This is a genomic window from Pleionea mediterranea, from assembly GCF_003148745.1.
Classification (GTDB): domain Bacteria; phylum Pseudomonadota; class Gammaproteobacteria; order Enterobacterales; family Kangiellaceae; genus Pleionea; species Pleionea mediterranea.
Window position 1 is genome coordinate 288,358 of the sequence record NZ_QGGU01000002.1, and the last position, 57,671, is coordinate 346,028.

The 57,671-nt window shown below is 41.3% G+C and carries 48 protein-coding genes and 1 tRNA gene (2 of these 49 only partly in view); 13 read left to right on the forward strand and 36 right to left on the reverse strand.

Going from position 1 to position 57,671, the window contains the following annotated elements; genetic code table 11:
- From C8D97_RS03350 to C8D97_RS03380, 7 genes are all read right to left on the reverse strand, one after another.
- Positions 1–1,268, reverse strand: partial view of an NAD(P)-binding domain-containing protein gene (locus C8D97_RS03350; RefSeq protein WP_109761929.1) — the 5' portion only. 70 nt of this gene lie to the left of the window's left edge; 1,268 of the gene's 1,338 nt are visible here — the first part of the coding sequence; it begins with the start codon at positions 1,266–1,268; its stop codon lies off the left edge, out of view.
- Positions 1,265–1,768 carry a Fe-S cluster assembly sulfur transfer protein SufU gene (sufU, locus tag C8D97_RS03355; protein WP_109761931.1) on the reverse strand — a complete coding sequence of 168 codons (504 nt, stop codon included), beginning with the start codon at positions 1,766–1,768 and terminating at the stop codon, positions 1,265–1,267. The genes C8D97_RS03350 and sufU overlap by 4 nt, the downstream gene beginning before the upstream one ends.
- 31 nt (positions 1,769–1,799) lie before the next feature.
- On the reverse strand, positions 1,800–3,068 hold the full coding sequence (locus C8D97_RS03360; protein ID WP_109761933.1) for an aminotransferase class V-fold PLP-dependent enzyme: 1,269 nt from the start codon (positions 3,066–3,068) through the stop codon (positions 1,800–1,802).
- A gap of 116 nt (positions 3,069–3,184) precedes the next feature.
- Positions 3,185–4,513, reverse strand: coding sequence for a methyltransferase domain-containing protein (locus C8D97_RS03365; RefSeq protein WP_109761934.1), 1,329 nt, complete (start codon positions 4,511–4,513; stop codon positions 3,185–3,187).
- Between the two features lie 84 nt (positions 4,514–4,597).
- On the reverse strand, positions 4,598–4,885 hold the full coding sequence (locus tag C8D97_RS03370; protein WP_109761936.1) for a hypothetical protein: 288 nt from the start codon (positions 4,883–4,885) through the stop codon (positions 4,598–4,600).
- A 38-nt stretch (positions 4,886–4,923) separates the two neighbouring features.
- Positions 4,924–5,331 (reverse strand): VOC family protein, encoded by a 408-nt coding sequence (locus C8D97_RS03375; RefSeq protein WP_146196069.1) that lies wholly within the window; start codon positions 5,329–5,331, stop codon positions 4,924–4,926.
- Between the two features lie 29 nt (positions 5,332–5,360).
- Complete coding sequence (locus C8D97_RS03380; RefSeq protein ID WP_109761940.1) at positions 5,361–5,864, reverse strand: VOC family protein; 504 nt, start codon at positions 5,862–5,864, stop codon at positions 5,361–5,363.
- A gap of 193 nt (positions 5,865–6,057) precedes the next feature.
- On the opposite strand from C8D97_RS03380, the gene C8D97_RS03385 reads away from it, so the two are divergent.
- Both C8D97_RS03385 and C8D97_RS03390 read left to right on the forward strand, forming a co-directional pair.
- Positions 6,058–6,588: an arsenate reductase ArsC gene (locus C8D97_RS03385; RefSeq protein ID WP_109761942.1), complete on the forward strand. Its 531-nt coding sequence runs from the start codon at positions 6,058–6,060 to the stop codon at positions 6,586–6,588.
- Positions 6,589–6,600: 12 nt separating this feature from the next.
- Positions 6,601–7,299: a class I SAM-dependent methyltransferase gene (locus tag C8D97_RS03390; protein WP_109761943.1), complete on the forward strand. Its 699-nt coding sequence runs from the start codon at positions 6,601–6,603 to the stop codon at positions 7,297–7,299.
- A gap of 169 nt (positions 7,300–7,468) precedes the next feature.
- Here C8D97_RS03390 and C8D97_RS03395 read toward each other — a convergent pair whose 3' ends face one another.
- The 18 genes from C8D97_RS03395 to C8D97_RS03480 form a co-directional block, all read right to left on the reverse strand.
- Positions 7,469–8,083 carry a DUF924 family protein gene (locus C8D97_RS03395; protein WP_170115123.1) on the reverse strand — a complete coding sequence of 205 codons (615 nt, stop codon included), beginning with the start codon at positions 8,081–8,083 and terminating at the stop codon, positions 7,469–7,471.
- A gap of 53 nt (positions 8,084–8,136) precedes the next feature.
- Positions 8,137–9,384, reverse strand: a complete 1,248-nt coding sequence (locus C8D97_RS03400) for a DUF1302 family protein (protein WP_109761947.1) — start codon at positions 9,382–9,384, stop codon at positions 8,137–8,139.
- 40 nt (positions 9,385–9,424) lie between these two features.
- A complete protein-coding gene (locus C8D97_RS03405; protein WP_109761949.1) occupies positions 9,425–10,252 on the reverse strand; it encodes an outer membrane lipoprotein-sorting protein in 828 nt (275 codons plus the stop codon).
- On the reverse strand, positions 10,239–12,647 hold the full coding sequence (locus C8D97_RS03410) for an efflux RND transporter permease subunit (protein ID WP_109761951.1): 2,409 nt from the start codon (positions 12,645–12,647) through the stop codon (positions 10,239–10,241). The genes C8D97_RS03405 and C8D97_RS03410 overlap by 14 nt, the downstream gene beginning before the upstream one ends.
- A 53-nt stretch (positions 12,648–12,700) precedes the next feature.
- Positions 12,701–13,621: a phosphate ABC transporter ATP-binding protein gene (locus C8D97_RS03415; protein ID WP_210204837.1), complete on the reverse strand. Its 921-nt coding sequence runs from the start codon at positions 13,619–13,621 to the stop codon at positions 12,701–12,703.
- Positions 13,614–14,486 carry a phosphate ABC transporter permease PstA gene (gene pstA, locus C8D97_RS03420; RefSeq protein ID WP_109761952.1) on the reverse strand — a complete coding sequence of 291 codons (873 nt, stop codon included), beginning with the start codon at positions 14,484–14,486 and terminating at the stop codon, positions 13,614–13,616. The genes C8D97_RS03415 and pstA overlap by 8 nt, the downstream gene beginning before the upstream one ends.
- 2 nt (positions 14,487–14,488) lie before the next feature.
- Positions 14,489–15,382, reverse strand: coding sequence for a phosphate ABC transporter permease subunit PstC (gene pstC / locus C8D97_RS03425; protein WP_109761954.1), 894 nt, complete (start codon positions 15,380–15,382; stop codon positions 14,489–14,491).
- Between the two features lie 55 nt (positions 15,383–15,437).
- Entirely contained in the window at positions 15,438–16,301 is an 864-nt protein-coding gene (locus tag C8D97_RS03430) for a phosphate ABC transporter substrate-binding protein (protein WP_109761956.1), read from the reverse strand.
- A 22-nt stretch (positions 16,302–16,323) separates the two neighbouring features.
- On the reverse strand, positions 16,324–16,830 hold the full coding sequence (locus tag C8D97_RS03435) for an ArsI/CadI family heavy metal resistance metalloenzyme (protein WP_109761958.1): 507 nt from the start codon (positions 16,828–16,830) through the stop codon (positions 16,324–16,326).
- Between the two features lie 40 nt (positions 16,831–16,870).
- On the reverse strand, positions 16,871–17,473 hold the full coding sequence (locus C8D97_RS03440) for an ArsI/CadI family heavy metal resistance metalloenzyme (RefSeq protein ID WP_109761960.1): 603 nt from the start codon (positions 17,471–17,473) through the stop codon (positions 16,871–16,873).
- Positions 17,474–17,877: 404 nt separating this feature from the next.
- Entirely contained in the window at positions 17,878–19,095 is a 1,218-nt protein-coding gene (locus C8D97_RS03445; protein WP_109761962.1) for a DUF4785 domain-containing protein, read from the reverse strand.
- A 12-nt stretch (positions 19,096–19,107) separates the two neighbouring features.
- Positions 19,108–19,965, reverse strand: coding sequence for a hypothetical protein (locus C8D97_RS03450; RefSeq protein ID WP_109761963.1), 858 nt, complete (start codon positions 19,963–19,965; stop codon positions 19,108–19,110).
- 408 nt (positions 19,966–20,373) lie between these two features.
- Entirely contained in the window at positions 20,374–22,119 is a 1,746-nt protein-coding gene (locus C8D97_RS03455; RefSeq protein ID WP_109761965.1) for a putative bifunctional diguanylate cyclase/phosphodiesterase, read from the reverse strand.
- Positions 22,120–22,145: 26 nt separating this feature from the next.
- The gene (locus C8D97_RS03460; RefSeq protein WP_109761966.1) at positions 22,146–22,586 is read right to left on the reverse strand and encodes a response regulator; all 441 of its coding nucleotides are present in this window, start codon (positions 22,584–22,586) and stop codon (positions 22,146–22,148) included.
- Between the two features lie 13 nt (positions 22,587–22,599).
- Complete coding sequence (locus C8D97_RS03465) at positions 22,600–23,793, reverse strand: sensor histidine kinase (protein WP_109761968.1); 1,194 nt, start codon at positions 23,791–23,793, stop codon at positions 22,600–22,602.
- 230 nt (positions 23,794–24,023) lie between these two features.
- A complete protein-coding gene (locus C8D97_RS03470) occupies positions 24,024–26,156 on the reverse strand; it encodes a pre-peptidase C-terminal domain-containing protein (RefSeq protein WP_109761970.1) in 2,133 nt (710 codons plus the stop codon).
- A gap of 466 nt (positions 26,157–26,622) precedes the next feature.
- Positions 26,623–28,800: a hypothetical protein gene (locus C8D97_RS03475; protein ID WP_109761972.1), complete on the reverse strand. Its 2,178-nt coding sequence runs from the start codon at positions 28,798–28,800 to the stop codon at positions 26,623–26,625.
- 405 nt (positions 28,801–29,205) lie between these two features.
- Positions 29,206–30,303, reverse strand: coding sequence for an MBL fold metallo-hydrolase (locus C8D97_RS03480; RefSeq protein ID WP_109761974.1), 1,098 nt, complete (start codon positions 30,301–30,303; stop codon positions 29,206–29,208).
- A 571-nt stretch (positions 30,304–30,874) separates the two neighbouring features.
- Between C8D97_RS03480 and nhaC the strand changes: the two genes are divergently transcribed.
- The 3 genes from nhaC (at position 30,875) to C8D97_RS03495 (ending at position 35,322) form a co-directional block, all read left to right on the forward strand.
- Positions 30,875–32,428, forward strand: a complete 1,554-nt coding sequence (gene nhaC, locus C8D97_RS03485) for a Na+/H+ antiporter NhaC (RefSeq protein ID WP_109761976.1) — start codon at positions 30,875–30,877, stop codon at positions 32,426–32,428.
- Between the two features lie 163 nt (positions 32,429–32,591).
- Positions 32,592–33,917 carry a hypothetical protein gene (locus C8D97_RS03490; protein ID WP_109761978.1) on the forward strand — a complete coding sequence of 442 codons (1,326 nt, stop codon included), beginning with the start codon at positions 32,592–32,594 and terminating at the stop codon, positions 33,915–33,917.
- A 229-nt stretch (positions 33,918–34,146) separates the two neighbouring features.
- Positions 34,147–35,322, forward strand: a complete 1,176-nt coding sequence (locus tag C8D97_RS03495; RefSeq protein WP_109761979.1) for a hypothetical protein — start codon at positions 34,147–34,149, stop codon at positions 35,320–35,322.
- A gap of 150 nt (positions 35,323–35,472) precedes the next feature.
- Here the strand turns inward: C8D97_RS03495 and C8D97_RS03500 are convergent, their stop codons facing one another.
- Both C8D97_RS03500 and C8D97_RS03505 read right to left on the reverse strand, forming a co-directional pair.
- Complete coding sequence (locus C8D97_RS03500; RefSeq protein WP_109761981.1) at positions 35,473–35,841, reverse strand: glutathione S-transferase N-terminal domain-containing protein; 369 nt, start codon at positions 35,839–35,841, stop codon at positions 35,473–35,475.
- Between the two features lie 194 nt (positions 35,842–36,035).
- Entirely contained in the window at positions 36,036–36,563 is a 528-nt protein-coding gene (locus tag C8D97_RS03505) for a MarR family winged helix-turn-helix transcriptional regulator (protein ID WP_245411386.1), read from the reverse strand.
- A gap of 261 nt (positions 36,564–36,824) precedes the next feature.
- On the opposite strand from C8D97_RS03505, the gene C8D97_RS18095 reads away from it, so the two are divergent.
- From C8D97_RS18095 to C8D97_RS03520, 4 genes are all read left to right on the forward strand, one after another.
- Positions 36,825–36,995: a hypothetical protein gene (locus C8D97_RS18095; RefSeq protein ID WP_170115124.1), complete on the forward strand. Its 171-nt coding sequence runs from the start codon at positions 36,825–36,827 to the stop codon at positions 36,993–36,995.
- A gap of 308 nt (positions 36,996–37,303) precedes the next feature.
- The gene (proB, locus tag C8D97_RS03510; protein ID WP_210204838.1) at positions 37,304–38,425 is read left to right on the forward strand and encodes a glutamate 5-kinase; all 1,122 of its coding nucleotides are present in this window, start codon (positions 37,304–37,306) and stop codon (positions 38,423–38,425) included.
- Positions 38,422–39,669, forward strand: a complete 1,248-nt coding sequence (locus C8D97_RS03515) for a glutamate-5-semialdehyde dehydrogenase (protein WP_109761985.1) — start codon at positions 38,422–38,424, stop codon at positions 39,667–39,669. Before proB ends, C8D97_RS03515 begins: the two co-directional genes overlap by 4 nt.
- Before the next feature lie 216 nt (positions 39,670–39,885).
- The gene (locus C8D97_RS03520) at positions 39,886–40,728 is read left to right on the forward strand and encodes a hypothetical protein (protein WP_109761987.1); all 843 of its coding nucleotides are present in this window, start codon (positions 39,886–39,888) and stop codon (positions 40,726–40,728) included.
- A 31-nt stretch (positions 40,729–40,759) separates the two neighbouring features.
- Here the strand turns inward: C8D97_RS03520 and C8D97_RS03525 are convergent, their stop codons facing one another.
- The 4 genes from C8D97_RS03525 to C8D97_RS03540 form a co-directional block, all read right to left on the reverse strand.
- A complete protein-coding gene (locus tag C8D97_RS03525; protein WP_109761989.1) occupies positions 40,760–41,494 on the reverse strand; it encodes a hypothetical protein in 735 nt (244 codons plus the stop codon).
- 324 nt (positions 41,495–41,818) lie between these two features.
- Positions 41,819–42,967, reverse strand: a complete 1,149-nt coding sequence (locus C8D97_RS03530; RefSeq protein WP_109761991.1) for an RNA polymerase sigma factor — start codon at positions 42,965–42,967, stop codon at positions 41,819–41,821.
- A complete protein-coding gene (locus C8D97_RS03535; RefSeq protein ID WP_109761992.1) occupies positions 42,964–43,866 on the reverse strand; it encodes an alpha/beta fold hydrolase in 903 nt (300 codons plus the stop codon). The genes C8D97_RS03530 and C8D97_RS03535 overlap by 4 nt, the downstream gene beginning before the upstream one ends.
- A 116-nt stretch (positions 43,867–43,982) precedes the next feature.
- Positions 43,983–44,957 (reverse strand): D-hexose-6-phosphate mutarotase, encoded by a 975-nt coding sequence (locus tag C8D97_RS03540; RefSeq protein WP_109761994.1) that lies wholly within the window; start codon positions 44,955–44,957, stop codon positions 43,983–43,985.
- A gap of 197 nt (positions 44,958–45,154) precedes the next feature.
- On the opposite strand from C8D97_RS03540, the gene C8D97_RS03545 reads away from it, so the two are divergent.
- A complete protein-coding gene (locus tag C8D97_RS03545; protein ID WP_109761996.1) occupies positions 45,155–45,880 on the forward strand; it encodes a rhomboid family intramembrane serine protease in 726 nt (241 codons plus the stop codon).
- A gap of 24 nt (positions 45,881–45,904) precedes the next feature.
- Here the strand turns inward: C8D97_RS03545 and C8D97_RS03550 are convergent, their stop codons facing one another.
- A complete protein-coding gene (locus C8D97_RS03550) occupies positions 45,905–49,018 on the reverse strand; it encodes a ligand-binding sensor domain-containing diguanylate cyclase (RefSeq protein WP_109761998.1) in 3,114 nt (1,037 codons plus the stop codon).
- 272 nt (positions 49,019–49,290) lie between these two features.
- Between C8D97_RS03550 and C8D97_RS03555 the strand changes: the two genes are divergently transcribed.
- On the forward strand, positions 49,291–51,246 hold the full coding sequence (locus tag C8D97_RS03555) for a TonB-dependent receptor plug domain-containing protein (RefSeq protein WP_170115125.1): 1,956 nt from the start codon (positions 49,291–49,293) through the stop codon (positions 51,244–51,246).
- 254 nt (positions 51,247–51,500) lie between these two features.
- Here the strand turns inward: C8D97_RS03555 and C8D97_RS03560 are convergent, their stop codons facing one another.
- The 4 genes from C8D97_RS03560 to C8D97_RS03575 form a co-directional block, all read right to left on the reverse strand.
- Positions 51,501–51,695, reverse strand: coding sequence for a hypothetical protein (locus C8D97_RS03560; RefSeq protein ID WP_109762002.1), 195 nt, complete (start codon positions 51,693–51,695; stop codon positions 51,501–51,503).
- A gap of 1 nt (position 51,696) precedes the next feature.
- The gene (locus C8D97_RS03565) at positions 51,697–52,611 is read right to left on the reverse strand and encodes a nucleotidyl transferase AbiEii/AbiGii toxin family protein (protein ID WP_109762004.1); all 915 of its coding nucleotides are present in this window, start codon (positions 52,609–52,611) and stop codon (positions 51,697–51,699) included.
- 15 nt (positions 52,612–52,626) lie between these two features.
- Positions 52,627–53,454: a type IV toxin-antitoxin system AbiEi family antitoxin gene (locus C8D97_RS03570; protein WP_210204839.1), complete on the reverse strand. Its 828-nt coding sequence runs from the start codon at positions 53,452–53,454 to the stop codon at positions 52,627–52,629.
- A gap of 587 nt (positions 53,455–54,041) precedes the next feature.
- Positions 54,042–54,118 (reverse strand) — tRNA-Ile (locus C8D97_RS03575).
- A 264-nt stretch (positions 54,119–54,382) separates the two neighbouring features.
- On the opposite strand from C8D97_RS03575, the gene C8D97_RS03580 reads away from it, so the two are divergent.
- Both C8D97_RS03580 and C8D97_RS03585 read left to right on the forward strand, forming a co-directional pair.
- A complete protein-coding gene (locus tag C8D97_RS03580) occupies positions 54,383–55,750 on the forward strand; it encodes an efflux RND transporter periplasmic adaptor subunit (RefSeq protein WP_109762008.1) in 1,368 nt (455 codons plus the stop codon).
- 27 nt (positions 55,751–55,777) lie between these two features.
- Positions 55,778–57,671 carry the 5' portion of an efflux RND transporter permease subunit gene (locus C8D97_RS03585; protein WP_109762010.1) on the forward strand. Its footprint extends 1,241 nt past the window's final position, so only the first 1,894 of its 3,135 coding nucleotides appear in the window; it begins with the start codon at positions 55,778–55,780; its stop codon lies off the right edge, out of view.

Sequence of the window (57,671 nt, forward strand, 5' to 3'; positions counted from 1 at the left end):
CAGCAACCACCATCACCACATCCACTGCCGCATATTCCATCGTCAGGGTATGAGAATTTAATTTCTTGAGCGGCTTTTATATCGCCTGAAAAATAAGATGCAATTGATCGAACTTGTTCAAACCCAGACATCAGAAAAAAGTTTGGGGCTCGACCATGACTTTTTGAACCAATTATAAAAAAATCAGGTTCGGGATGTTGAAGTGCTGTATAACCATGAGGTTGTGGTATTGCTTCGCCAGTTTTTTTAGCTTCGTTGATTAGGTTGGCTACACCCTTCGGTGATTCATATTGATGATCCATTGATATTTGAAGTTCTTTAATAAAATTAAGATCAGGCTGTGAGCCCGTGCAGGCAATAATTTGGTCGCATTCAATTTTTGATACGGCGTTATATCGCAAACCTTTTATAAATGTTTTACCAAAGTCAGTATTTATTATTTCTGAGATATAAAAGCTGTCTAAAACACGTAGTTTATTAAGCTTTACCGCTTGATTAATCGAATTATTTAAATTGTTTCTTTCAGGTAATAGGCTAGGTCGGCACCCCTGTTCGCTTTGAATTGTCTGGTTGGCTCTGTACAGCCAGGTGATGCGCATCGCAGGATTCGATTCATGAATTTTTAACAAGTTTAAAATTACATTAATGGCCGAATGACCACTTCCCACTACCACGGTATCATTATTGATGTAACGTTTTTTATCTTTTGATAATACGTCGGGAATACCATAAACAATATTATTGTTTTTTCCCTCACCTATTGCTGTATAACCATTGCCACCAATCGGGTTGGGTGTTTGCCAGGTTCCCGATGCATCAACGACACCTCTTGCGTATATTATCTGTGCTTGGCCATCGGGTAATGTCACTGTTACTTCAAATGGTGTTTCTGATTGTCGATTTTGATATTTGCTTTGGTTAAACCGGGATACCTGAACAACTTTATGAGAGTATCGAATTTTGTTTTGAATACTAGGTATTTCTGATAAAGGTTTAAGATACGCATCAATCATATCCTGCCCCGTTGGAAAGTCACTCATATTGGGTTCTTGCCAATTATTCTTCTTCAAAAGCTCTGTTGCAATTGTATCTATATTTAATGCCCAGGAGGAAAACATTTTAATATGAGACCACTGCTGAAGCGATGTCCCTACCGTTTCACCGGCTTCAAACACTAAAAAATCTTGTTGGTGATGAGTAAGGTGTGCAGCCATGGCAAGACCAATAGGTCCAGCACCAATAATAATGATTGGGAATTGACTGCTCATAGTGCTGTTACCTTAAGTGAGTGTTTATAGCGTTCTTCAATAGCAATGTTGCTTTTTGAGTCGTCATGGATAACCTTGATCGCATAAAGCAGAGTTGTCCAGGATAAGATCGCACACTCAATGCGGGAGGGCACTTCGACAATGCGACCGAATACGGTCAGTTTATTCAGACGTTTTCTGTCGGCTGGAGTCAGGACTTGATCATCAACCATGTTTAAAAATAATCTAGCCAATGTATCTGCGTCTGTAATGGATTTATGTTTGATGGCTTCTGTCATCATTGAAGACGAAGCTTTGCAAACAGCGCAGCAGGCATCACTGTCAAAGGCGATATCCTCAATCCTGTTATTATCAACTTTTAGATAAAGCGTCATATGATCACCGCATATAGGACTGTCCCCTTGTAATTCATGAGTTGCGTTTTCCATCTTTCTAAAATTGGAAGGGTTTCTTCCATGCAAAAGAATGTCGCTTTGATACAAAATTAAACTATTACTCATAACAAGATGCTTATTAATTAATCATGCCTGGTTATTGATTAAAAACACGTTTTACTTCTTTTATGCCATCGGCTAAAGCGTCAATTTCATCGAATGTGTTGTAAAGTGAAAAGGAAGCTCGAGCGGTTGCCGGAACATCAAAAAACTTCATTACGGGTTGTGCACAATGATGCCCCGCACGAATGGCGATACCGAAACTGTTAAGAATGCTTCCAATATCATGAGGGTGAATATCCCCCATCACAAAAGACATAACCGATGCTTTTTCTTTTGCCGTACCTATTAGTTGAACACCATTGATTGCCGATACTTTTTCATGAGCGTAATCGAGCAGTTGTTTTTCATGACTTTCTATATTATGAATGCCCACATTACTGATAAAGTCGATGGCTTCACCGAGACCAATAGCCGCAGAGATGGGAGGAGTTCCTGCCTCAAATTTATAGGGCGGCTCATTATAAATAGTTTCTTCAAAGGTAACGTGTAAGATCATATCGCCGCCGCCCAGATAAGGTACCATGCGATCGTGCATTCTTGAGTTAGCGTAAAGAATGCCAATACCGGTGGGCCCGTACATTTTATGGCCGGAAAAAGCATAAAAATCACAATCCAATGACTGAACATCAACAGGCTTATGCGGAATACCTTGAGCGCCATCAATCAGTGTGACGGCTCCGTATTTCTTTGCCTCAATAATCATTTCTTCGATGGGGTTAACACTTCCAATCGCATTCGACACTTGCGATAAAGCAACAATTTTAGTTTTCTTATTCAGCTTTCTTAAAAATTCATCAAGCTTTAATTCGCCGCTGGAATTAATAGGAATGACTTTGAGCAGGCAGCCTTTCTCCTGACACAGCATTTGCCAGGGCACAATGTTTGAATGGTGTTCAAGCGCGGTAATTAAAATTTCGTCGCCTTCCATCAAATTTGCTCGACCATAACTCTGCATCACCAAATTTATCGAGTCGGTGGTTCCTCTGGTATAAATAATTTCTGACTCAGAATTGGCATTGATATAACGAGCCACTTTTTTTCGAGCGGATTCATAAGCGTTGGTGGCTTCTTCTCCTAGCGTATGAACACTGCGATGAACATTTGAATGTTCAAATTGATGATATTGATGCAGCCGATCAATCACTGCTTTGGGCAACTGGCTGGAAGCGGCATTATCAAGGTACGCCAATTTATGATTGTTGATATCGGGACGACTTAAAATGGGAAAATGTTGACGAATCGTATTCACATCAAAAGTGGTACTGAAAGGTGCGCTCATTTTTTCTAATACATTAGTTGACATAACGGATTCCTATTTTTATTCGGCTTGATATTGAGCGTGTATAGGGGACATTTTTTAAGTAACCGGAAAGCAACAACCGTGCATTGAACTTTTTATTCAGTGCACGGCATTACCACTTATTGGCAGCCGCATTCACCGCATCCGGTATCGCAACATTCACCACCAGTGCTTTTGGCTTCTGTATCACAAGGACAGCATTCATCTGTTGCAGACTCGGTGGTTGCCGCTGCTACGGTTGCAGTGCCACAGGATGAACCTGTGCCGCAAGATGAGCTGCTGTCGCAACAACCAGAGCTAGCTTCTGGCTGCTTCTTTTCCGGTACCGCTAATTGTTCCGCTGTACAGCCACAGTCACCCGACTGTTCAATAGCCATAGGATCACAGCATGGGCTGCCATCGGCTTTTGGTTCATTATTGTCGCAGCAGGGGGCTGCTTTATCTTGAGGATTGCAGCAGGGCGCTTCACGTTGACCTGATTCAGCTGTCGATTCTGCACTGGTACCACAGCCACCGCTGCCACAGGAATTGTCAGCTCTGGCGAGTTCTGGAATGTCCATCACCTGGAATGATTCGTCATAGGGTGATAAGCGCAGTTTAATGGCTGTTTCATCGCATACTTCGGTTGCGTCAAATCGTTTAAATTGATTGCCGTCTTCATCAGCAACACTGGCGTAAGGCCCCATGTATACAGCAATGTGCCCACCATAATTACGTTCTTTTGTTACGGGTAATTTGTAAGCGCAAATGGTTAAAGAGCCAAAGGTGTAGCCATTTAATTCTTTCCAGGCAGACTCATCAATCTGAGTTAATGCAAGAAAACCAGCCTCTTGATAGGTATTCACTAATTCACCGACAGGTATCGCTCCAGTGTAGCATTCAGCCCATAATTGTTCGTTCTCTTTGTCTTCAGGCTCAACTTCTCTATCGACAACAATATCTGAAATTATCATTCGTCCACCAGGTTTCAGTACGCGATGAATTTCTTTTAAAACTTTTTCTTTGCTGTCAGAAAGATTTAAAACGCAATTAGAGATCACAAGATCGACACTGTTGTCTTCGATTGGTAAATCTTCGATATAACCTTTACGAAATTCGACTACGTCAAAACCAATGTTATCCGATACACGTTGTTTAAACTGGTTGGCTTGTTCGAGCATATCATCCGTCATATCCACACCAATGACTTTGCCTTTTGGGCCAACCATTTTTGCGGCAACAAAACTGTCAATACCGACACCAGAACCAAGATCAACAATGACTTCATTTTCTTTTACGCCTGCCTTTAAAAGAGGGCTGCCACAACCATAGTTTCTCTCAAGGGCCTCTTCTGGAATGTGGGCGGTTAAATCCTTTTTATAAGACTGAGGACAACAAAGTCCTGCGGCCCGGTTAGCAGCGTCACCGTAGAGCGACTTGACTGCCTGTTCTTTGTCTGCAGTTTTCATCAGTTTAAACTCCAAAAATATATACGAATTAATAAAGGAGGGAGGCCCGTTGTTTATAATAAAAACGGGCAATTAATGTTTAAATTATGGTTCGTAGCAATTGCAGCGAGATAAGTTATTTGCAACTTCCGCCTGCTTTAAAGCGCCCATAAGATGCATGGTGACCTTGCCATCAACCCCTTTTACATTGACGCCTTTTAATCGTGCTGCAAAATCTTCGTCACAACAGTCGTCATTACAGCCTGGGCCATCAGGGCCACACAAGTCAGCCATTTTTTGCATTTTATCGACTTTAAGTTCTTCGCCTTCTAAATGAACGTCTACGCCGTCCTTTTTTTGCTCCATTCCGGTCACTTTATTTGCTAGTTGCATAGTGTTTACCTTTTAGTTGATGAATAATAAGAGTGAATTTATCCGTTGGCCGATGTTATTGACCATTGATTGCCCTCAGGATCCTTTACTTTTATACCTGATCCATTATTGAGCTTATGAATTTTTATGCCTTCTTTTTTCAGTCGAGATTCAATTTTTTCGATATTAAGACTGTCTTTTGCCTGAATGCCAAAGTTACCGTTTCCTTTTGCGTTATGCTGCACTCGATTTAACGAAATATTGAGCGGTGGCTCTTCCAGATCATATTTTATATAGCCATCACGTTCGGTATGTGGTTCTTTACCAAACAGGTTGTTATAAAAGTATTTTAATTCGGTGACGTCTTTGACGTTTAACGCGATATGAAAACGAGTTTTGGTTGGAAACTCTACGGCACTGTCATTTTTAACCGTGCTGGGTTTCACTTTTGTCCAAATACTATTCATGCTGTAGCCTCGGTGATTATAATTAATGGTTAGCCGCAACCTTCTGCTTCACAAGCGCAAGAGTCTCCGCAACGTACTTCGCTGGTATTTTCTTCGGTGACCACAAAAATCTCCCATTGATTTCCATCTGGATCATTTAACCAAGCTTTATTCGCGACTGAGAAACAGCAGGCTGTTTCTGCTTCTTCAAGCTCAACATCAAAACCTGCAGTTTCTAATCTTGATTTATAGCGCTGAATATCCTCGCTTGTTTTTAACTGAATGCCAAAGTGGCCATCACGTTGTTGTGCGTTTGACCGTTTTATCAGTTGAAAGTCCATTGGAGGATTGTATGGATTGAACCTAGCATTACTGTCTGAAACTTCAGTTGCTGGCCGATTAAAAACGGCCTGGTAAAACTTTATTGATGAGTCCAGGTTTTTAACATCAATTTGCACGGTAGGTCTTAGCTGTGTAGGAAACGCCAGCGACTCTGCTTTATTTGAGCTAAATGTTTCTTGTTGACGATAAGTCTCTTGTTGATGAGATGTCATTTCAATTTTCCTTTGTCAGTTTTGACAACATATCCCTATTTAATAACAGGTCAATTTAACCAACAAGCTGATCGGGAGTACAGGCGTAAAACCTGATCAGCTATAGAATAATCAAATGCCTTAAAGTATCAGGAGAGCCTTGATTTTCGGTAAGGCTGCTATTGTCCACTCATTAATGTTATAGGGAATAATTATGTACAAACTTCTATACATTTGTACTCACAATCGATGTCGCAGTATTCTTTCCGAAGCTATTACAAATCATTACTCTAATGGTCTTGTGCATGCAGAAAGTGCAGGTTGTTCACCCTGTGGAGCCGTACACCCATTATCACTAAAGTATTTAGTTGAAAGAGATATTTCGATAGAGGGATTGCGCAGTCAAGCCATTGATGAGTTCGAATATTATGATCCGGATATTGTGATAACCGTTTGTGATTCGGCTGCCAGAGAGTCATGCCCTATATGGTTTGGAGATGCACTTAGACTACACTGGGGATTACCCGATCCTTCGAAAATTGAAAATATTGTTGAAGCCCAGTCAGCTTTTTATCAAGTTATTAGTGAAATAAGAAATAGAACCCTCGCCATAAATGCGCTAGCAAAAGCGCAATACGATATTCAAATATTCAAAGATAAATTTAAAAAAATGGTTAGAAAAAGTCCGTTTGTGACGTTAACGCATGCGGTCAATAACGCGGGTCAACAATCATTTGTTAATTAAGGAGCTGGTATTATGGCAATAAAACAAAATGAATCTGCGCTGATGCAATCTAAGAAAACCTATTGGTTGCCTAATATTCCACACTTTCTGGCAAAGCAGGCTTGTCATCCAAAGGGGCTTTTTGGTCGATTGTTCGGAAAAGCAATGAATAAGATGAACAAGGAGTCTAATCAATGGGTTTTGACCATGTTAAATTTAAATACCAATGATAAGGTTTTGGAGGTCGGTTATGGCCCTGGGGATGGTATTAACCGATTGTCTCAGATTGTGACTGACGGATTTATTGCTGGAATTGATTATTCAGAGACCATGTATCATTCTGCAAAATCAAAAAATAAACAGGCAATTGAAAGAGGACTGGTTGAACTCAGTGTGGGAGATGCTGAAAAACTTCCTTATGAGAGCAACTTTTTTGATAGTATGTTCTGTGTCCATGTTTTGTATTTTTGGCAAGATCCTATTTCTGTTTTAAAAGAATTGATTCGTACATTAAAACCCGCGGGAAAAATAGCGCTTTTTATTGGCGATAAAGAAGAAATGTCCGGTATAAAGTTGACGCAGACGGGTGTCTATAACCTTTACACTTTAGAAGAAATTGTTGAACTACTAGAAGAATCTGGATTTATTAATGTGCATTACTTTCAAAAGTGTATGTCGACAGGGCCTTTAAGTCAGGGGATTTGTATTGTTGGCGAAAAAGCACCCTGCTAAAATAGATTCTAGTAAAAATATCGTACCAAGTTCTTTACAGTCGATAAACATGTGAAAATTGAACAGTATCATGGTACGGTTCTCCATGAGCGTATTTGCACGAAACATATTAGAAACTTTGTGTTTGAAAAGATCGTGCTTTTAAATAGTGGAGAACCTGGTAATTCGTTTAGAATGAAGAGTTATCTTCTTTAAGGAACTCGATTTCTTCTATGGTAGACTCTCTTCCAAGTATATTGTTTCTGTGAGGGTATCGCCCAAACCTGTCAATAATTTCATGATGACGTACCGCGTAAAATTGATACGCCATTTTAAAAAATTCTTCGCCATTAGGGGCAATGGTTTTTGATGCTTCCATTAAAAACTTAAATTTATCCAGCATTATTAAATGATCTTCAACATTTTCAGAGTGCATTAGCGGCATATACAAAAATAATCGGTATATTAAAGGTAGCTCGTCATCCAGATTATTATTCAGTGCTTTATGACATAAGTGTAATGCCACTTCATCACCTGAGTACATTTTTGCTGTGTCTCGGTACATGTTTCGGGTGAACTGATCGAATAACAAGATATAAGCTAGATAATCTCTACCGCTTGTTAATGGTTGTTTAAATCCTTTAATCTGTTCTATAAAGTCGCTTTCGAAGCGCTGCTTAATTTCCTTATCGACGTCAGGTGACTTGCTGTGCCACTTCATACATTCTTTAACATCCATAGCCAAAATAGATGTGTTGTCGAGATCACCAAACCAGTAATGTAAAACTTCATCTGTGTTTATCATTGAAAACTCCGTTATCATGGTTTCTAGTAGTTAGCTATTCATATAATTAGTATTTAAAATGTGTACTGTATTTCAAAATAGGTGTTCTGATTTTTCTTTAAGCTGCCGTATAGTGAGCTTTTTTCACCGTGATAGCGTTGATTGCTTAAAGTTAGCTTAATATTCTCTCTATACCGGTAGGTAACTATCAACTGTTCAAACGTACTGTTGTCAACAAAATGATGATGGGCATACCATTCCGCAAAGAGAGTTTCGTGTAACCATTGATTTTCTAACTTTATCGTCATTCCGGAATTATGTGTTTTAGGCACCTGGTAGATAAATTGATTTAATTGCATGGCATGTTGTTGCAGTTCAGTTAAGTTATTGTTTAACGAATCGTCCTTTGAATATCGAGTGGTCCATTGTATGTCGAGTATTAAATATTGCTGCAGATGATGACTGAGACCAACAACCAGTGCATCAAAGGAAGGCATGCCAAAATTATTGTTATTTGCAGTTGGATGGTTCGTAGCAAATTCCATTTTTAGGCTATTACGGCCAAAAACATAATTTAAATCAAAACCGGCAATACGGACTTCGGGGTATTGAAAGTGAATTGATGGGTTATTGGGTTGATTATCGGATTGATTAGTACGAAATGCTTCAGGCAATAAATTATGGCCCCGGTAATAATAAAGCGACCAGTCCAAATCGTCATGGTAATGCCGGGTACGCAGTACCCATTGTGGCGAGGCCGTATTGACATTGGTTGAATCATCAACAATATAGTCGACTTGATCATTTCCAGGAAAATGGATTGTTGATGGCTCATGTTTCCAGATCGCCGCCACGGTTGTTGAGAAAGTCGGTGTTGCATAATAGTCGATTTTAATCGATTCGACACCACTGCGTTGATCACTTAAAAACGGACGCGAAATGGTATAATCCCGAGGCGTAACAACATCTACCGGATTAATAGCGTTTGCCTTTCCCCATGAAAATATTTGTTTGCCTGCGGATATATCAAAACTAGCGGCACGGTATTTAATAAAAGCCTGTTTAATGTGGCGCCTGTTATTTTCTTCATATTCACTCTCTTCAAGCAGCGCTTCAAATTGTGCTTGCCATTGACGTGAAAATCGAGCTTTTGCGTTAAAATCAAATTGGATGCCTGTAAATCCAGATTCATCATCAAGGTGACTAGTTGAAGTAGAGTAATTCAATCGTAACTTGCTGACTTGATTGTATTTCGGCTGAGCAAGTGATGGTTGATTGGTACTGAACAATAAGGTTAACCAGAGGCTATTTAAACTACGCATCGAGAATCATTCAAATCAACTTTTGTATTTTAATGACAAGTTAAAACCATTCAAGCGTTCGTACGGTAAATGTGTGCTGATCCAGTTTTACATCAGTTTCATAGTGTGTTGCTTCAACAATTGTTTTATGACCGGTCTGATGGTTATTCATTTCTCGTCGCATCGCTGCGTATCTGTCGTTTTCAGGCTCAACCAGTTTGATGCCAGAAACGCGTTGTGTTTTTAGTAATTGTTTATCAAGATCGTAATATTCCACCTTAACTTCGTGAAAACTTTTCTTATCTATCCAGGTTTTTTTCGATGTGTAACCGTAATTATCTTTAATAGTCTGATTGATGGGTGTTGACTCAATTAAGAAGCAATCGACACCATCAACGACTGCTTCTCCAATAAGTTTATGGTGATAATATGAAACTCTTGGAGGAAGCATATCGCCATAAGCAAAGTCAGTGCCCATAAAGCTGTCTTTTTTATTGCTGGCAATTAAGCGACGACTTCGATCAAGCGCTGGAAGAAATATCCAGAGATCATCTTCGGCTTTACTGTGCTCATGCTGTAGAAATCCTGTGCCCTGAATATCTTTTGGTTTTAAAAAGCGAACCAGCATATAAGAGTCTATGCCATTATCCTGTAGCGCAGAGGTAACAATAACTTTTCGAACCCTTTCTTCACTGCGATGGTTAATCAATTTCATGGTGATTTGTTTTTTTATCTTCGAAACTTTACCGGCATAAAAGTTTCGCTCCATAATCTGCTCGGCACTTTTTGCTGTGGATTTCTCCGTATTTTGTTTTGTACTTTGGTTTGCCGTTAAATTGCTGCAAAATATCAGTAATACTAGGGTTAGAAGAGTGTTACTGCTGTACATTGACTTCTCCTGCTGGCTTTAAGCTCATCTGGGTAATTGCCTGGTTAGTATCTTTGAACATGAATCTGGGTTTGAAGGTTGCCGTCATTGCGCGTAAAAATACGATGGCAACAAATGCGGACGCTATCATGGTTGCTATTACCATAATCGCGAGTCGCGAATAAAATGCGAATCCGGAAAGCAATAAGCAGGCATAACCGGCCGCAATGGAAAGCGCAACATAGATAACCGCTTTACCTGAAGTGGTTAATGAATTCCGAGTGGCCTGTTGTAGGTTGCCGGTTCGTTGGATCTCTTCACGGAAACGAAAGAGTAAATAAAGTTCGTAATCGGCTCCAATTCCAATCGCCATGGCCGCTGTGGTCATGGTTCCCATATCAAGAGGAACACCTAGCCAGCCCATAACACCAAAGTTTGTGGAGACAACAATAATTAACGGTAAAGTCACAAACAAGCCGCCTACTAAAGAACGTAATATCAGACTGCTGAGAATGAATACCACCAGAGCCATTTGACCAACATTTTTTATTTTTCCGTAAGTTAGGGAGTCATTGCCAGCGATGGTTTGAGGCAGACTGCCGCCCATTCTTAATGTCACGCCCTTTGGAAGTTGACTCGCAAATCTCTCCGATACCGCTTGTCCGAGAGTTTTTGCATACTGAGTGCTATCGGTTTTCAGGAATGTCCAAACAACCGCGCTTGAGTAATCATTATTGACGTAGCTGTCAAAGTCTTGGGGACTGCCGGACAAGGTATACATAAAAAGATATTGGGCGACCAGTGATTGCTCATCAGGAATACTATTGTGGTTTACTTTTTCATTATGCATGGCCTGATTAAGGCGTTTAACCATGTCTGCAATGGATTGTGTTTTTCCAACTTCTGGTTGACTTTCAAGGTAGGCTTGAAGTTTGCTGATTGTATTCAGAACACGCGGATCTTTAATGGTATCTTTTTTCTTTCCTTCAATGAGAAAATAGATGGTATTGGTTCCACCAAATCGCTGATTAATAGCCCTGTCATGCACTCGAACTTCACTGTCGTGTGTGCTGTAATTTTTTAAACTGTTGTCTGCTTCAATAAAGTAACTGCCGGATGCTATCACTAAAACAGCTAGTAAACTGATGCCAAGGATGCGGGGCGCTTTAGGGCCGGATAACTTGTTGGCCGTTGATAGCAGTTGACGATCAAGCCAGCCCTTTTGTTTTTCACTGTTGATTTCTTTTGTTTTCGGTGGTGGCAATATGGCTCTTAATGCAGGAATAAAGGTCATTTCAAGAATCAGTGTTGCCATAATTCCTGAACCTGCGAATACGCCGAAATGTTTAACAACCGAAACATCGTAGGTTGCCAGAGTATAAAACGATATTGAGGCAATAAGACCGGCAACAAACATAACCGGGCCTACATGGGCGATGGAATTGACTATTGCTAACTGGTTGATTTTTTTAGCGGGTAGCTGTGCTTGATCCTGTGACACCCGGTTGTATTCTTCATAATAGCGCTTAAGTATTTGTATTGCGTGTCCTGCCGCAACTGACATTATAAGTATCGGTGTTGTGGTATTCATTCCATCCATATGAACACCTATTAAGCCCATAAAGCCAAGCGACCAGAAGACACTTAAAATAGCAGTGACAATCGGTAGTATCATTCCCTGAAAACTACGAAATGAAAGGTATTGAATCAGCATAATAATTAAAATAGCGGAGCCAAAAAATAATGGCATTTTCATCATATGCTTTTCAAACCAGGCAAAATCTATTGGCAGGCCTGCGGTATAAATATTAACGCTGCTATCAAGCTGTCGATTAATGATAGTGTCAATTTTATCTTTAACAATTTGATAGCTTGGCTTTGAGGTATCAATTTTAAAATCGGCTATTATTGCTGCAGCTTTACCGTCGGGAGATACCAGAGAGTTGATATAGATGGGGTTATTATTGACCCTTTGTTTTAATGCAGCCATTTCAGCATCAGTTTGAGGGATTGTTTCCAGAACTCGTTTTACTACCAGTCCTTCATCACTTCCACGGATATCTTTTACCTTTTTTGCTGCAATACTGAGTATGTTGTGTTTAATTGCTTCAGGAAGTGATTCAATATCGCTTTGTATCTGCTGTATTTTTCGTAAGATTTTAGTTTGATAAATATCCCCTGACTTTGGAACAACGGAAATGATCAGCACATTTCGTCCACCAAACACACGATCGATCACTTTCGTCGACTTAACATAAGGATGATCCTGTGGAACCCAGGTATCTTGATCCATATCAATTTGCAGATTCATTAAGTTTGAACCTAAAAATATACTGCAAAGAACAACAATAAATATTGTTATCCAGCGGTATTGAATGATTTTTTCTGCAAACCCTTTAAACCATAGATGTGCCATTTTTGACTCCCGAGTATATTGAACTCTCGTATGCGATGAATATTGTTGGTTGTCTAGCCAAATTCCAGGTAGGTTTTTGTTAGCTCATGTTTTGGTTGACCAAAAAAATCATCCACCGAGCCGTACTCTATTAATCTGCCTATATTGTCTGTCTTCCAGAATAGTGCGACATGATCAGCAACACGTTTGGCCTGTGAAAGATTATGAGTGACCAGAATAACTGTCATTTTTTTAGATAACTCTTGTATCAAACCCTCAATTTTTTTAGTTGCCATTGGATCGAGTGCACTACAGGGTTCGTCCATCAATAAAACACTTGGTTCAAGAATCAGCGCACGGGCTAAACAGAGGCGCTGTTGCTGCCCCCCGGACAAGCTTAAAGCCGACTCGTCAACGCGATCTTTTACTTCGTCCCATAAGCCAACATCAGATAAAGCTTTTTCAACTTTTACTGATATTTCGTAAGGATCCGATATACCGTGCTCACGTAAAGGAAATTCAAGGTTTTTGCGTATTGAAAAAGGAAATGGATTCGGTTTTTGAAACAACATGCCAACATGTCGTCTTAGTAATGATGCTTTTTGAGTGTAAATGGAGTGATCCCATTCAAACTTGACACTGCCATTAACTTGACAGTTCGGAAAGAGATCGGTGAGTTTGTTAATGCCACATAAGAAACTAGACTTACCACAACCTGATGGGCCTATGATTGCGGTAACAGCATTTCTGTAAATTTTAAGCGATACATCTTCAATAATTTTTGCTTTGCCAAAATTAATGCAAATATTGTTTATTTCTATGCAACAATATTGTTCCGGCTTACAGCTACTGCAGTCTTCTTCAATGGTAAATTTAGTGTCACAGTCTTCAGAACAAGGTTCCGCAATTGAAGCGTATTGATTAGGAAGACTTGCTTCAAGTTCAATACCGGATATTTCGAAATCACTGACAGGGCATTGTTTATTATCAACCACGGATCATCCTCCTTTGAAGCTTGTGGGTTGTTAAGTGTAAGAGCACACTGAGAAGTAATAAGGACAAGAGCAAAACCAGAGCAGAACCGTACGCGGATTGTTGACCGCCGGGTACATTGGTCGCTAGTTCATAAATATGAACGGATATGCTTCTGCCAGAATCTGTAATTGATGAAGGCATCTTGTCGGAATAGCCACTTGTAAAAAGTAATAACGCTGTTTCTGCAATAGCGCGCGTTAATCCTAAAAGTACACTCACTGCAATGCCGGGCAAAACAACCGGCAATGTAACGTGCCACAGTGTCGATAAGCGTGATAAACAAAGTGCTGCCCCCGATATTCGATACTCATCGCCTACGGTATGAAGCGCGCTGGTTATTGATCGAGACAGTGTCGGCAGTATCATGCAGGACAGAGTGAGTCCACCGGCTAAAATGGAATAACCCAGTTCAAGGGTTTGACAAAAAAAGGCCAGTCCAAATAAGCCAAATACAACAGAGGGGACCCCGGCAAGTACATCGAGGCTGCCACGAATAATTGATGAGCGCAGTGAATGCTCTGGTAGATACTCGGTCAGCATTATTGCCGTACAAAGTGCCAGAGGTGTAGCGGTTATCATAGCAATTAAAACGATTAATGCGGTAGATGCAAGAATGGAGGAAATGCCGCCACTGCGTCCTGAATCTTCAGGAAGTTGTGTAATAAAGTCGAACGATAACTTGTCGTAACCGTTAATAATAATTTCACCAATGGGCAGTGCAAGTGCAATTAAAACCAATGCAGAAAAGATGTAAATAACGGTTGTTGCGAGCCAGTCGTTAGCGTTATGTTTTTTTGTGTTATGAGCGAATGTTGTGGTACTCATGATTAATGATTCATTGTTCGTTTTCGATTCGCGTAAACTTCACTGATGATCACCAGGATAGAAACTACGATTAAAACCATTAAGCCGGTAACAAACAGTGATGATCGGTGATCGCCCATTGCATAGGGCATTTCAAGCGCAATGTTAGCGGTTAATGTGCGAGTTGGATCAAACAACGATGAAGGAAACTGAACAACGTTTCCACACAGCATTAAAACAACCATGGTTTCACCAATGGCTCGCGTTATTCCCAGTATCATCGCCATAACAATACCGGGTTTAGCATGGGGTAAAGCAATTTTTTTAATTAACGACGAACGCCTGACGCCCAGCGCAGTTGCTCCCTGAATTTGATTAAAAGGAACCGACTTGAGTGCTGATGTTGTCAACATGGCGATAGTAGGAAAGATCATCATTGCCAGAACCAGCATTCCGGAAAATAAGTTAACACCATGAGATGTAAATTTGTTCATGATTGGCACAACGACCATTAATCCCCAGAAGCCGTAAATAACCGTTGGTATTGCTGCTGTAACATCAACAATGCGTTCAAAGAAACCTTGCCACCAACCTTTGTTATAGAAAACACAATACACTGAAAAAATGATTGCAAGCGGTGAGGCTATGGCTAGTGCACCGAAAGAAACGCCCAAACTCGCGACTAGCATAGGTGTAAGATTATAAAGTTGATCAAGTGGCCACCAGCCATCGTCAGTGACAAAGTGCAAAACTCCAACACGATCAATAAAGTCATAACTTTCAACAACCAGAAAAATAACAATAAGCACCATAATTAGGCTGGCGATCACCGCACCGACGGCAATAACGGACCAAAATATTCGATCCGTTATCGTTTTTCGATAAATGGCTTTGTCATTATTCGACCGTGTATGCATTAATCATTTATTCCTTTCGATATTTATCGAGCAATAACAGTTTTTTTACTCACCGTTAGTGCACTGTTGACTGTTCGGTATTACTGGATATTTTGGTAGGCAAAGTAGCAGGAATTAATGAATGCGAATGGTAGTACTTAATGACATCGGTTGACTTAGAGAAATCTATAAACTGCTGCTCTAAGTTGCTGGGTTTGCCCTTAAGAACCAAATTTAAATCTCTCGCAATGGGATAAGATTGATTGATCAAATTTTCGGTCGTCGCGGCAGTACCATCGAGTGGTAACCGTTTTATGGCAGCATTATTATGAGTTTCTTCATATTCTGCTGCTCCAATAGAGACATAACCAATGGCGCCAGTATTACCGTTAACGGTTTGTATGCCTTGCTGATTATCACCAATGATGACGTGCGCCTGAATGTCACGGTACGAAATACCAAAGTATTTACTGAACACTTCCAGTGTCGATCGACCTTCTGCTTTACTGACAACCGTTATTTCTTTATCCATGCCACCAAGTTGTTTCCAGTTGGTGATTTTTCCTAAGTAAATATCAATAACCTGTAGTGAGTTAATTTCTTCTATCGGATTCGACTGATTAACAATAATTGCCAGCCCATCTAACGCAATGCGATATGACTGAACATCCGATTCGGAAGGTTTAAGGCGACGGCTGACCATGCCAATATTGGATGTGCCCTGTCGAACATCATTTAAACCTTTTGATGATCCTCCCGATTGCACTTCAATTCGGCTATTGGGGTATTGCCGCTCATAGGCTTTTGCAATTTCACTTAAAACGGGAGCGATAGTACTTGAGCCCGTGATCATCAGTTCATTTTCTTGATCCGTCTGGCTATTACAACTTGTGAGTACAAGAGCGCTGAGTAATGTAAATGATGAGAGCAGGCGTTTCATGGTCGTTGCTTCCTTTCGTTGTTTATTGGTCTTGAAGAACAGTACGCTCAAATTCTTGATGACATATGCAATCTGAGCCACAACCTTCATTTGATTCAGGATTGGTTGTAACAAAAATTTCCCAGCGAATGCCATCAGGATCCGCAACCCATAATTTATCTTGCACGGCATAGCAACATTCGGCGCCTTCTTCCGTAATAATTTTGAATTGCTTATTTTTCAGGTTATCGTGCATATCTTTAACAACACGGGTCGATTTAACCTGAATACCCAGATGACCTTGTGCTCTAGAGTCCATAGGGTTTTCGTTGAGCGATAAGTTTAGCGGTGGATCACTTAGATCAAACTTGGCATAGCCTTCACGGACTTTTATCGGATCGGTTTGAAAAAAATGCCGATAAAATTCAACGGACGTTGCCAGATCGGAAATGTTTAGTGCTACATGAATACGTTCGTCTCCTGGAAAGTCCGCACGGCTTTTTAGTGTTGATTCAGGAGATGTATTGGTTGCTGTCGATTCTTGAGTCATTGCATTTATCCTTGTTAGCTATAATTTGAGTATTCTCAATTTATGACGCTCTTTTTTTCCAGTTACAGCCATCTGTTTCCGGGTCGTAACAAATACAAGTCATGCCACAGCCTTCTTCGGCATCATCGGTTGTTACTACAAAAAACTCCCAGTGATTGCCATCGGGATCAACCACCCAGCCTTTATCTTGAACTGAGTGACAGCAGGCTACCTGAGTCTCCGTGGCTTCTACTTCAACTCCCAGGTCTGATAGTCGCTTTAATGAATGGGCCACTGATTCAACACTTTTCATTTCAATACCAAAATGACCATCGTTATCAACAATTTCTTCGTTGTGTTCGTTAATGGTGAAGTTTACGGGCGGCGTTTCCGGTTCAAACTTGGCGTAATCCGACTTCATATTGGTTGGGTTCTGATTAAATAGTTTTCGATAAAAGCTTACCGAACGTTTTAAATCTTTAACATTAAGGCTGATATGCATTCGTCGATTATTTTTAAAATCAACGGCGCTTAATTGTTCGTCGCTTGACTCGCTTATAGCTGGTCCGCAACAACTGGATGTTTTTTCCGGTTGTTCTTTTTTTGGAGGGCAGCAGCCACCGTCGTTAGTTGATTCTTTTTGTGTTTTTTCTATTACAGGCATTGTCCTTCTCCATGATGAGCCAATGGCTAAAGATTGGTTGGTACTGGGATTTAAGATAAGAAAAAGTATAAAGACAGGTGCTAGGTGTAAACACTGTACGAAAGACTAGGGAAGTGGCCAGCAATAAATAATGATCTAAGTGGCATAACAATCGTTAATAACTCAACAGGATATTTATTTTGTTGCTTTTGATTTTTATTTTTTTGAATTTAATGCAACTACTTTTAATGGCTAACTCATTTTACACATCAGTCAGTGAGATAAAGTTAAATAACCATTAAATATATTATATGAGCTAAGAAGGATTGCTTTGTCATTTATCCTGGCAAATAAAAAGACGCCAGAAGGCGCCTTTTTATTTAGGTAAGTTTAGAATATTTATGAAGTTAGAAAACCTGGACGGTTTAAGGCTGAATAATATCCAATACCGCCAGTCGGGATTGATCCATTAACTGAACCTGTTTTACAACCGATGATTGACCCGATTTGGCTGTGCTTGCGTTTCCAAGAGAAAACGTATGACTGCCTTTTTCCAACCACATTGCCTGATATTCAACCCGTTGAGGTAACGACTGTTTTCCCGCAGAGAATAACCAGGCTCTTACTTCGTAGCGGCCGGGCTTTTCAACATTGACAGTAACCTTGGTGCTGCCTTTGTGTTGTTGAACTTGATTGATAGCGGCTGTTTTTTCATGAATATCCAGTGCCAGCTCAGCGGTACGGATAATATTGCTGTTGTCTTTTTGCTCGGTATGAAAAACAACTTTCCATAATTCGCCTGGCTGTCGTTGCACATCAAAGTTAATCGGCATTTGTGCCACGGTGCCTTGTTTGCTGTTACTCACACTCATGTTAAAGCGACGACCATCAGGCGCTATCAATTCGGCTTTGCTCACATTGACTGCCAGAGCTTTTTTATTGCTTAAACTCGCGGCTACGCTCAGTGTGTCTGAGGCATCGAGACTGTTCTTCTGTGATGAAAGCGACAATGCAACCGGACTGTGTTTGTCAAATACGTGAATTAAAAACTCACTGTCATCGGACACGGCTTTGTTGGTTTTTAGTTGAAAGCTACCCTTGCCCATTGCTTTGTCGATAACAAAGGCAGAGGTGTTTTTAAACAAGGATGGATGCGCCTGATTCAATTGCTGGCTGGTCGTTTTAATCGCCATCCCTGATTTATTGACATTAAATTGACCCTGACCATTGGTCAGTTCCAGATCGTCGGGCTGTAACACTGTTAACGGACTGGATTGAACGGTTTTGTTTTGCGCAGCGGTTTTAACCGGCGTAACACGGACAACAGCTTTGTCGCCATGGGTGTTTAAAGTAACGCCCTGTTTTAATGCTGCCCCGGTTATTTGCTTGTAGTAGCTTTTACTCGAAACGGTGGCTCCCGGTACGCCAAGTTCAATCGGATCGTCCGGGTAAAGCGTTTGTGTAAAGCTTACTGTTTTCTGCTCGAGTGGCAGTATGGAGTGATTGTCGTTTGTTGGTTGTGCCTCAGAAGCTTGTTTTGTCGGCGCCTGGGCATTACTGTTTTTGGCAAAGGTTAGCGGTGCGCTAAAGCTCAGCAATCCGGTAACGCAAGCCGTGGTCATTATTTTGATTGAGTGATTCATAGTAGGCTCCTGTTACAGGTCATTTCGAAGAATAACGTCGAGGTTAAAACATTGACGTCGGCTTTGATTATGGCTCAGAGGTTCGTCACCGCGTGTGCGATCGGTATCGTTAAACCACAGTGAACCTGCGCCGCGTTGAGAAGAGCAATTTAAAAAACCATCGGAACAGCTATCGAGCCAGTTCTGTGTGGTTTCCAGGCCAACATTTTCAAAGTAACCGCCGCAATAGCTGTCGGGATCCCACACAGCGGATTCAACATCGGTGCCTACCACATTCCAGAAACCTTTTGGTAAGGAAGGTCTGCCCGATGTACCCAGTAACCAGCTTGAGTTGTAATGGGCCATCCAGCTTTCTTGTTGCATGCGTACCGCATCAGACTTGTAACCCAACAACCAGCCTAACGACTGCTCAAACGCATTACCCTGCATGACGGCATCGGCCAGAGGCGTGCCCAGGCTAGATGCGGCTAACGCATTCACCCAGCGAGTGTTGTTGATGATGGTTGGGTATCGACTGTCCCAGGTTGGGTTTGACATGATCCAGCGCATCACATTGCCACCGTTAGAGTGGGTAATCACCACCAGATCGTCAATGTTTTTGCTGGTTATAAAGTTGTGCAGCTGATTGGCAAGACAACCCGCAGCTGCACTGTCCCACATGTACTTGGTGAAGTCGCAATTGACCACCAGTAAGTTAGAGGAGTTCGAAAGGCCCTGCCTGACTGACTCCACAAATCCTGATTTCCAGTAATCGTTATAAGCGTCGGATTGGCTGCCTGTGCCGTGCACCAGGGCAACCCCCGTATTGGCATGACCTATTCCCCAAAATAAGCCTGCCGTGATCAAAAGTACCAAATGTATTTGTCGCATAAATCCCCCTTCGTATTATTGGGTGACCCGCGCGAGTGGTTCTCAAAGTAGTCGAACCATGAACCTTTTGTGTTTCCTTAACAGTGCTCTGCGTCCTGCCTGTTCACGACAATCTGTTCGCGTTAAAGAAAACGCGTTCGCCGAGACGTTTTGTCATAGACACAGTTGGAATAGCACGTATTTTTTAAACAGCAAAAATGTGAATATTCACACTTTTGTGAGATTCAAACAGAGTGAGATGGCTCTGGTCAGTCCTCATACCTATGTCTTTTTGAATGGAAACAATGGGTTATAGGTGTTCTCGATGCGAGATTTAAAACAGAGGGAGGGTGTTTTTAAATATGAATAGCTGAACATTTATAGCGCATTGCAACACAGCCTTTATCGGTGTTTTAAACAGATCAGGGATTAACTTTTGCAGGCTATTGATCCCAAGGCAGAAGTATTACTGGTGAGGTAGTTTTGGTAAAGCTGTTCAAATGCTTCAGCATCAATCGGCTTTGAGAAAAAGAAACCCTGCAAGCTGTGTGCGCCATAGTTATTGCAGAACTCCAGTTGTTGTTTAGTTTCAACGCCTTCTACCACTACATAATAATTCATGGTGAGTGCCAACTGAATGAGCGCTTTTAATAAACGCGCATCGGGTTCTGAAGAGGGGACGCCCTGCAAAAAAGAGCGATCGATCTTTAACGTTTGCACCGGTAAGGCTTTCAAGTAACTTAACGATGAATAGCCGGTACCAAAATCATCAATGGCGATGGATGCGCCCATATTGGAAATACCACGAATCACTTTAATGGCTTTGTCGTAATTGGACATTAATTCGTTTTCAACTATTTCTAACTCAATATCGGAAGGATTAATCCGATACTGATGCAAAACCCGGCTGAGCTTTTGGGAAAAGTTATCCGATAATAACTGAGAGGTGGTTAAGTTTACCGCCATTTTAAACGGGGTATCGGAAAGAAAAGATTTTCGCCAGTGGTTTAAAGTTTGACAGGCGCTTTGTAATACAAAGTCGTCGATTTGAAAAATCAGATCGCACTCCTGTGCAATATCCAGAAAATCACCAGGCGCAATTATACCGCGTTCTGGATGAATCCATCGTACCAGTGCTTCGGCACCGACAATTTTTTCACCCGCATTATCAAGCTTCGGTTGAAAATACACTTCAAACTGTTGTTGTTCCAGTGCAATTCTAAGTTCCGACTCCAGTTGTATGCGTCGCTCGGCTTTGGTTTGCAATTCATCGGAAAAATAATGAAAGCTATTTTGGCCTTTTTCTTTGGCGCAATACATTGCCAGGTCGGCGCGTTTAAAAGTATCTTGTGGTGAATCACTGTCTTTATCGATTGTGGCAATACCAACACTGCAGTTGACCGAGAGTTCATTGTCAAAAATGATAAAGGGTTGTGCCAGTTGCTCGAATACTCGCTCGGCAATTAAAAAAGCTTTGTCGCTAGAGGCCTGAGTCGCTAATATGGCAAATTCATCACCACCAAGACGACAAAGTAAATCACCAAAGCGACACACAAAGCGTAATCTTAAAGCCAGTTCCTGAATAATTTTATCACCCGACTCGTGGCCGTAAAAATCATTGATGCGTTTAAAGTTATCGATATCGAGCAATAGTAATGAAATAACTTCACCAGAGCGACGAGAATCATCTATCGCCTGACTCATTTTAGTTTCGAACGAATATCGATTAAGAAGGCCAGTCAACTGATCTCGCTCTGCCAGACGCTGCAACATATCGTGGCTTTTGCGCAATTCCATTTCATTTTCATGACGTAACTTGGCAAAGTGTAATGCCCGGTTAATATTGTTTGGCGATACTTCATCTTTTAAAATAAAATCTTGTGCGCCGGCCTCAATACATTGCTCGGCAAGAGTATCGTTCTGTTGACCTGTGACGACTATAATTGCTGTTGCGCCTAAAAACTTGCCTCGTAAATTATTTAACAACTCAAGTCCAGTCATGTCGGATAACTGAAAGTCGAGTAATACAATATCAAACTGGTTGGTTCGAATGGCTCGAATGGTATCATGACCATTATCAATTTCGACTATATCGGTAGCAACCGGTGAGCGAGTTAACATACGCTTCATGGACAGTCGATCGACTTCGTCATCATCTACTAATAAAATATTCAATGGTGTCTACTCATTGTTAATCCTTCTTATTGATCCTTTGGTGCCGCTGGTATTTCAATAAGGCGCCAGTAAGTACTAAGCATGTCGAGTACTTGTTCAAACGACTCGGTCATTTCATCTTTAATAATATAGCCCGCAACATTTTTTTGATAAGCGGCACAAATATCTTCATCAGACTTTGAGGTAGTGAGCACAAACACAATACTACTGCGTAAGGTTTTGTCGCTTCGTAAAAACTCCAGCACTTCCAATCCAGACTTTTTTGGTAAATTTAAATCGAGTAAAATAATGCGTGGGTAGGGTACTTCATCGTTTTGCAACATGCTGATAGCTTTCAGGCCATCTTTCGCCCGGTATACAGGGTTAGCAATGCGTAACTTTTTTAACGCTCGCTGAATTGACTCGGCGTCGACATCGTCATCTTCGACTAATAAAATAGATACTTGTTGATAATTTTTGCTTTGCATAGTTATTTAATAATTACTGTGTTGTATTCAAAGAAAATACTTGGCGCACAAGGGTTTCTTTTGGCCATTGAAAAGAAAACGACATGCCTTTACCTAAATCGGAATTAATATTAATGTTGCCACCAAATCGAGTAATGATTTTTTTGATCATGGCCAAACCCATGCCACTGCCTTCCACTTGGTCGCGCGGTTTAAGGGTTTTAAATAACGCCAGTATTTTTTCATGATAATCAGGGGCAACTCCTGGGCCATCATCGGAAACGGTAAATAAATAGTAGTTGTCCTGCTCTTCAACTTTTACATCTATCACACCCTGATCTTTATCGTGGTGTTTAATGGCATTATCAAATAAATTGCGGAATACTGTTGTTAGCGGCGTTTTAAGTGTTAGTACGGTTGGTAGAGGATCGCTTAGACTTAATTTAAAGTTTGGCTTTGAATTAACCAGTTCAAATAAATCTTGTGTCAGATGATTACAGTCAACAATTTCAATACTTTCTTCGATATCATTTTCAATGTTATCGACTCTTGAATATTCAAGTAAGTCATCGAGTAATTTGTTCATTCGATTAATACGGGTATCCACTAGCTTCATATGTTGCTGAACGCTTTCCGGTAAGTCTATCTGGGCGTTTTCCAAGTCTTCTTTAATAAATGTGTTTAATTGCCGAATACCGCGTAATGGTGACTTTAAATCGTGCGAGGCTACGTAAGCGAATTGAGTCAGCTCCTGATTGCTGCGGATAAGCTCGGTTGAATAACGCTCTAATAATTGTTGCTGGGTTTGTAATTCTTTTTCTTTGTTGTTGCGTAGAGCTATTTGATGTTGTAAATCATGTACGGTTGGAATGGCATCCAGTGCCGGTATTAGTTTATATAAAGCTATTGCCGTTGCGACTGAGACCAGTGCGGTAATGCTTTTTACTGCTCCGCTAAACCAGTAAGCGCCGTTCCAGACATTCCATATGGCAATGGCGTGGGTAAAGCCGCAAAGCAAAACAAAGGCAACAAACAGTGCCATAATTTTCGAAAAAAACAGATCTTGTCGCCGCTTTAATATGTATAACAGGGTAATAGGGATGCTGGTGTAGGCTAAAAAAATAAGTGAATCAGAGCTGACATGTAGCCATAGCAGTCCCGGTTTCCACATATAACACATGCCATGAGGCATAAAATCACCGAGGAATACCTGCTTCAAAACGTCCATTTATTACTGCTTCACATAGATTAATACTTATACAGGTATAGCACAGAATTTTTTAGCGACAAGTGAATTTGAGTAAGGATATATTGATTTTGAGATGTAAAGGGAATGTATTTTACCCACCAGTTCAGGAAGAACTGATGGGTAAAATGAACGGTGGAACTGCTTAGAGTTATTAATATAAAGTCGTTTGAAAGACTTTTAACCTATTGAAACTAAGTGGTTATTGTAAATTACTGCCACTCGATGGTTAAGTTTGTATTGTTGTACTGACTGTAGCCGTAGAGTGCAATTACCCAGACATCAGAGGCCGGCTGTGAAAATACACAAGCTTCATTATTACCGTTTTTATAGGGACGACAATCATAGTTGGCACTGTTGGGTTGATAGCCTTTTGCTACATACAAGTCTGCATCGCCCGTACCACCGGCAAGGGTGACGTTTAGGCTGGTCATGCCCGCAGGTAAATCCAGCTGGTAGTAGCGCCATTCGCCCGCAGAGCCGCTTAATGCTTCTAATACACTTTTGCCGCCTTTGGGTGGTGTTGACTCGGTGTATTGCGCGTTTAATGTGACCGCGGAAAAATCACTGTAGCCTTTAATAGATACGAAATATCGACCTGCCTGTGGGCTTTCAAACAAACAACTTTCTGTGTTGCCATTTTTATAGGGTCGACAATCGTAACTGCTGACTGTTGGCTGAGAGGCAAGTTTTACATAGAGATCGGCATCGCCAGTACCGCCGGACATGTTAAACGACAATTGGCTGGCGTTTTCTGGCACATCCATATAAAACGATAAGGTATCACCTTGTTGTGCGGTTAAATTGCTTCGGGTATCACCATTGAGCAGCAGAGCATCGTCTTGTTGGTTTTGCTCAAGTGTTGCCACCAGATCAACGTTTTCGTAAGAACGATCAATAGGCGACAGTGTGATGTACCATCGGCCCTGTTCGGGATTTTCAATGGTGATGGATTCAATGTTGCCGCTATTGGTTGATGCGTACTCATGTTGACTGATTGAAGGTGAGGTGTTGAATGACACATAAGCGTCCATTTCACCGCCTAACAGATTATCGGTCATGCTGGTGTTAAACGTTAATAACGACTGACCCGCAGGCACGTCAATAAAATAAGTGGTAGCCGATTTGCTGCGTAAGTTTGTGCGCGGCTTGCCGTCAATCAATACATACTGTGCATTGTTGTCACAAGTAAGTTGACTGCCATCTTGCAGAGGGTTGTAGCTGAACAGACCGGTTAATTCGTTCTGAATAAATAAAATCGCATCACAAGTGTAAGGATCGAGTGGATTACCGGTAGCCGTTAAATTAGTGATTAACGGTGCAAACGACCAGGACTCATTCAATGATTCAAACTGATTGTTGGAGACATCAAGCGTAACGATTCGCGATGGCAGTTCGGGAAGAGTGGACAGATTTTCATTGGCCACATTTAAATCCGTTAGGTAACGAAAATGTTGTATGCCTTCCAGTGATGAAATAGTGCCATTGCCGGGGGTTTGAATGCGAGTCACTTGTGCTGCTTCTATCGAATCAATTTCGCCATCGTTGTTAACGTCAAACTGATCAACTAAATATTGTTTAAAGGCTGCATCCGGGATGGTCAGGTTGACTGCACCATAATAGGTGGCGACTTCGAGTTGATCACCACCGCTGATGAACTGGTTATGGCCGGCAACACTGGCTTCGGCAAGACCGGCTTGTTTAGGTTGCATGGTCGGCTCACCATTTTTACTGTAGGCCGATAATGAGTAATGCATCACCGACATAAAGTCATAGTCCGCAATATTCGAGGTTGTGTGCGTGTAAAAGTTATAACGTTGATCGTCTTTAATGTTATCGAACAAAATGGTGATATGGTCATCACGATCACTGCGTTGTTGTTCGTGCCACATGCCAAGGCTATGACCAATTTCGTGCACAATAATGTATTTTGATGACCAGTTATTCATGGCCAGGGTTTGAGCACCGCCAACCATACCGACAACGGCGTAGTTTCTGTTGTCGTTAATAATCTGAAGATAATTTGACTGATCAGTACGCTCTACAAACTGAACGTCAGCAATGCTTTTCCAAACATTAGCCGCATCAATAAAACGTAGTCGATTTTCTTCGGTTACGTCGCTTGCAAAACTGTAGTAAACAATACCATCGGTCCATTTGTTTTTGCTGGTATCAAATTTGTTGAGAGACTGCTGTTGTGGAATGAGCATGTCACCGAGCTCATAATAAACTTTACCATTGGACTGAGTGGTAGAGAGTTTACTGAAATCCAGCTCATGTTTGCCGGCATAACTGGTGGACACAAAAAGAACAATAAAAATCGAAAGCAATAGCCGATACATCATTATATTTCCTTTTAAAAGTGATTAAATAACAGACTGGCTTAACGAAAAAATCAAGAGAACTTTAAGTGAGTTTTATGACAGTTCCGTTGTACCTGTGTATCAGTTCAATGACACACGTCCATCTTATTGAGCGCGGCGATTATGGTAAGCATCAATGATGTGCGCAATCGAAATAAACTTATGACAGCAATTAGAAAAACTAATGTTAATGCTTTGATTCTTTATTACACAAAATTTATAAACACGCTCTAATCATAAAGTATGATTTATGTGCAAATAAAATTAAGGTGGGGATTAATTGATGGATTATCATTCAAAATAAACAAGGTGAGTGACTATAACAATTTGGGTTTAAAGTATTGCCTGAAATTTAATTATCGTTTTTTATTAATGCAAATCCACAGCGGCTAAACTGTGGATTTGCAAACGCATCTTTTTTGTTTATAAATCAAACAATGATTCGGCGTTAACTTTCTGTTTCTGTCTCTGCCAAGGCAAATGCGATTAGATTGCCTGAGTGAATACCAAGACGTTCGCGGCCATTGGTTGCTTTTCCATACACATTTAAATGCGCAGCAAAGGCAGCATTAACACACTCTCCAACTAAATCACTAACGGCAAAGTGTCGTTGATAATAGTTTGAAGACTGAGAGTAATTACCGGTTGGTGTTGGTGCTATTGGTGAGGCGGTTTCAACGTAGGGCGACAAAGTGCTGGCACTTGCAAGATGAATCGAGCCACGTTTTACACCAAATCGAAATACCGCATGATCGTTAGGATGCGAAGCGTGGTATCGAATGCGAACATTATCGCCTGCGTCATAACGTAAAAATCCACATTCATCACTGGCGGCAACGCCATCGATGTCCGGTTGCGGTAAACTTGAAGCGACATGATTATTGTCCACATGAACCTTCATAATAAAGTTACCGTCAATGACTTCATCTGCATTGGTATATCGCACCGTTGATGACGCTGGATCTTGCAATAAAAACCGGAAACTGTCGCTACCTTCGGGCACATGATTGCCGGATTCATCAAATACTTCAATTTTTACTTCAAACACACCACTGGTGTCATCCGGATTGGTTGATGAAATAGCTGGTGCAATGGCTTCGGTATTCCAGATTGCCGCTGCTTCACCAAGATTGCCCCGCAACCACTCGCGGGCAACAACAGAATCCGGATCGTCAGCATTTACTGGCGGAGAAACCGGTTTGAATTCATAAAGTGCTGATTGTGCACCAACGGTTTGCGGCCCTACCAGATAACTTTCGTAAGTTGGAAGACTGCCATCGTCGTATTCCATTCGATAGGCTCGTGCTAAAGGTGTCTGGATTGGTGTCCACTCACTGTCGCCCTGGCGGCGAAATGAGTAACGATAATATTTAACACCACTGTTTGGAATAAAATAAGAGTCGTCCTGACGAAACACCAGCCGTCCACCAAATGGCGCATTATTGATATCACCCAGTGTATCGTGGTAATCGAGCATACCATCGGTTCGTACCCAACCTCGTGGTGCGCTACTGCCCGTATTTCCGTAGATGGGAGCATGGCCTATTGAATGTGGCAACACAAACAACACAACGCCTTCCGGAATATCGTAATCGGGTTGTTCGCAACCTTCGGCGTCTGGTGCGTTAATGGTGAGCAGATCACCACACTGATAATTCCAATGAGTATTACAGGCCACACTGGGTTTATAAATGGTTTGCCAGCCAGATTCCTGCAATTGCTCTGCCCAAATATAAATGTCGGGTTTATCGTCGCAATCGTAAGCAATAATTGCCGAAAAATACCCTTGGTCGTCGGTTTCAACCGTTGTTAAACAATCTTTGCGAAAGAAATACCAGAGGTAATTCAGACGACATAAAAATAATTTTAGAAGATCGGAGCGATCAAGCAGTTGTTGCCGGATCATTGCTGCAGAATGGGCCTGCTGAAGTTGAATAACAGGCTGGCTGATCGAATGGTTTGTTAATGACAAATTACTGCTGAATGAATTGGTATTTACCCTGCTTAAGTTTGCAGCCCTTGCAAAAGAAGGTGTAGGGATCGGAGGCTCCGGAATGGGCGGATCTGGAATAGGATCGGGAATATCTGGATCAATAGGTGTTGGCGGATTTTTTAGCAGGTCGATTAAGTCGTCTCGTAATCGAAAGACAATGTCATCCGGCAGGGTAGGAATAATAAAGCGAAATTTGTCGACCTCACAAATGTGTACCCGTGCATTACACACTGGCAGTTCTATGTTTTGATCGTCCGGAGTGGTTTTTTGGGTAACCAGCTTTCCTCTAACCAGACAAAAGCACCATATGGGAATAATATAATCCGGGATACTAATGGTAATGGCCTTACGATTTTTTAATGCGGTTAACCGGTTAACGTAACCGTTGTTACGGGTAATCTGTTTCAGCGATAATGACTGACCCGACTGGTTTGCTTTTGGCGCTATGGCCAGTTTGAGTTGTTGGCCATTATATTGCTCCGGCAACTCAAAGTTAACTTTGTTGTTACTTACTTCCGCTGTTGCGACTGGCTTTTCCGAAGCCGAAAATAAGTGGGCGGACAATTCTGGCAATTCTTTATCGCCACAAATATCCAGTTGAATGCTTAATTTAAATGAAGATTTACTTTTCATAACAACTCCTTGTAGTGATCGTGATTGACGTGAGAAAAATTTAAGCGTTATCACGTCATGTTGCTGGCAGAATACGCCATAACATCAAAGACGTTATGTGAACACATAACGACAGCATCCTTTCTATATCGCTTATTCCTTAAGCGTTATAAGCTTGTCAAAACGCTTTGAGATAATCTATTCGGAAAATCTTACTGTATTGTAAGCAATATCTTAATTTTTCCTGTGAGCAGGCTTATGTTCGAACATTCAAACAGGGGGCAGGCAATGATTAGTAAAAAGCTAGGTTAAAAGGAATTACGATAAAGCAAAGGAAGTAAGTGAAAAATTATCATTTGTTTTTTGCTAATATTGGTTTTTTAATTTATACGCGGATCATTATCCGCGTATTTATCTTGAGGTGGATTATTGATCCTTTTTTATAGAAAGATAAGCCTGCTTATAAAAGTCTTCAATAAAATGATTGTAGGCTCGTTTGGCCAACTCATCCTTTGAAGCGAGCGATTGTTTAAACTCATCCTTATTAATGGAAGACATAAACTGTTCCAAAGTCATTTTATTGTTAACCGCATGGCTGGCTTGTTGTAATGTTTTTGTAAGAAGAGTGATGATTTTTTCGAGCTGCTGTTTGCCCTGATGAATACTGCCATGGCCGGGTATAACACGCTCAAAATCCAGTGCTTTTATTTTATTTAAAGTAGCTAACCAGCTTTCTGGATAACCATGACCGGCAAAGGGAATTTCATCGAACAGATCACCGGCGATTAAAATTTTATCATCGGGCAAGAAAACAATGGTATCGCCTTCGGTATGCGCTGTACCAAAATTAAATAATTCTATACGTCGATCCGGTGTGGATAAATCAAGATGATTGGTAAAGGTTTTATCGGGCTTGACTAAATTGATGGTTTTAAGCTTTTCAAGTTTAGCTTTCGCCCGTGCAATTTTTTCAGCCAAGGTATTATCGTCGTTGTTATCGCTGGCCAGTTTATCTTCAGCGTTTTTAATAGCGGCGGCTAAATTCTCAATGGTTTCGTCAAGTTGGGGCTGTGTTTTGTCAACAATGGTATTGGTTAGCGATTGATGGCCAACAAATATCTGCTTACCTGCAAAGGCTTGCTGGTACAGTTGATTCGCCATTGTGTGATCGGAATGCCAGTGCGTATTTATCACATGGGTGACCGGTTTATCGGTGCGTGACTTGATGGCAGCAATGATTTGTTCCGCCGCATTAAGATCACTGTTGGCATCCACAATAATGACACTCTCCTTATTAATAATAGCGGTTATGTTGGCGTCATTGAATCGCAGTGGATCCGGTTTTATAAAAGCAATAACACCATTACCGAGATCATGCGTGGTAAATACCGGGTTAGGCTGAGCCGTTTGTGTTTCGGTAAATCCTATGGTGTGAGATAGCAAGGTTAACGCTAACAACCCTGTTGTTATGAAACGACTTTTGATAACACCTTGTAATAACAGTTTAAAAGGCAGTGTTTTCATAGTGGCGTAGCTCCCTGGTTAAATAGGCATCGCGATTAACGGTTTTTTATAGAGTTCGCTTATATAGCTTTAACAGGTATATGGTCTTTATTGGTTGAATGCAGTGTAAGTCAATAAACCCGCACAAACCATATCAGGTAACAGCCGGTTACATATTATTCATTTGAGTTTGTGCAAGCTGAGCCAAAAGCGCTATAGCCCTTATCTGTTGCAGGCTATAGTTAAACTGAAAAAGTTGCCTGTATATGCTCTAACTCCCTGATATGACTTTGATTTTTCAATATGTAATAATAGCCGACCAAAAATTAGCCTGACGACAATAGTTTAATCAATCGCCCAAAGAGCTATAAAGCAGGTGTTGAGCGATGTAAGTTAATCAGTGAGGCCATGATTTTTAGAACGGTTTTGTGACTAAGAATGCCGACTCTAAAAGAATGGCTTTCAATATTACTGCCATTACAAATCAGGGAATATTTAGATTATTGTCTTCAGACTATTTGCATAGGTCCATCAGAAAAAATAAAGACAACAGATGGATCAGAGTTTTAACAGGATTAAAGAGGTGCATTGAATGACTGAGAACTCACAACCGAAACCGAGTTTGCTTGTAGCATTAATACCGGTTGTCCTCACGCTTATTATATTAGGCGTTCAAATATTTTATTTTGGCGTGTTTGAGCCCCATATTCCACTCGCCATTGGCTTGGCAATTACCAGTATAGTCGGTATTAAATTAGGCCTTAAGTGGAAAGATATTGAAGAAGGTATCTTCCATGTTATTCACGTGGCTTTGCCGTCAGTGTCGGTGTTAATCACCGTCGGTATGATCATTGGTGTCTGGATCGCCAGCGGAACTGTGCCCAGTATCATCTATTACGGTTTAAAAGTATTGTCGCCGGAATGGTTTTTGGCCGCTGGTATGATCATTTGTGCGGTAGTGTCGGTTTCTCTGGGAACATCCTGGGGGACGGTTGGTACAGTTGGTCTGGCACTGATGGGCATTGGTGAAGGATTTGATATTCCAATGTACTGGACCGCCGGTGCGGTTGTTTCCGGTGCTTTCTTTGGTGATAAAATTTCACCGTTATCCGATACCACTAATTTGGCACCCGCTGTAACGGGAACCAATGTATTTGATCATATAAAAAATATGATGCCGACAACGGTTCCGGCCATGTTGATCGCCTTGATGATTTACATTTTTGTTGGCTTTATGGTGATAGATGTTGAAAGTGTTTCGTTTGAAAAAATAAATGGCATTACCAGCGCCTTAAATGAAAACTTTTATATTTCCGGCTGGGTATTATTACCTGCGTTAGTGGTTATGGCTTTGGCCATGAAAAAGTACCCGCCTATACCTTCGTTATTCGCCGGTGTTGTTGTGGGTGGTTTAACCGCAATGATTGCGCAAGGACAAGGCTTATCGGATGTATTCAATTTCGCCAATAATGGTTACGCCATAGAAACCGGTATCAGCGAAATTGACAGTCTGTTAAATCGCGGTGGTATTCAATCCATGATGTGGACCATTTCACTGATACTGATTGCACTGGGTTTTGGTGGTGCACTGGAAAAAACCGGTTGTCTACAATCCATTATTAGTGCGATTAAAAGCAAGGTTCACAGCTTTGCCGGCACGCAAACCGCAGCCATTGGTACCGCGTTTTCAACCAACCTTGTAGCAGGCGACCCCTACTTATCCATTGCGTTACCAGGCCGTATGTACGCGCCAGTGTATCGAGGCATGGGTTACTCCACATTAAACCTATCGCGGGGTGTTGAAGAAGGTGGAACCCTGATGTCGCCACTTATCCCGTGGAACGCGGGTGGTGCCTATGTAATCTCGGCACTTGGGCTGGGTGTTGCCACAGGTAATATAGAAAACTTGCTGTACATACCACTGGCCTTTGCCTGTTGGTTAGCGCCAGTTATTGGTGTGTTTTATGCCGTAACCGGATTCTTCTCGCCCAAAGCAAGTGAAGAAGAAATCAAACAATGGCACGACAGTAATGAACCAATTGCCAAGTTTAATAAAGATGGTTCACCAATGTCCGACGATGATGAAGCCGTCGATGACATTAAAGACATGGGACCGGACGGTAAACCGGTTCAAGACAGTTTATGATGATTTGTAAACGATAGTGATAACCTAAAAGGCAAGCTCTGGCTTGCCTTTTTTGATCGAAGCACATAATGACATGAAGCATACAACGACAAGACACTTATTATCCTCGATTACAATAATACTTTTAGTTTTTACTTTTGTATTGTTGCTTAGCTTTATCGTTATGGATGAACTGAACGCTCAGTCATTACTTGTATATGGACCTCTGGTTTATAGCTCTATTAGATTGTCTGATTATCTTTACTGTGAGCTGCCCAAATTAAAATTACTGGGCTGGCTTATAGGCCTTATTCCTGTTATTAATATTTTGGCGTTTATAGTTGTTTACAGTTATAAATATCTTGTTAAGTGTTTAAAAAGCAGTGACAGAAATACTCACAATACCCTTGAGAAACAAGATTTAAACGCTAAAACACAAAGTTCACTTCAGGAACGAGAAAAAAGTCTTAGGAAACACAAGAAAGATAAAGGCGTCTCTCTATTAAAAAAGCTGGGTGTAGAGTTTAACTCAGCAGAACTGTTCGAATTTGCACTTAAGCATAATCAAACAAGAGATTATTTTTTAAACGTTAATCATTATGAATTTTCTGAGGCGGCCACTGGTCAGAGTGTTTTTGCGACACATATTATCAGCTCAAATAAGTTTATCGAAAAGCATGATAATGGCACAGAAATTTTTAGACGTGAAATCATCAATTTTATCAATAGATCTCAATATTCAGCAAAAGAAATAAAAAGTGTGCTATGGAATATTTATGAAATAGCTACGTTTAAAAATAAACACTTAGGATCATTTAATGGTATTTTGGATAACGAAGATTGCCTGGTGTTGCATGCGTTTAATTCTTATATAGGTTGTATGCCAAAAGATCAAAGTGACTCTAATCAATTAACCAGCCTTGAAAAATGTTTAATAGAATGCAAAAAAATAGGGTGTGATTTATTAGTGCCTAAGTTACAAGAAGGGATATCTCGGCTTAAGGGCACGGGTAACAATGATTTGAAAAAGAAAAGTAGAGGTAATTTATTTGAGTACGCATTGAATAATGACGAGATAAAGGATTTCTTTTTATCCGATAATAGCTATAAGACTTTAAGTCGCGATACAGGTGACAAAATTCCGGCGGTACATATAAGTTATTTGGCAAAGTTTTCTGATAAGGCTTCAGGTAATTGTCAGATTATTGAAAATGAGCTGACAAAGTTTATTGAAACAGTTGGTTATTCCGAATACGAATTTAGAAGTGTTTTACATACCATCTATAGAATGGCTGATTTACAAAAATACACCTGTTTTTCTAAAATGTTAAAGGCTAAAGGACGGGTTATCTTTGCGGTTTCTGATTATCTTAGAAATATAGAGCGTAATAAGGATAAGGCCAGTTTGATCTTAAACATGCAGTATTATATTCCAAGATACGATGATCTTGGTTTAGGTGAGCTGAGCAAAGAGATGGAGAACAGTATTCATACGCTTAAGAAGGATTGAGTTTTATTATCCGAAACCAAGAGAGCGTTTTTATGGATAATGCAAAATAATAAAATCTCGTATTAGCCATACATCTCAAAATGCTTATTGAATAATGATTGTACTTTGCTTATTTTAAATTCGAAGCAAACATAAAATGGATTTTGTGATCACAGTCCTGTTGGTTTTCGTTTGTTTTATGTAAGGACGCGTCCTTAATAATTGACCATAAATTATTAAGGAGAAAGTTATGGATATACACGATTGGTTCAAGTGTGATTGGATTAAAAAGAGTTCTCTTTTTTTAGCTTCTTTAGCGCTTATTGTTTCATCCAACCTTGCCAGCGCAACGGTCGATAATGTTCGCGCGTGGGGATGGGCACACAGTGCTAATGCCACATTAAACACTCCCTATCAGGCCTATAGTGGTTATTCGCGCTCAGCCGGTTGGGAAAATATTCCGAATCATCCCTATCGAAATTATTATTCTGGTGACGTTATGGTTACCCGAAAAGCAGTCGGGTATTATTCGATTTTATTTGAGCAAATGAATGCCACTGGCGGAGTAGTTCATGTTACGGCCTACGGTGGAAATCATCATTGTAAAGTACAAAACTGGTACCCAACCGTAGGTGGGCAACTGGTTAATGTTCGTTGTTTTAACAATACAGGCAGTGCGGCCAACGGGCGGTTTACAGTGCTCTATTATAAAAATACCACTAAAGGAGATTACTATACCGACGGTTATTTATGGGCAAATAATCCGACGGCTGCTTCCTACACTCCCAGTTCAACCTACCAAAGTAACTCGGGCGATGTGTTAAATACCGTAACGCGGTTAAGTACCGGGCGATATCGAGTGAATATGCCAACAATGAACATCAGCTCTGGTGAAAACACTGGTGGAACGGTAATGGTGACTGCCTATGGTTCTAATTCGGATCGTTGCAAAGTGAGGAGTTGGTATTTTTCGGGAACTGATTTAAACGCGAATGTGGATTGTTATAACAGTGCTGGTAGTTTAACCGACAGTCGTTACACATTAAGTTTTATGAAGCGAATCACCATTGGTAATCAGGTAGCAGAAGATTTGTTACAGGGCGCTTATGTTTGGGCCAATTGGTCACCAACCCCCTACAGTTATTATCAATATTCATACTCGGGTCAACCAATCGAAAGGCACGATAACAGTACCGGTAATTACCGTATTGAAATTCCTGGGCTAAAAGCCAACGGCGGTTCTACTACGGTTTCGGTCACCGCTTATGGTGGCAATGGTAATCATTGCAGTATTGGGTATTGGGGAAATAGCTGGGTGTATGGCGATGGTACAACCGCCAATGTTCGTTGTTATGACAGTAATGGCAATCCGGCGAATACACTATTTACATTGCAGTACATTACATCGAATATCATTTTATATTAATAATTAGTCTGACTTGATTTCAAGTAATAAGTGCAATTTAATTCACGGGCATAACCAATGTTATGCCCGTTTTTTAATGTATTCTTTTTTATAAAGAAGAGTTAATTCAGTAAGCAGGGTACGCATTTTGCGCACCTGTATAAATCAATATTACCCCTTAGAAAATTTTTCCTTCAAAAAATGATTAATATCATCCGATTCGTACATCCACTCAACTTTATCACCGTGATCAATGCGTAAGCAGGGGACTTTTATTTTTCCACCTTGCTCTTTTAATTCTTGCCGAAATTGCTGATTGTTTTTAGCGTCTCGTAACTCCATGGGTAAATTTAACTGATGCAGGGTGCGGCGAACTTTAATGCAGAAAGGGCATAGGGTAAATTGATACAGTGCGTAGCTTTTTAACGCTTGTTCTACCAGTGCTTGTTGCTCTGCTGATCGACTTAATTTACGACCACGGGTTAACCAGTTAAAAAAGGCGATTAGACTGCCCAAAATTAAACGAATGAGTTTTAGCATTTGGTGATTACCTTGTTGTGTCTGTGCTTAAGTTGGCGGTAGTGCTGTCGATAATTTGCGGGCGATTGTGCATGGAAATCCGCTTGCTGTCTAGACGCCATTGCCCACGGTGGATGGGCTCGATTTTAATGAAGTTGGTTTAATCGTTAAAAGTTTTGATGTAATCCTTCTCTAATGTTTAATCATGGCTAGTGTCAGGATTCAGCGGTTTTCTGGATCAAGCCAACTTCGAGCAATGGAGAAGCATCGATATCATCGGCGTCCATCATTGATGCAATGCGCTGCATGGTAGACAGCATTTGCGTTTGTTCCCACTGCTCCAGCGCTTCAAAGCGATTGATGAAATGTTCCTGCAGCGGCTTAGGTGCACTTTCCAGAATATCTAATCCTTGCTGCGTTACATGCAATCCGACTTTACGCTTATCGGTGGTGGAGCGCTCTCGCAGAACCAGGCCACGTTTTTCCAGCCGATCGAGAATACTGGTAACGGTAGCCGGGCTGAGGTTGATGTTCTCGGCGATTAACTTAACCATAATATTGTCGTGCTGAACCACCTCTTGCATCACCATCAACTGGGGGCCGGTTAGTCCGGTTTCTTTTTCCAGCCGCTTTGAGTGCAGATCGATGGCGCGAATTACCCGGCGCAGAGACACCAGTAATTCTGCGTATTTATTTGTGTTGGCCTGTGTAAAGGGCAGTTTAACGGATTCTGCTTTATTCAATGTCCTGATTACCTTTTTCGAGCGGTTTAAATCCCGCGGGGTCTTGCTATCGCAAGGTTAGCGCCGTTTTGCGTTGACCATTTACGGCTTAAATACTTTGTGTACAAACAATAATGTTATCAAAATTGCACTAAAAAAAGCCAGAAAAAACTAATTTTGGCCATTAAAGACGGCGTAATCAGGCTTTTGGGTTGAAATAGACTCTGTATTTAATTAGAATACAAACCATTACAACTCAAACTAAATGTGTCGGTATACATTTTGTCCTTTAATCCGGATAAACAAGACGTTCTGGATAGCTTCGCACAAGCGGGGTGTCAGCCAATCAGCTTTATGGTTCATTCCGCTATTCAGCGAGTAAATGCCACCTACACAGTGACGAATACAAAAAGTCAGTTTGAGTTTCAATCAAATCGCTTTGATTGTTATTGAACCAATAGCCGAATCTTGCCGACCAGGTAAGCTCGGCTTTATTTGTTTGGAGGCCACAAATCTTTGCGGCCTCTTTTTTATAGCCAAAGCGAATGAGCTGAATATTACTTAGAGAGTATTCTACTCAGCATAAAATTTGTTGGTTAAACGAACGGTTTTTTAATGAGCACAACTACTTTTTGACTGACCGTCACCTATAATTTAAGCAAGTATTCTCGATAAAACCGTACTGCTGATTTAGGTGTTTGAGTTATCGAGTAGTGAGATTGAATTACTTTAAAAAAAGACGTAGGCATAAAGACGAGTATATGAGTAACAATATGAATGAATTTCATTGGCGACGAGTTGTACTAAAAGTTGGCAGCGCATTAATTGCTCCGGATAAAAATGGTTGCAGCTCGCGTTACCTGTTAAGTATTGCCGAATTTATTATTAAGTGCCGTATGCACGGTGTGCAGGTGGTACTGGTTTCATCGGGCTCGGTTGCTGCTGGCTCCCATGCATTCGACACTGAAAAAGAACGCTCCATTGCTGTGAAAAAAGCAATGGCAGCAAAAGGTCAGATGGATATGATGGGCTCCTGGGATCGTTTGTTTGATTTTCCCGTTGCGCAATTACTGTTAACGCAAGGTGACTTGCAGATACGTGATCGCTACCACAGTATTCGGGAAACCGCGTTTGAGTTATTGAATAACGATATTCTTCCTATAGTGAACGAAAATGATGCGGTAACCAGTGACGAACAGAAAGTGGGTGATAATGATAATTTATCCGCCATGATTGCTGCATCCGTTGATGCGGACTGCTTAATCATCTGCTCCGATGTTGATGGTTTATACGATGATAATCCAAACACCAATAAAGACGCCAAGCTGTTGAAGCAAGTTGAAAAAATCGACGCCGATATTTATGCCATGGCCAGTGGTCCAGAAACTGGCGGTGTAGGCACCGGTGGAATGCGCACCAAACTAGAAGCGGCTGAAAAAGCCACTTCAAATGGTATTCTTACCTTTATTGTGAATGGTTTGAAAACCTCTAGCTTTAACCAGTTATTTGAAGGTAAAAATCCCGGTACGGTATTTTTACCTTTCGAAAAACCGTTAGAAGATCATATTCACTGGATCACACACACCTCAAAAGCACGCGGCGAAGTGATTGTTCGAAATGAAATTGCCGACCGCATGGGTGGCGATGAAACGCTTAACTTTGATCACAAAGACATAATTAATGTGGTGGGTGAATTTGCCATTGGCGATACAATTTTAGTTAGAACTGAAAAGGGTAAAAAGCTTGCCAAGGCGACCAGCCAGCACAGCAGTTGCGTATTAAGTTTAATGGCCGATGAAAATATCGATGAGTCGGTGCTGGAGTCGGAAGACGATAATCCTATTATTTCTGAAAATACATTAGCAATCCTGGAGAACAAATGACTGATATTAGCTTGTTAGCAAAACAAGCCGCTCAAGCGGCTAAGAAACTGTCGTTACTTAGCACTGAAGAGAAAAATAAAGCGTTGGCAAAAATGGCGGATGCCCTTGCCGAGCACAAAGATGATATTGCCAAAGTCAACGAGAAAGAAGTGGCTCGTGCCAAAGAAAACGGACTCGATGCCGCCATGCTGGATCGCCTGACGCTGAATCAATATGGCGTGATGGATATGGTAAAAGGTATTCGTGAAATTATCGAGCTTGATGATCCGGTGGGCATGAGTCGAAGCCTTGGTACACCACCAAGTGGCATTGATGTGAAAAAAGTGCGCGTTCCTCTGGGTGTCATTTGTATGATCTATGAAGCGCGTCCTAATGTAACGGCTGATGCATCTGCTTTATGTTTTAAATCCGGTAACGCGGTTATTTTACGCGGTGGTAAAGAAGCGTTAGATACCAGTTTGGCGATTGCGAAAGTATTGCAAGACGCACTGGAATCAGAAGGTTTACCAAAAGCGGCAGTAACGGTTATTCCCGATCCGGATCGCGGGCTCATGACCGATTTAATCCAGCAGGATCAATTAATTGATCTGGTTATCCCTCGTGGCGGTGAAGGCTTGATCAAGTTTGTTACCGAAAACAGTAAGATCCCGGTTATTCAGCACTTTAAAGGTGTATGTCATTTATACGTGGATAAAGACGCCGATTTGTCCATGGCTTACGACCTGATTGAAAACGGTAAAACTCAACGAACGGGTGTCTGTAATGCCCTTGAGTGTTTGCTGGTACACAAAGACGTTGCTGAAAAATATTTACCTAAAGTGGCACAAATGGCCGCTGACAAAGGTGTAAAAATAAACGCCTGTAAAAATTCGGTGAAGTATTTTGATAACGCAACCGAGCTGAAAGACGATGAGTTTGGTGAAGAGTATTTAAGCCTTGAGTTGGCGGTACGAATTGTTGATGATTTCGAACACGCACTGGATCATCTGGATACTTTTGGTAGTAAGCACACCGAAGTGATTTGTACGGACAATCAGGACACTGCCGATTTATTCCAGCGCAGTGTCGATGCCTCGGTAGTGATGCATAATGCATCATCACGTTTCTCCGACGGTGGTCAGCTTGGATTAGGTGCCGAAATTGGTATTGCAACCACAAAACTTCATGCTTACGGTCCTATGGGACTTGAGTCCTTAACCACAGAAAAATTTGTGGTAAAAGGCAAAGGTGAAGTGAGAGCTTAACCGCTTAAAAACTGTTACCGTTAATTGTAAAACGTAACCTCCAAAAAAGCCCGACAGGCTAATTGACTGTCGGGCTTTTTTATTAAATAACTCGATAATATTAAAGCTAGTACTTGGTATTTATGAGTTATTTGAGTTCAGAGTTAATCGCTAACTATTAGAAAACTTAAAATTATATTATTATTACAGGTGATATTCTGTTAGCTGGTGTTATAAATGGTTTATAAAAAAATAATCTTTATTGGTTTTATAGTAGCTGTTTTCGGTTGTGCAGGCGGCGCTAAAAAGAAAGTAGTGACCCAACTAAATAACGTGAAATTTAAACCCAAAGTCATTGTTATTGACTTTGATAGTTTACAAACTATTAATGTTTCTCTTGTTGGATTGGGCTATGATGGTAACCAAGTTGCTGCAACAATGAAATCGGCTGCTCAAGGAGCTGGGCAGGCAGGACTTATTGGCTCATTAATTGGTGGAGCTATTGTAAGTAATGCTGCTAAGAACTCAGCAATAGCTGAAAAAAACAAACCTGTTGAGAGTTTCTTAAGTCGCTTGGAATCAGCAAACTGGAGCTCGTTGCTTAAAAAGCATAATGCCAACTCTGAATTTATTTGGACTGATATTGACAGTGAGCAAGTATATATACTCAAGGTTAAACCTCAACTAAATTTGTCAGTAGATTATCGTGCACTTGAAATGGTGTCATTGGTTGAGCTGAGAGATAATGCGGGGCAAGTTTTGTACCAAAATTATTTTCATGTGCACTCTCTTCCTTTGTTAAAGCAGAATCAAACGATAACGTACTTGAATCAGCTGGAAGATAATGTTGTAAGAGATATATTTATTAGGATGTTATCTCATATGAATTTTTTAATTCGTAATGAGTTTTTAGTTTGGGCTAGGAGTAACAGCGAGACTAATCACCAATCTATAAAGTTTTCAAATGATAATAAAGAGTATTTTGAAAGAGGGGATTTACTCGATACATCAAATCAATATATAACTTATCGAAGTTTAAGAGGTGAAATTAAACATATTCCATTTGAAATAAGGCTTTAAAAAGAGTGAGCAAGAAACTCACTCTTTTATTTTACTCTGTTGGTGGAGTAACTTGTTCCACGGCTTTTTCTTTTGGTTGATTTAGCTCAATATTAATCATGCGAAAAGAATCATTAAGTGCCTGATATACAGCATTGGTTAGATTTGGAAAGTTACTTTCTTCTTCATCCCATGGAGCAGGAATTATTTTTGTTGAGTTGATATTAGAATACCATTGTAGGGTATTTGTATTTAAGTCAACAATTTGGCCAGTTAAATTTGTCATGGCAACTGGCTCTGAAGTAGGTGCAGGTCCATAATAACTTCTTGTAGTGCCAATTGAATGCATTTGAATTAGCATCAAGAAATCAAGGTTAAATTGTTCTTTGTATTTACTAAAATCGTTTTGTGAAATTCCTTTGCTTGGGGACTTTAATTTTTCAGCCTCTTCTATTGATATAGTTGATTCAATTAAAACCACTTTAAACCCTTTTTTTTCCAGCTCAGGTTTAAGCGAGTTTATAAAGCTTTTATATTCAGTAAAGGATAGTGATCTAAGATGTTTATCCAAATCAGAGTTAACACCTGCAATAATTGCGTAATCAAGTAATCCAATACTGCCTGTATAATGTGTTTCAGCTTCAGGAGCTTGTGTGTGAAGAACACCAATTGTTTTTCCTGAATTGTTATAAAAAGACTTTGTGATAGGTATGGGTTTTTGCATACTTCCGCAACCAATCAACAAAAGAGAAAGAAGCATTACGCTCCATAACTTAATAAACTTCATGAAATTATTTCTCCATTTTTATATATGAATAATCTACTTCCAGTAAGAGTCCGGAAGTTGGTGTATTTTGAATGACTTTAGAAGGAAAGTCCATTTTATGTATTTAGGCATGATGTTTGAAGTTAACTTGTTGAAAATCATACAAAAGGTAAGTTTGAAATTTGTAGGTAATATTGTAATATGGGTGATTATTAAGTAAGTAAAGGTTGGGTTTACATACATTTATTGCAAATTTGACATTGTAGCTATTAATGTTTGCTAAAGGGCTTTAAAAAGAGAATTAAAAGCAAAAGCATATAACATTTTTCTACGTTAACTGCTTTCTTAAAGACTCAATCGACCACTGCCTATCAAACCGATAATAAGGCCAATAAAGCCTGCCAGACAGCCACCAATGGTTCCCCAGAATCCGCAGAATTTATCTATGCGTCTTTGTCGTTGTTGTTTTTCGGTTAATGATTTATTGGCAAAAATATAATAGTCCAGATGTTTAACTGTACGTCTTAATAGTAAATATAAACCTATAGTAAAAAGGATATAAGTGATTGTTGGCGCTATCCAGCCGGTGGTAAATTCGTAAGCGACGGCGAGTAACAGCCCAAATACCATGATCCAGGCAATGGTTTGAGTACGGTAGGTCTTTAGTGTTTGTTTTGCCTGTTGATCGCTCAACTTTTTAAGTGCCAGGCGAGAGCTCCATTCAACCGCTAGTGCACCAAGCGCTGCACCAATCATTGCGCCGCCCATTAAAGCCAGTAGCTTTGATAATAATGTGGACTTACCGCTTGCCATTGAGGTTGCCAGTATCGAGGCCGTTGCCGGACTGCTGCCAGTAGCGGCACTTATTATCAGTGCGGTAAATCCGAAAGTGGGGGCCGTGGATAAAAGTACTTCGCCATATCGTTCAAGCCACTGTTTTTTGATGGTTTGTCGTGCCCGGGAAATTTTTTTGCGTACCAGTGCATCGCTAACGTCGAGTAATTCGGCTACTTGCTGTGTTGAGCAGTCTTCCCGGTAATACAATAAAATCATTTCACGGCTATCGTCAGGTAATTGTTCAATTAACGATTTCACAATCACCGATTGCTGCTCGCGCAAATGTTCGTTCGCAGGCGTGTCATCAGTTTTTAAAAAATCGGCAATTAATTCGTGTTCCGAATCGCAGCTTACTTTTTGTTTTACTTTATTATCGCGTAAAAAATTATACGCTTTATAACGGGTTATTTGTCTTACCCACGGCATAAAACTTAAGTGGTTTTTCAGTTTGTTTAACCCATGCCAGATATCAATGTAAACCTGCTGCGCAACGTCTTCACTGCCATCAATATCTTTCACAATAGCGAGGGCAATACTGGTTACTGTGTTACGGGTTGAATTAATCAGCCGGGCAAAGGCTTTTTGATCGCCAGATTGCGCCGAAAGCACATCCAGATGCAATTGGCTCATTTGAACTGATTGAGACGCGATTGTCATAGGGATTGCTCCAGAAACTGAGTTAGCTGTTGTGTCAGCCAGTCTGGATCATCGTACATAATAAAGTGGCGGGCACGGGTATTCACCAACAGGCTTGCATTGGGAATGGCGCTTAATTGCGACTGATACAAAGCATTGACCCGTTTATGATCCTGAGGCAATGGAAATGCACCCGATGCACCCAGTAGTAAAACCGGCTGTGTGATGTTGGCCACCTGCTGCCGTAAATCGGTGGTCATTAAAATGTGCATGGCTTCACCCACAGTTGTCGGATCAGAAGCTTCTGCCATGTTTAAGACAATCTTTTGATGAGCCGGTGCCTGGGTCTGAATCGCCAGAGTGGTTTGCGTCTGTAGCCTTAATTGTTGTTGACTCAGTTTGCTGTAAAACAATTTGATTTGCTCTGCACGGAGTTTTAAATCCTGTACAGTGGTTTGATTGGTCTGAGTAAATACCGGGCCAACAAAAGACAGCCCATCGACGGAAACAACTGGTCCAATAATATCTGGCTCAGAACTTGCGAGCCAAAATCCCATAAATCCACCAAGACTATGACCAATGATGACAGGATGTTGCAATTGCTGCTGTTGAATATAACTGAGCAGTTGTTGTTTAACGCGTTTTAAAGAGGGTGATGATACAGGCGGGCTACCGGCAAACCCTGCTATGGAGACCAGATGCAGTTGATAATCCTGTTTTAAGGCGTCAACGGTTGTTTGCCAGACTCTATCGTCCGACATTAATCCCGGAATCAAAATGACCGCCGGACCTTCGCCTATGCGCTCAACGGTAAAGTCTGCTGCTTTAGAGGATTGTATACTCATGATCACAATAACAATTATGAGAACCGGTGTGGGTATTGTATGTTGGCACAGTTGTTTTAACCATCGCTTATTCATGTTGTCTCCTGAGTGTTAACTATGGGTTTAATACATAGTCACGACAAGAGAGCAGAATGTGACACTTGTTTATAAAAACTTTTGTATTTGGCTATTCAATATTCTTCCTATCTTGTTTAATCCATTCGGGTGATTGTTTGATTCAGTTGATAGCTTTGGTCTGCTTCAATCTTAATTGGTTCAGGCGCATTGGCGGCTTCCACGCATATCATGGTGTGATAGCCGTTATCGGGAAAGTCACTCATAGCCTTTGATTTTTTAATCCACGGATTCCAGACAACAGTACCAGTGTCATTGGTTTGATGAATGCTTAGTATTTTGTTTTTTGTCGCCGGATGTGTGTTGGTAACAAGCTGCATACTGGCATTTTGTTTGTGATAAATTCGGTCGATTTCTTGTGTGATGGTGATAGGAGGCATTTGTGTATCTAATGTATCGCTTAGTTGATCGAGAAACGAGCAGCCTTCCAGTCCTTGCAGTTTAGAGTCATCAATATTATCAAGCAAAAAGTAACTATGAATTGCCTGAGTCAATGGCATGGGTTTCTTCGAATTATTCACTGTATGCAATGAAACGGATAAGGATTCTGCCAATACAATATTGACTGTTAAGGTGAATGGATAAGGCCATACTTCCTGGGTTGATGGATCATTTGTCAGTTGCAATTGAATATGCACCGCCAAATTGTCGTCCTGATGAATATTAACCACAGTGAAATCCGATGTGCGGGCAAAGCCGTGTTGCGGCAGCGATGAATTCTTCGGGTGCTTACCAAACCAGGGCCAGCAAATAGGAATGCCGCCTCGTATAGCTTTGCCCGGGCGAAACTCTGCGATGGGGCTTAGCCAGAGCAACTCATTATCAAGATTATAGGTTTCGCTTTTTGTATTGACAGGCTTATGTTCTACGTCACTTTTTAGTGTGGAAGATAACTTGGGCACAAAAGATGTCACATGAGCGCCCTGAAGAAAAATTTCTGCCCGACACAGGGGTGACTCAATCAACAGTTGCGGCATATCCTTGTAAACCTCAATAAGTTGCGCCTGCAACTGCGGTTGATCGCTGTATACTTTTAAAATATTGAATGTCATATTTTATCTCTATTGTTTCCAAGTATCATTTGAGCTCTTATTGAGATCCTTTTATTTGACACCTCTTATTGAAAGCTCTTATTGAGAGCTAAGCAATCGAGCAAATGCTTTGTGAAATAAATTCGCTTAAAAGCATAGATTATGAATAGTGAGACGCTCAGCTTTAAAGTATCAAATTTGACCCCATGATATAGGGTATGCAAAAAAACAATCAAACAAAACATCAGCTATTAAAGTCTGATATTCAGCGCATCATCTGGTTTACTGCATTATTGTGGGTAATAAAATCGGCGGAAACTTTATTCGGATTTGAGGCGTTGCAGTATGGCGTTTACCCCAGAGACGTCAGTGGATTATTCGGTGTTTTAACGGCACCAATGATTCATGGTTCCTGGTCGCATTTAGCGGCAAATACGCCCTCGGTGCTGCTGTTGGGTATTGTTATGGCTTACGGTTACCCAAAATCGAAATGGTGGACCATTGCTGTTATTTGGGTGGTATCTGGGTTGGGTGTCTGGTTATTTGGGCGAGAAAGCTACCACATAGGTGCCAGTGGTTTAACCCATGGCGCATTTTACTTCTTATTTGTTGCTGCCATTTTACGACGTGACAAGCGTTCTATCGCTCTGATGTTGATAGCGGTGTTTATGCACGGTGGGATGATGTTGGGTGTATTGCCCTGGGATCCTGAAATTTCATTTGAGGGGCATTTATTTGGTGGCTTGGCCGGTGCAATCAGCGCCATCCTGTTTCGACATCGTGATCCTAAACCGGAAACCCGGTTATACGAATGGGAACGTGATGATTATGAGGATGAATTAGAGCCGGAAGATTACCACGCGGCTAGCGATAGTGATGACCAGTCATTTCAAAATAGAATTATTGAGGATACGACAATTCAGGATACGACAAATAATCGCTAAGAAATGACTGGTGCATCGAGTTTTTTATTCTCCGGGCTTTTTAGAATCATCAATTAAAAAGCTGGCATTAAGCTTTAAGCGGCCAGCTTCAAGTTCCGAATCCAAATCATTTTTAATAGTAAACAGTAAATCTTTGCTGATGGGTGTTTTATCCGTAGGATTAAAACAGGCCCAGCCATTTCGACCATTTTCTTTGACGGTGTAAAGCGCATGATCGGCAAGCTCAATGGTATGCTCCCAGCTCAGTCGTTTGATGTCTTGTTTAAAGAAAGGGTACTCGGCAAAACCAATGGAGCAGGTAATGGTTTCGGTTTTATCGTCCGATACTTTAAAGCTGGTTCGTTCTATGGCAAGTCGCAATCGATTAATAATGATTGGCGCCATAGGGCCAGGCATGGGACGGAACACAATAATAAATTCTTCGCCACCCCAACGTACTGCGTAATCCCCTTCACGAATATGATTGCGGATCACTTCTGAAAACTTCTGGATCACATCGTCACCCGCTTTGTGCCCATAAGTGTCGTTAATATTTTTAAAGTGATCAATGTCAACCAGCGCAAAAATCATGGTGTCGCCTTCGTATTGCGCGGTTAACTCTCGTTCAAAATGCGCTAAGTCTGCAGGCAGCTGACTCGCTAAATAACGTCGGTTTTTCAGACCGGTGAGCTGATCGGTTTGACTGGTTTCTTTTAGGGCTTCTACGGCTTCGTGTAACTTTTGGTTCGACACTTCTAGTTGCTGTGTGTGCTGTTTTATTTTATCTTCCAGCTCCTGCTTTTTTGCCTGCAAACTGCGGGTTCTCAGTTTGTGCCAAAAGTTAATTAAAATGGCCGTTGTGATAATGATTAAAATGTAAAACCAGAAGGACTCATAAAAATAAGGCGCAATGGTAAAGTGGAGTTCGGCAGTTTGCTTGCTCCAGAGTCCGGCATTATTAGACGCCTGAACTTGAAAAGAATAATTCCCCGGAGGTAAGTTGGTGTAATTGACTCTGCGCTGCGCTTTAGGATCCAGCATTTGCCAGTCATCCTGATAACCCACCAGACGATATTTAAACAACACACTTTTAGGATCGCGATAACTTAACGCAGTAAAATCAAACTTTACGTCGCGCTGGTTTTGCGCCAGATTAAAACGCTGCGCTTCATAGGTGGAGTGCCAGTTATCATTGTACTGAATGCGCTCTATCACCACATTTGGCAAAATCTGGTTTAAGCGAATATTGGCGGGATCTATATTCACAGCGCCGTCGCGAGTTGGGTACCAAAGCTGGCCATTATGAAGAAAGCCTTTTGCATTACCGGCGCCGTTACAACAAAATCCTTTCTGGCTACCAAGAATGCCGCCACTTTCGCTTAAAATCATATAGGCAAAAATATCATCGCGCTGTTTATCAATGTACTGTTCAATGTGTGATAAAGGCGTCTGGTACAAGCCCTTAAAGCCACTTACCCAGAGATGATCGTTGCCGTCATTGATCACGGTAAAGCTTTCATTAACAGGCATACCATCTTGCTCGGACAATCGATGCCACTGACCGTTGCGTAAAAAATAAAGTCCCTGACTGATGGTGGATATTACCATTTGAGGTTGTCCCGAAACTGAATTCGGCAACTCTTCAATATCGGAGACATCCAGTTTTAAATTAAGGCCTTTATCTAACCCTACGGGTACCAATTGCCCATCAATCAATTGATGCAGGCCTTTTTGGCTGCCCACCATTAAGCGACCATCGCTCAGTTCTGTTATTGGCCGTATAAAAATAAATTCACCGCTTTTGGTGGTGTAGGGGATTAACCGCTGTTCGGTGTACTGGAAAAGGCCATTTGAGGTTCCCAGCCATAATCGCTGTTGACTGTCTCTGAAAATACTGTTGATTTGCAGAGTGGATAGTTGTTCTTTGTGTGCCGTGAGTTGTGCCTTGCCATCTGAATAAGTGGCCAGTCCTTTGCGGGTTCCAATCCAAAGCTTGTCCGGTTCTTGTAAAAGGGTGTAAACGGTAGGGTGTGGTAAATCTTCAGGTTTTATTAATTGCTCAAACGTACCGTCTTTCAACAGCGATAAGCCAAGGTTGGTACCTGTCCATATGCCTTTGTCATCCAGTGTGGGTAAAACGCTCCATACCAAAGGTTCATTTAATCCGCTGCTCACACTGTAGCGACGAGTGCGGCCATTCCATAACCGGGCAATTCCGTCACGATAGCTGCCAAACCATAAGTTTTGCTCATGATCTTCGTATATGGTTAAAACTTGCTGAAAGTTATGCGGGTTATCATTGGGTACATGCTCGACAACCTGGCTCGATCGAATGCGGTACAGGCCATTGATGGTGCCAATCCATAAATTGTTGTCAGAATCGGTTCCCAGAGCATCAACCGGGTATTGGTAAAGTGCTGTCGATGTTTGAAACTCATTTATCTGGCCACTTTCGGGCGAGTAGATAAGAAGCCCATTGTTGGTGCCAAGCCACAAAGTGCTATTGTGCCAAATCATCTGGCTGATGGTTGAATCCTGATACTCCACTGGAAGCGAGATCTGCTGAAATTGATCACCGTTCATTCGCCATAGGTTGCCAACACCGCCAACAAAAAGAGCATTATTAGCAGTGTAAACACTGGAAACCGTTTGCGGAATTTTTGTGTAACGCACCAGCTTATCTTGCTCAACGCAATAGAGTCCTTCTACGGTGGATAACCAGATTCGACCATGAGGATCTTCATCAACTTTAAGTACATTGAGTTGTAATGGCTGGTTATCCGTATCTCTATTGATATGAGTAAAAGAGCCTTTCTCGTATCGAGTTAGTCCTTTATAGGTGGCAATCCAAACCCGTCCTTTTGAGTCGGTCAGCAAATCCTGAATAAAATTGCCCGGTAATTCTGGCGTATTGTCGGAACTGTAAGTGGTAAAGCTGACGCCATCAAAACGCGCAACACCCGCCTGAGTGCCAATCCACATATAACCCTGATCATCCTGAGTCAGGCTATGCACGGTGATTTGAGGTAATCCCTGCTCTATAGACCAGGCATCCAGTACATATTGACTGAAGGGTTTATCAGGATCGAGCGCCTGTAATGACGGACTATTAAAGGCAAAACCACAAACAATTATTAGAGTTAAAGCAATAGATTTCATATTTTTCTTTTTTGGTATGAGGAAAAAGAATGTTCTGTTAAGTGTAGATATAAATGGACAAATCAACAATGTAACTGTTGCGGTATTATGCACTAATTCGCATAGAAAACAGATGTTTACAGAGTATTAGCGCCTTTCGGTAGTGGCAAATTGGTTTTAACTGGACTAATCTAAAAAGAGTTAAACCAATACTGGCGGGTTGTATGGCTTTCTGCATAAGCAGGGCTACGCGAGACTTGTGCCACAAAAATGACAAATTAAAGAACATTGAATTGAAATCGACGGCACTGATATTTACGAAATCATTATTTATCGGGGGACTTTCTGCATCGGTTGCGGCAGGCGATACCGATCTATTTTCAATGAGTCTGGAAGACTTGTTAAACATACAGGTGGTCACCACACCAAGTATGTACGAACAGTCCATTCAATCGACACCCGTTTCTACAACTATCATCACCGCTCAACAAATTAATGAGCAAGGGTATCGTACCCTGTCTGATTTGTTGGCTGCCCAGCGAAGCTTTTATGTGGCTTATGATCGAAACTACAGCTACGTTGGTGTACGAGGCTATGCCCGGCCGGGAGATTTTAACAGCCGTGTGCTGATTATGATCAATGGCCAAAGGATCAACGATAATTATTATGATTCGGGCTTTATTGGCAGAGAGTTTCCGTTATCAATGCAAGCCATTGAGCGTGTCGAAATAGTACGCGGTCCAAATTCATCTGTTTATGGATCCAATGCACTTCTGGCGGTTGTTAATGTTGTCACTCGAAACAATGACAATACTAAAGAAGTTAGGTTAACCGCTGGTCGTTTTAATACTTATTCAACAGAGGCATTTATTTCCAAAGCACTGGATAGTGAACAGCAGCTGACGGTATCACTATCAACCTATCATTCAGATGGTGATGATTTTGTGTATTATCCGGAGTTTGACTCACCGTCAACCAACAATGGTGTTTATCAAAATAATGATGGTGATTTTGCCAATAAACTGTTTTTAAAATACACACAAAGGGCATTCAGCTTTTCGGCGTTTTACTCCAAACGAATTAAAGACATTCCAACCGCATCCTATGGCACTTTATTTAATGCTCAGGGCACCGAAGTTAAAGACATTAAAATACATTGGGATGCAACCTTGCTGCATGATTTTAATAATGATATTGCCATGACCTGGACGTTTTATGGTGACCGCTACGATTACAGTGGCGATTACGTTTATGATTATCCGCCGGTCACCATTAATCGAGAAAATACAAGGGTGGATACCCTGGGTGCAAAAGGTGTGATCAGTCATCAAATTAACAGCCATCATTTAATGTATGGTGTTGAACATCGACGTGATCATTCATTTCAATACGAAAACTTTGATGTTGAGCCTTATTTTTTGTACGAACAGAATAGAGGTAGCCAGCATTTTTCAGCGTTATTTTTTCAGGATGAGTTCGCCAGTGGTAATCATTGGTTATGGACTCTGGGGGCTCGACTCGATAAATATTCGAATTTTGATACCAGTTTTAATCCTAGACTTAGTGTTCAGTATAATACCACTGATGATTCGAGCTGGAAGTTGCTGGCTACTCGAGCATTCCGTATACCCAGTCTTTCGGACCGCTCGGTAACCGGTGATCTGAATGCTGAAACAGTAAAGAGTGTGGAGTTAGTCTATGAGAAATTACTGACAAAAAATTCTAACTTAATGACCACTGTTTTTTATAATCAAATTGATAATCTGATCTCGTTTCGTTTTGATGAAGATTTAGGTGAAACGACAGCGTTTAATAGCAAATCCAATGTTAATTCAAGAGGGTTTGAGTTGGAGTATCGTTATCAGATGAAGAATCAATTAATTTTATCGGCCAGTTATGGCTACATCAGTGCACAAAGTAATAATGAACTAGTGACGGCTAATTCGCCGCAACATTTATTGAAAAGTAATGTTTTAATGCCTGTGTTTGATGGCTTTTGGAATATTGGTTTGAATGCTCAATATTTAAGTGAACGAAAAACGGTATTTGGCGATTGGGCAAAAGCCTACTTTTTAACAAATATGACCATTAGCTCAACCGATGACTTTTCAGAAAAATGGCAGTTAAGCGCCAGCCTCTATAATATTTTCGATAAGCAATACGCTGATCCGGCGTCTATTAATCACACCCAAACCACCATTCCTCAAGATGGACGCAGTCTTTATCTGCAAGCCAACTATCGGTTGTAATTTCTTAAGCGCCAGTCGTCTAGAGTTCTAACGGTTTAACTTATTTCGTTGGATTAATATTCTATTTTATGGCATTTGGTTGGGGAATTTTTGAGAGCGAGTTGGATGCTTTTTCTTGTGCTTATGTGATCAAAGTGTGGGTGCAGGTTAATGCCAAAGCTTGGTCGGCAGTTGGGCTCCTTAACCATTTGAAAGGCAGGGAGTAATAGCTAAATAATGGATGGATTTCTATTTTTGCGGGCCACTTTCTACAGCTAACTTTGAAAATAGGAAATAAATAGATCAACTTTGGCTTCTGGTGTAGCAAGTTGATTAAAGTGCTTTGCTAATTCGATCTCTTGCCGTGCCATAATTTCATTACGTTCAGTAACTAACAGACGTTTTTCTTCATCCAGTTTTTGAAGTCGGTTGTCTATTTGCGACAGCCTTTCGCTAAAAGAATCTGACACATTAATTTCCTAGCACTTCCGCAAGCTTTTGATAAGCGGCAGTGTGTTTTTTATCTGGCATATTGGCCAAGTTAGTTTGCTTCCACTTAATAGCCGGAAGCTCACTCACGCTATTTAATCCTAATAAGTTCCAATTGGGTTGTTTGTTCTTAAATGACAACAGAAAAGTTTTTTCATCGGTAGTCAAATCTTCGTGGAGCAATTTAATTAACTTAGTTCGTACATTCAAAAGTTCTTCAAGTGGAATGTCCTTTTCGGCCATGTTGGCAAACTCTCCTTCATAAATCGCTGAAATATCTTTGAGTTTCGGCTGTAGTAATTCAGCCATTGGCCTGTTATGACTGGCTATATAGACCAGTAGAGCTTTTCTAATATCATCGGTCAATCCTTCGTTTTCCAACAGCCACTTTACATCAAACAGATCACGGGGGTGTTGTCTGTCTAAGGCTGCGCAGATTTTTCCTGCATAGAGATCCGGCAAAGTTACCACAGCAACTTCTGCAAAACCAAATTCGTCCTCCACAGCTTCGCAAACAGTCATTACTTTTGGTTTAAATACTGTTCCGCGCAAGACAGGTGATAACTCAATTTTTATTTGTACACCTTTGCGGGCTATAACCAGCCTCAATGCATCCTCTTTTTGTTTGTACGATTTTGATACTTCTGTTTCGGCTAGATTAGATATTAAAGTGTCACTTATCTTATCTAGTGCTGTACGTATATCAACTAATGCTTCTGTACGAGATTTCATTGGTAGGTAAACCAAATCAATATCTATTGATAGTCTGGGCAAATCCCGTACGAATAGATTAATAGCCGTTCCGCCTTTTAATGCAAAGCACTCATGCTGAGACACGAAAGGTAAAACTTGCATGAGCAGCTGAACCTGCTTGTAATAATTACTTGAACGATCCATTAGATCCTATCCTTGTTATAACTCATTTATGTCAGCCATATGGCGCGGCACTGTTATTAAGTAATCTTTATCAAGTATCCCTCCTTTTACAATGACTCGTTTACCAGAACCAAGATCATATTTATCTGATTTCAGCTTCTTAAACCACGAATAATTTTGCCGCTTAGCTAACCAAAAGAACAGGCGCTTCACTTTGATATTGCAACAAGCATCAAGTAGTGCATCTAACTTACGCGGTGATAAGTTCACTAACCCTTGCATTAGTTCATTTGCATGCTCGATGGTGACGGTGCCCGGTGTGGATGCCAACACTTCCAATATCGCTTTTTCTGGGCATGAGTAATAAATGGGTGGTAAGCCAGATTCCCACTCATATGCTTTTATAAACTTTTCGCTTTTCATAACGCTTTCAGACCAAAGCGCTTTAACGCTATGACTTTCATATATTGTGGATAACGATAGACGCGCCAGCCAGGACGGTAATTTGTTCTGCGAATATAAATGCACAACTTGTTTGCCCATAGACAAGTATTGTGATAAGCCCGATAGGTACAACGCCGTTAAACCGCCCACATGTACTGATGGTACTGGACTATCGTCCATCCGCTGAAGTGAAGCCACAATGCCTTCCCAACGAAGATTCCTCGTGTACTGGCTATAAACCCCAGATGCCAACAACAACAATGTCTCTGTTTTAACCGCATTATCTAAAGCGTGAGTGCTAAAGCCTTGCATGGTTAACCACTTCTTGGTGGCCAGCATTCCATAGGGCAATAACTCCCTAAGTGGCTCTTTATAGCCAGCTTTCTTCACAGAGTTTTTCAATGCCTTATTTTTTCTCAAGATAATCCAACTTTTCTAATAAAAGTTTAATACATTTCGAATATACGGCGTAAATCGCCGCGAAATAGTTGTTAGATAAACTAGCATGAATGAGGTTGGTTTACAATTTGTATGTAATACGGCGATGATCGCCGTGAATGAAGGGTGGGGTAAACTAATGATGTGCCATTAAGTGGAGGTGAGACATTCTATGATCTTTCAATTGGTTACTTGTAATAAAATTGTGGTCGTCAGTCGATACGATAATATGGTCGACAGATATATTTTCTTAAATTTGAAAATACGTCTGTTCAAAAGAAGCTGTAAAATCCTCTCCCACCATGATTCCAACCCACTTGGTTTCAAATTCTAAAGATGCCTCTACTCATTCTCGATGGAAGTTGAAGAAAAGTTGTTGGATTACACATATTGAAACCTTGATACGAGTAAAGCTTGTCTAAGTGGTTGAGAATAAGGATGAAGTTTGTAGTCCTCACAGACTTGAACGGTGGACTTGGGTCGGGTTGTAGAGAGCGAGTCGGGTGCTGAAACAGTAGCGAGTTCCGAGTCTCGGGTTTCGAGTATTAAATATTAAGGAAGTGCAAAAATGGTGGGCCCTCACAGACTTGAACTGTGGACCTACCGATTATGAGTCGGGTGCTCTAACCAGCTGAGCTAAGGGCCCATTTTTGCATCATATAGATGGATTTTTACTCGCATTACCTGAGTGGGTAGTTACCAAGCTAAAAATCAGGGGGTTACGCTCTGCCCAGCAATAGCTGACGTACTATTATCTGTGCAAGCGAGGAGCGAAGTTTACGGTAAATCCCTGAGCGATTCAATGCCGTTTTTATAACAAGATAGAACTTTGTAATGAATTGTAAATCTGACTGATCCTTGCCCGCAAATCCAGTATTCTAGCCAGCTCAGGCAATTTGAGATAGAAACCATGACGCATCCTTCCGAAACCGATAATCAAACTGAGCAACTACTAAGCAAAAGTGCCCCTACCTGGGTGGTCCATTTTTTTGTGACCCTCGCTATTTTAATCATTGCCATTATGGTGATTGGTGCCATGTTTGCCAGTAAGCCAGAGGCGCGTAAATTTGGCAGTCGCCCAACCCCTTCTGTTGCGGTTGAAACCTCACAATTGCAGGCAACGCAATACGATGTGTGGATAGACTCTTACGGCACGGCAAAAGCCTTAACGCAAACACAATTGGTGTCGGATGTGAGTGGCCGGGTTGTGTCGGTATCGCCAAGTATCCGCGCTGGTTCTAGTTTTAAACAGGGCGAAGTCTTGCTGCAACTGGATGATCGGGATTACCGCATCGAAGTGGATGTGGCAAAGGCGAGTGTCGCCGATGCCGAGGTAAAGTATATGCAGGAGCTTGCTCAGGCAGATATCGCCGGGCGAGACTGGAACGTTCGCCCCGGAAATGCAAAGGGCAAAGCCTTAGCGCTGAGAAAGCCTCAGGTTGCCGCTGCAAAAGCCTCTCTGGATGCTGCTAAAGCAAGACTCGCCAAAGCCCAGCTCAATTTGGAACGTACTCAGATTAGAGCCCCGTTTGATGGTCGTGTGATGCGACAAACGGTCGATTTAGGTCAGGTGGTTAATCCATCGCAAACCATAGCTGAAATTTATTCAACCGAAGCGGTTGAAGTCCGTTTGCCAATTAAAATGAGTGATTTATCCCATTTGTCGTTACCGGAAGATGATCGATACCAAGGGGAAAACCCAAGGGTTGTTTTTGAGGGCGAAGTGGGTAGCAAAACCTATCAGTGGCAAGGTGAACTGGTGCGCAGCGAAGGCGCATTTGATACCGCAACCCGAATGCTCTATGTGGTCGCAACCATTGATAATCCTTTTCAAAATACGGCGCAGCGACCTGCCATTCGAGTTGGGCAGTTTTTACGAGCCAAGGTGCAAGGACAGCGTTTGACCAATGTGTTTGTTATTCCTCGTCGCGCCGTGTCACAGGATTATTTTGTCAGTATCGCTCAAGAAGGCGTTCTGAAAAAACGCAAAGTCGAGCCTTTGTGGACCGATGCAGAGTCGGTAGTTGTTCCCGCTTCATTCAATCTCGATAATATTGCATCGACTCCGTCTAAGCCTGCCCTTGAACCATCGGATCGTCTTATTTTGACACCAACGGCAAACCTGCCCGATGGCACTCGTGTGAAATTTATTGGTGATGTGTCGGAGACTCAACAAGCCGCAAATTCGAATGGCCAAGATGAAAAAGCCCGATCGGCCAAAGGTTCTGCTAACAAAACCAAAGACAGCCCTGCCAATCGCACTAATGCTTCGAATTAATGCTTCGAATTTAATGAGGGATAAATCATGATTGCCTGGTTTACGAAAAACGATGTCGCGGCCAATATTTTATTGGTCGTGATCATGATTGCCGGTTTGTTTGTTTTAAAAACTCAAATTCCGGTCGATTTATTTCCCGAGTTTGAACAACGCTCTGTTCAGGTATCCATGTCGTTACCCGGTGCTTCACCACAAGAAGTCGAAGAAGGTATTACGATTAAAGTGGAAGAAGCCGTTCAGGACATTGAAGGCATTCGACAGATCACTTCTCGCAGCAGCGAAGGTGGCGCTTCTGTCACTATCGAAGTGGAAGAAGGCTACGACGTTCGTGAAATGTTGGACGAAGTGAAAATTAAAGTTGATGCGATCAATAATTTTCCAATTGAAGCTGAAAATATTCTTGTGCAAGTTCCTCAATGGCGTCGTGATGCAATAGGCGTTGTTTTATACGGTGACTACGATGCAATGACGTTGCGTCGTCAGGCTGAAGATATTCGAGATGAAATCGCCAATTTAAAAGATGTCTCACAGGCCGAAGTGGACAATACCTTACGATTTGAAATTTCCATCGAAATACCGGAGTGGGCACTAAGAAAATACGATTTAACTCTGGAGCAAGTGGCCAATGTTTTACGACAGAACTCGCGCGATGTTTCTGCTGGAAACTTAAAAACCGAAGGTGGTGAAATATTTATTCGCAGTCGTGGGCAAGCTTATCGAGCCGCAGAGTTTGCTGATATTCCCATCATCACCACCCAAGACGGAACCATGATCAAGTTGGGTGATCTTGCGACCCTCAAAGACGATTTTGAAGAGACACCATTGAGAACCCGGTTTAACGGTGTGCCAGCCGTTGAAGTTGAAATTTTCCGTACTGGCGACGAAAGCATTATTGAGGTTACGCAGGCGGTTAAAGATTATATTGCGCAAAAGAAGTCACAAATTCCAGAAGGATTAAATCTGGATTACTGGCGAGACAGAAGTGAGCCCATTAAAGCGCGATTAAAAACCTTAACCACCAGTGCCTGGCAAGGGGCTTTATTGGTGATTGCCTTGTTGGCGTTATTTTTAAGACCCGCTGTGGCATTTTGGGTTTGCCTTGGCATCCCCATGAGTTTTATGGGCGCATTTTTATTTATGCCCGTGTTTGATGTGACATTAAATTTAATGAGTTTATTCGCCTTTATACTGGTGCTGGGGATTGTCGTTGATGATGCCATAGTCACTGGCGAAAATGTTTATGCGCATTTGCAGCGCGGGGCAGATCCGTTAGATGCAGCCATTAAAGGCACACAAGAAGTGGCGGTTCCAGTAACCTTTGGCATACTGACAACGGTTGCTGCATTTTTGCCCTTGGCGTTTCAAACAGGACGCGGCAGTTGGTATTCGGCAATTCCGTATGTGATTGTTCCGGTGTTACTGTTTTCCCTTATCGAATCGAAATTAGTTTTACCGGCTCACTTAAAACATGTAAAGCGTCGAGTCAATCATCGCTCTCGATTAACTCAAATTCAGCAAAGTATTTCTCGTTCATTAGAAATATTTATTGAAAAGTATTACCAACCTGTATTGGCCCTGGCCATGCGTTGGCGCTATGCCACCTGGATGTTAATGTTTGCCAGTTTGCTGATGATTATCAGCTCTATCATAAGCGGGCAGACAAAGTTTGTCTTTTTCCCTCGTGTTCAAAGTGAAGTGGCTACCGCAACATTGGTTATGCCTGCTGGTACGGCGTTTGAAAGTACCGATCGAATCGTGTCATTTATGACCGATGAAGCGCAAAAGTTACGAGACAAATATACCGATCCGGAAACCGGCGAGTCGGTCATTCGTAATATTTATTCAATCAGCGGTGGACGCAATGCAACCACAGGCCGAGTGCGAGTCGATACGGTTCCACCAGAAAAACGCACCATTGATG

What these genes read in the sequence shown, in the direction of transcription:
- sufU (WP_109761931.1), bottom strand. Translation starts at nt 1,768, where the DNA reads ATGAGTAATAGTTTAATTTTGTATCAAAGCGACATTCTTTTGCATGGA.
- C8D97_RS03360 (WP_109761933.1), bottom strand. Translation starts at nt 3,068, where the DNA reads ATGTCAACTAATGTATTAGAAAAAATGAGCGCACCTTTCAGTACCACT.
- C8D97_RS03365 (WP_109761934.1), bottom strand. Translation starts at nt 4,513, where the DNA reads ATGAAAACTGCAGACAAAGAACAGGCAGTCAAGTCGCTCTACGGTGAC.
- C8D97_RS03370 (WP_109761936.1), bottom strand. Translation starts at nt 4,885, where the DNA reads ATGCAACTAGCAAATAAAGTGACCGGAATGGAGCAAAAAAAGGACGGC.
- C8D97_RS03375 (WP_146196069.1), bottom strand. Translation starts at nt 5,331, where the DNA reads ATGAATAGTATTTGGACAAAAGTGAAACCCAGCACGGTTAAAAATGAC.
- C8D97_RS03380 (WP_109761940.1), bottom strand. Translation starts at nt 5,864, where the DNA reads ATGACATCTCATCAACAAGAGACTTATCGTCAACAAGAAACATTTAGC.
- C8D97_RS03385 (WP_109761942.1), top strand. Translation starts at nt 6,058, where the DNA reads ATGTACAAACTTCTATACATTTGTACTCACAATCGATGTCGCAGTATT.
- C8D97_RS03390 (WP_109761943.1), top strand. Translation starts at nt 6,601, where the DNA reads ATGGCAATAAAACAAAATGAATCTGCGCTGATGCAATCTAAGAAAACC.
- C8D97_RS03395 (WP_170115123.1), bottom strand. Translation starts at nt 8,083, where the DNA reads ATGATAAACACAGATGAAGTTTTACATTACTGGTTTGGTGATCTCGAC.
- C8D97_RS03400 (WP_109761947.1), bottom strand. Translation starts at nt 9,384, where the DNA reads ATGCGTAGTTTAAATAGCCTCTGGTTAACCTTATTGTTCAGTACCAAT.
- C8D97_RS03405 (WP_109761949.1), bottom strand. Translation starts at nt 10,252, where the DNA reads ATGTACAGCAGTAACACTCTTCTAACCCTAGTATTACTGATATTTTGC.
- C8D97_RS03410 (WP_109761951.1), bottom strand. Translation starts at nt 12,647, where the DNA reads ATGGCACATCTATGGTTTAAAGGGTTTGCAGAAAAAATCATTCAATAC.
- pstA (WP_109761952.1), bottom strand. Translation starts at nt 14,486, where the DNA reads ATGAGTACCACAACATTCGCTCATAACACAAAAAAACATAACGCTAAC.
- pstC (WP_109761954.1), bottom strand. Translation starts at nt 15,382, where the DNA reads ATGCATACACGGTCGAATAATGACAAAGCCATTTATCGAAAAACGATA.
- C8D97_RS03430 (WP_109761956.1), bottom strand. Translation starts at nt 16,301, where the DNA reads ATGAAACGCCTGCTCTCATCATTTACATTACTCAGCGCTCTTGTACTC.
- C8D97_RS03435 (WP_109761958.1), bottom strand. Translation starts at nt 16,830, where the DNA reads ATGACTCAAGAATCGACAGCAACCAATACATCTCCTGAATCAACACTA.
- C8D97_RS03440 (WP_109761960.1), bottom strand. Translation starts at nt 17,473, where the DNA reads ATGCCTGTAATAGAAAAAACACAAAAAGAATCAACTAACGACGGTGGC.
- C8D97_RS03445 (WP_109761962.1), bottom strand. Translation starts at nt 19,095, where the DNA reads ATGAATCACTCAATCAAAATAATGACCACGGCTTGCGTTACCGGATTG.
- C8D97_RS03450 (WP_109761963.1), bottom strand. Translation starts at nt 19,965, where the DNA reads ATGCGACAAATACATTTGGTACTTTTGATCACGGCAGGCTTATTTTGG.
- C8D97_RS03460 (WP_109761966.1), bottom strand. Translation starts at nt 22,586, where the DNA reads ATGCAAAGCAAAAATTATCAACAAGTATCTATTTTATTAGTCGAAGAT.
- C8D97_RS03465 (WP_109761968.1), bottom strand. Translation starts at nt 23,793, where the DNA reads ATGGACGTTTTGAAGCAGGTATTCCTCGGTGATTTTATGCCTCATGGC.
- C8D97_RS03470 (WP_109761970.1), bottom strand. Translation starts at nt 26,156, where the DNA reads ATGATGTATCGGCTATTGCTTTCGATTTTTATTGTTCTTTTTGTGTCC.
- C8D97_RS03475 (WP_109761972.1), bottom strand. Translation starts at nt 28,800, where the DNA reads ATGAAAAGTAAATCTTCATTTAAATTAAGCATTCAACTGGATATTTGT.
- C8D97_RS03480 (WP_109761974.1), bottom strand. Translation starts at nt 30,303, where the DNA reads ATGAAAACACTGCCTTTTAAACTGTTATTACAAGGTGTTATCAAAAGT.
- nhaC (WP_109761976.1), top strand. Translation starts at nt 30,875, where the DNA reads ATGACTGAGAACTCACAACCGAAACCGAGTTTGCTTGTAGCATTAATA.
- C8D97_RS03490 (WP_109761978.1), top strand. Translation starts at nt 32,592, where the DNA reads ATGGATGAACTGAACGCTCAGTCATTACTTGTATATGGACCTCTGGTT.
- C8D97_RS03495 (WP_109761979.1), top strand. Translation starts at nt 34,147, where the DNA reads ATGGATATACACGATTGGTTCAAGTGTGATTGGATTAAAAAGAGTTCT.
- C8D97_RS03500 (WP_109761981.1), bottom strand. Translation starts at nt 35,841, where the DNA reads ATGCTAAAACTCATTCGTTTAATTTTGGGCAGTCTAATCGCCTTTTTT.
- proB (WP_210204838.1), top strand. Translation starts at nt 37,304, where the DNA reads ATGAGTAACAATATGAATGAATTTCATTGGCGACGAGTTGTACTAAAA.
- C8D97_RS03515 (WP_109761985.1), top strand. Translation starts at nt 38,422, where the DNA reads ATGACTGATATTAGCTTGTTAGCAAAACAAGCCGCTCAAGCGGCTAAG.
- C8D97_RS03520 (WP_109761987.1), top strand. Translation starts at nt 39,886, where the DNA reads ATGGTTTATAAAAAAATAATCTTTATTGGTTTTATAGTAGCTGTTTTC.
- C8D97_RS03525 (WP_109761989.1), bottom strand. Translation starts at nt 41,494, where the DNA reads ATGAAGTTTATTAAGTTATGGAGCGTAATGCTTCTTTCTCTTTTGTTG.
- C8D97_RS03530 (WP_109761991.1), bottom strand. Translation starts at nt 42,967, where the DNA reads ATGACAATCGCGTCTCAATCAGTTCAAATGAGCCAATTGCATCTGGAT.
- C8D97_RS03535 (WP_109761992.1), bottom strand. Translation starts at nt 43,866, where the DNA reads ATGAATAAGCGATGGTTAAAACAACTGTGCCAACATACAATACCCACA.
- C8D97_RS03540 (WP_109761994.1), bottom strand. Translation starts at nt 44,957, where the DNA reads ATGACATTCAATATTTTAAAAGTATACAGCGATCAACCGCAGTTGCAG.
- C8D97_RS03545 (WP_109761996.1), top strand. Translation starts at nt 45,155, where the DNA reads ATGCAAAAAAACAATCAAACAAAACATCAGCTATTAAAGTCTGATATT.
- C8D97_RS03550 (WP_109761998.1), bottom strand. Translation starts at nt 49,018, where the DNA reads ATGAAATCTATTGCTTTAACTCTAATAATTGTTTGTGGTTTTGCCTTT.
- C8D97_RS03565 (WP_109762004.1), bottom strand. Translation starts at nt 52,611, where the DNA reads ATGGATCGTTCAAGTAATTATTACAAGCAGGTTCAGCTGCTCATGCAA.
- C8D97_RS03580 (WP_109762008.1), top strand. Translation starts at nt 54,383, where the DNA reads ATGACGCATCCTTCCGAAACCGATAATCAAACTGAGCAACTACTAAGC.